Below are 55315 nucleotides of genomic sequence, written 5' to 3'. Positions count from 1 at the left end.
CGGAGAAAATATCTCGTCCATCGAGGTGGAAGAAGCCCTCTACCGTCACCCCGCAGTCGAGATCGCTGCCGTGGTTGCCATGCCACATGAGAAATGGGGCGAAACGCCCTGTGCTTTTGTGGAATTGGGCGCGGGTGAAACAGTGGATGCGGACACCTTGCGCGTATGGTGCAAAAAGCAGCTTGCACCCTACAAAGTACCTGGACAGTTCGTATTCATGCCGATCCCTCGTACGTCTACCGGGAAGATTCAGAAGTTTATCTTGCGCGAACAAGCCAAAGGTATCGCACAGAACGCAACTGCAGATCAAAAGTCTCCGGCTAAATAAGCCGGAGTTTTTCTGTGCCTATCGGGATGGGCAACCCTCAAATTCTGCACTTACAGGCTAGGAACACCTAAAAGCACGCTTCCACCGCCACGCAGATTTTGATGGGGGCGGCCCCATCGCGCACTGAATAGCTGCTAGATTTGCTCATCAGTCACTCGAGCAGGTTGCAGCATCTGAAACATTGGGCTCTCAACGGCCATTCGCTGCTTCACGGATGGATGTCCGCTCTAGTATGACAGTCTCCACGCATACTGATCGTCATACATAAAGCGCGCCTCAGCGTAGATCGATGGTAAGTCCATGACATGAAAAAGCCATCGCGGTCAGATACAAAATGCTCCCTGGTGACGCATGTGACGCTTTTTCCTAATGCACGGTCTATGGGGAAACAATTTATTCATTAGAATATATTTTTTTTGAATAGAGAGCGCAGTAAGAATATGCGTCACATGCGTCACCCTACCCGATAGCTGGTCACTCCGCACCCAGCCCTAGAGACTAATCAGGGAGCAGACATACCCATATCGATTGACGTAGAGCAGCGGTTTCAGGAGCTATGTCTTTCAACCGGACGCCTGCCCCATCTAGCAGACCTTTTGACGCGGCCAGCGCCTCTTCCAGACGAACATACACAGACATCCTCGTGATTACGGGGCCAGCCACTCGCCCATCCAACCGTTTTTACAGCTATAGCCTGCACGTCGATGGCGTTCTCCAAGCTGCACAAGGTCTATAAACAACATATTGCATTTCAAAACCGCAAAGCGTTCACGCTTACTCGGTTTTTCATAGGCATATACATCTGAAATGACGGTGCCCGGCGTTGGTTCAGTGCCATAAGAAACGCGCGACGCTGCTGGAATACGATCCCACTGCTCATCAACAGCTGACCCGGTCTGAATGTCTACAATTGCTATAACCCGAATTTGTAAATTCGCGCGTGGCAACCAAACGAGAAAAGCGGCTTTGGAGGAGTGTTTCAACGCAGCGACTTTGGCTGTAGCTATGTCAGTGTGGACCTCTAGCGTAGATAAAGATCTGGAAGCGCCTCGCAGCGCCACGGTACGCGCCTCGGGTGTTCCATCTGCAGCTACTGTTGCAAACGTGGGGTAGTGCGCTGGTGAACGGCTGTCTGCTACACCTCGTTGAAGGTGACACCATGCTTCATCAAGGACGGTAGTCAGATCGTTCGGGTCATCGTCCGCGTGTTTAGATAAACTGTTTGCCACCATCGATAACAAGCGTCTGACCTGAAGTGTATTTCGAAAGATCCGACGCGAGATAAAGAACACCACCGCTGATATCATCAACACCGCCGTTACGTTTAAGCGCTGCGCGATCGGCCCCGTAGTTTTTTGCATCCTCCATAAGGGTCATGCTGGCTTCAGTTAGCGTAATCCCAGGTGCGATAACGTTGGCACGTACATTGGCACTGCCAAGTTCCTTTGCCATCACGCGCGTCATCGCGATTACAGCTCCTTTTGAGGCGACGTAATGCATCCATTCTGGGGAACCCGAATAAACCGTCGCAGAAGCGATATTGATCACAGAGCCGCTACCGGAGGCTTTCAGCGCTTCTGAGGCGGCACGCGTCATCTGCCAGATACCTTTTACATTGACGGTTAGGACACGGTCCCATTCGTCTTCTTCCAATTGCTCAAATGGGGCGCGATTTAGAGTGCCGTAGAGCGCTGCGTTATTGACCAGTACATCCAATCCGCCGAATTCATTTATGGCTTGAGCGACGAGCATCTGGCAGCTTTCAGCCTTCGTCACGTCGAGCTTGCCCGAAATACACTTTCCATCAGCGGCGCTGATAAACTTCGCCGTTTGTGCAGCGCCAGATTCATCAATGTCCGCAGCAATCACATGCGCACCAGCGGCCGCAAGATCTTCACAAAATGCGCGTCCAAGACCGCCGGCTGCGCCTGTAACGATAACCCGCTTCCCGCTTAACTTCAGATCAGACATCAGTGAACTCCTTCATATATTCCCCTAACGCCTGCTCTGCACGGATTGCCGCGATATAGCCATTCGCCATCGCGCGCCCTGCATCGGTAAGCATGAAAGGCAATGAAACCGCCTCAAGGGTTTCGACATACTCCATAACAGAGATATCGTACCAGCCACGAATAATGCGCATCCCATGAGCTGTCGCACGCCAGCCTTTATCAGCATCTTTGACTATCGCATCATTGATCGAGCGCGCGGTTTTGTCGGTGTCATGCCCATCAATGATGGAAAGGACGGCTTCGACATCAATGTCAGAATTTCCATGAGACGTGATGATGTCACGCGCGATTTCTACGCCGTAAACTTCGTGATCACGCACCAGATCTTTACGCGTCGGATTCTTGCCAATTGCAAGCAAAAGCAAATCTGGGTCAATTTTTTTCCAGCCAACATCGTGCAGCAAAACAGCAGGCAAAACGATGTTTTCATCCGCTTCTGGAATCAGGTCTAGCAATGCTTTGGCAAGACCATAAGCAACAAGCGTGTGTTCGTCATTGTTGCGCACATCTAGGTAAGGGCGTGCCGCATCCCACATGGTGAGGTCTTGGTTACGTAGGAGTGAAACGCTCATTCGGGCACCTCATAACTGAGATATATGGTTTTGAATTCAAGGTAGCTTTCCACGCCCCAGCGCCCTTTTTCGCGGCCCATGCCACTTTGTTTGACACCCCCAAAGGGTGCGTAATGGGACGAGCGTTGAATGTCGTTGAGCCAGACCAAACCCGCCTCAAGCCCCTCGCAGAGCATAATACCCTTAGCCAGTTCACGGCAGAAGACAAAGCCAGCCAAGCCATACTCGCTATTGTTGGCGCGCTCTAAAGCTTCCTGTGCGCTATCGACCGCACAGATGCCGAGCACGGGGCCAAAAGTCTCGCTTTGTAGTACCAACATTTCGTCGGTCACATCGGCTAAGATCGTTGGTGGAAAGTAAAATCCCCCGTCATAACCAGCACCTGTCGCACGGCTTCCACCGCACAAAACCCTAGCGCCTTTATCACGTGCGTCTTCGCATTGGCGCACAGAATTAGCGAAGATCTTTTCGTTCACCATCGGACCAAGATCGCCCTGCCCGCCTGCTGGCGCGAGCGTAAGCGCACTTATCTTTGCCATTAACTTTTTAAGGAAGTCATCATAGACCGCACGCTCCACATAGATGCGATTAACACGGTAGCAGAATTGACCGGAATTCGCCGTTCCATGCCGCGCGATGGCGGTGGTGGCTTTATCGAGGTCCGCATCGGTGCAAACGATAGCGGGGCAATGTCCACCAAGTTCCAGCGTAACGCGTTTGACAGTGCCAGCCGCTGCAGCCGCAATGGCTTTGCCAGCGACACCGCCGCCCGTGAAGGCGATCTTGCGTGGAACGGGATGGTTCACAAGCGCTTCGCCGACGTCGATGCCCGATCCTGTCACGACGTTGAACGCGCCTTTAGGAAGTCCTGCTTTATGAAAGATCTCAGCCAGCAAAAGCGTCGAGGTCGGTGTATCCTCAGAGGGCTTAGCAACAATCGTACAGCCAGCGGTCAGCGCCGCACCAACTTTGAACATCAACAGCGTGATCGGAAAGTTAAACGGTGTGATCGCCACCACAACGCCAACAGGTTCGCGTGTGACAATGGTTTTCTCGCCCGCGCCCGTTGCAATCGGCATTTCGCCGTGCAGGCGCAGCCCTTCTTCGGTGTAGATATCAAGCAATGACGCAGAGCTATTGATCTCTGCGATGCAGCCAGCCAAAGGTCGCCCAAGTTCGCGGTGCAATGCAGCGCCAAGCTGATCTGCGTTGTCACGCATCGCCTTGACGCAAGCGTTCAAAATGCCAACACGCTGTGCCATTGTCTGCAAGCTCCACGACTTGAAAGCACCCTGCGCCGACTTGATTGCGATCTCCGCATCAGCCGCGCCCGCGCGTGGAACGGTATCAAAAATCTCGGAGGTGCTTGGATCTGTAACAGGATCCGTCGCTCCTGATTTCGCAGCGACCCAAGCGCCGTCAATGAACATTTCCATTAGGGATTTTCCTTAGAGTACATGTAATTTCAAAGCTTTGCGTGACGCTTCCAATGTCTCAACAGCAAAGGCGCTACCTGCGTCTGTCTCGAGCTTGTCGAGGCTTTTCACCAAGTGATCCGCATATTGATGTGGCGTATGCCCGAACCAGTCAGACGCAATCGCGATGCCCGGCACATCATAGCGCCAGAGCTTGTCTGCATCACGCACGATGCGATCATTCAGGTGATGTGGATCAGCGCGCGTGTCATGTCCGTCAATAATCTCGCAGACCGCTTCAATCACGTCTTGCGACCACCCAGTTTTCTTCAAGACCTCTGTCCCAAGCCGCACGCCTTCACGTTCATGCAAATAGCGGACATCAGACGTCAAGAAATTGTCGGAGCGAAAGCCTTGCTCAATAATATCGGTCTGATCAATCGAGTACCATCCGATGTCGTGCAGTAAAATCGCGAGCGAGCAGATGTCTGCATCAGCTTCCGGATGTACCGTAAGCAAACGCCGACACCAATCGAAAGACAGCGGAATATGCACATCGTTTTTGCGCGCCCGCATGTAAGGCTCAGCGCCGCGCCAGACAGGATCATATCGGGAAAGGTCGCTCATATCTGCCATCCAATTTGCAGCGCGCGAGGGAGAAAACGCGCGCTGCGTGTTGGGCTTAGTCGATGATTTCGACCGTGCCTTTGTTACCATCCACGCGCACTTTCATACCCGTTTTGATCTTGGTGCTGGCCTTACCCGTGCCTGTCACCGCTGGAAGCCCGTATTCACGACAGACAATCGCCGCATGGCTCATCATGCCACCAATGTCGGTCACGGCTGCGCTGATTTTGCCAAACACAGGAGCCCAAGACGGCGCTGTCACAGGCGTCACAAGGATCTCGCCCCTTTGCAACTGGCTCAATTCGTCGGGGCTACGCAGCACCCGCGCGATGCCCTCAACAACACCCGGTGACCCCGCCATACCACGAAGGCCATCTCCCTCATCATCGGCTGCGACCCAGCTTTCAACGGCTTCAGACGTGATGCCCCAGAGCATAATCGTAAAAGGTTCTGTAATCACCTCTGGCGGGTTGTTGAGCGCAGGGATCGGGGGCTCTGATTGGAGTGCTTTCACTATGCCTGCACGACGCTCGATTTCAGCAGGCCAAATTCCTGCACCATGGATTTCAGTGCCAATCGCCCAAGCTTGGGAATAGTCCCAAAGCACATCGCGCACTTCAGTCCGGTTGAGATAGAACATACCGTCCGCTTCAGGCCAGAAACCCTGATCTGAGAGCAATGCGCTCAGTTCCCGCATCTTGCGCCAGAACGTGCCAAGCGCCCAATGTTCAATGTAAAAGTTGTGATCCTCGACATAAGGAAACACAGTGCGCGCAAGGCCAAGCTTACCATCGAAAGCCTCTTGCGCGTCCTCGTCCATCATATCGCGGTACTCAGCTGTGATACGATCGCGCTCTTTAAGTAAAGCTTCGGTCGGGCGCATGATGTCGTCGCCATCTTTGAGCCGCTCGATGTAGTCGCGCACGTAGCCCATCGGGATATCGAGGTGGTCGATCCAGTATTTATCGGTGGAGTAAAACCCGTTGCCAGAGGTGAAGTTGAACCAAGGATCCTTTGCTCCTTCCCACTGTGCCAACCACTTGTCGCCACCGCTCGCCGCGCCAATCGCTGCCAGCGCTGCATCAACGTCGCCGGTGTTCACGGCGTCTTCAATACCAAGCTCAACAGACAGTTTCGCCAGCTTTTTCAGCTCATCATCTGGGCGGAATAATTCAGAGTCGACGCCCTGTACCATCTTGGCAATCGCCTGATCTGGAATTGAGGGAAATTGCTCTTTCACGAAACCAAAGAAGTCGAGGTAGGCCGCATAACCAAGGTTCAGGAATTCAAAGTGATACTGCCAAATCTTATAGCAAAGCTCGATGGATTTCTCGTAGCCTTCAAACAGATGGTTGGTGCTATCCAGACCGACGCCGCCTGTGACGACCTCTAGCTCTTCTTTTTCTGGAAGTGCTATGAAGTTGATATCATTCAGCTCATCAATCGCACCTTTGACTTTGATTTTCCAATCCGCCAGCAGCTGATCCCAGTTCATGAAATAGTGACCCGCGCGCTCCATAAAGATCGGCACGCGCGCTTCAATGTCTTCGGGGGCAACTGCGACGGGAGAGAAATAAACGTAGCCATTTAGAATGCGGTAATCGATGCCATTTGCAGGCGGGATCAACAAATGACGCGTGTTGTACTGGCCCAAACATTTGATCGCGAAATCAAGCATGATCGTGTCAAACGGTTTGAACGGTGTCGGCCAATGTTGCGAATTGCAGAACCAAAACTTGCCGTCCTCTTCGATCCGGCGCGCAGGGTTAAAGCGCGTGTAATAAGGATACAAATCTTGCCAGCCTTCGGCACCTTTGGGCGCTTTTAGGTCATAGGCACTTGGGAACATTGATGTTTTTGCGTCCATTGGTGATTTCCTCCAAGAAATATTCTTATTTTGCTTTTACTTTGCCCGCATATGGGTTGGTCAGCGTATTGGTGATGCTCGCCATGCCCAACGCGTAAGGGTTTTTCGGTTTTGTTTTGGCTTTTTGCGACCAGATCGTTTCCGGTCGGCTTTGCAGTGCGACCAGATTCTCACCATCCGGCAGATCCGCATCAATGGCCCATTCCACGTCCTGTGGGCACTTCTTTTGACGCTCCAATGACTTGGCAAGCATAGCAACAGCCAGCACCTCTTTATCGGTCAAGCTAGATGCTGTGTTGCGCGGGGCCTCGACGGGACGCTCAAGTGCTTCGCCTTTGGCGGCGTCGCCAACAAGTTCGATGTGTTTGTCGGATACAGTGCGATCTAGAATTTCTTCAAGCACCTTCTCGACGACGAAATTGTCAGGCGTAACAGTGCCAGAGACGACGGTTTCCCCAAGACCCCAAGCCGCATCGATTACGATCCGTGTGCGATCGCCCGTGTTCGGGTCAAGCGTCATCGCGACACCTGCGGCCTTGGCATTTACCATCTTTTGCACCGCGACGCTCATGAGCGTTTCTATGTGCGGGATATTATTCTTCTCGCGATATGCAATCGCACGCGCCGTGAACAATGACGCCCAACAATCGCGAACCTTATCAATAACGTTATCCGCACCAACCACCCAAAGGTAGGTATCCTGCTGACCCGCGAAGGACGCATCAGGCAGATCTTCTGCCGTCGCAGAGGAGCGTACCGCAACAGGCAAATCTTGTCCCATCGCATCATATGCGTCGCGAATAGCTTGCTCGACCCGCTCGGGTAAATGATGCGAGCGAAAGCGCACTTGGATCGCTTCCGCGAGTGTATCAAGGGCTGCGAAATCTTCGACGTCAATGTTATTGAGACGGTTTTCCAGTTCAGCACGTAAGCCTGTCTCATCGAGCATCGCTAAATAGGCGTCCGTTGTCACCGCATAACCTGGTGGTACGGCAACACCTGCATTGGTCATATCACCAAGCGAAGCGCATTTGCCGCCGACGCGATTGAAATCATTTTCGCTGATTTGATCAAACGGAAGTGTGTAAAGATTGCTCATGGTTTACCCTTGCGGCTTAATGATCAGCTTATCAGGCACTCTGAAAGAAATGCTTGGAAGGTAGTTTATCGGATGGCCTCCTGCGAGGCGCAGATTGGGGAAGCGCCGCGTAAGTTCGCGCAGCGTGATGCCGAATTCCAGTTTGGCGAGCTGGAAGCCAATGCAGAAATGGATACCGTAACCAAAGCTCAGGTGCGTGCGCGCATTACCGCGCTCGATGTCGAATGCCTCTCCATCCGGATAGACATCTTCATCGCGATTGCCTGCACCCATGATAACCAAAATATTCGCACCTGCTGGGATATCTACACCGCCAATTTGAGTGTCTTTCTTGGCCAAGCGGCGCCAAGACACGATTGAAGGTGCATAACGCAGGATCTCTTCGGTTGCGCCACGAATCTTGCCCGGATCAGCACAAAGTGCGTCCCACGAGCTGCGGTTCTCCATCAGCACCTTGAGCGAGTTTGCCATTAACGTGGTCGTTGTTTCGTGCCCCGCAAAGAGCACAGAATACATCACTCCTGCGATTTCTTCATCGGTGATATCCGCACCATCCGCTTGCGCGCGCACCATATCGCTTGGGAAATCATCACCAAGCTCGGCTTTACGCGCCGCAACCAGCGCGCGGCAATAGTTCCAATAATCCACCATCCCTTGCGCATGCGGGATTTGGTCATCGCCCTTCAAATTGCCCCAAGTCAGCAAAGCACGACTGGTCGCCCAATCTTTAACTTTGTCCACATCCTTATCTGGGATTCCCATCAGTGTGAACAACACCAAGGCAGGCACGGGATAAGCAACCTCGCGAAAGAAATCGACTTCATCCTGCCCCTCAAGCTTGTCCAAATGACGCGCTACGATCGCTTCGATCTGAGGCTCAATCGCTTTGAAACGGCGCGGGCTAAAGGCCGTCTGCGCAACTTTGCGGATACGAGTGTGTGTCGGCGGTGTGCGTGCCGAAAGGCCGGAGGTGAATCCACCTTCTTTAACTATTTTCTTAGCTGCATCATCCAAAGACGTGACCGGGGATTGGGCATTTTCAGACGAGAAGGTTTCCCAGTCGTCATAGACTGACTTGATGTCTTCATAGCGCGACACAACCCAGTAACCGGTCTCTTCGTGGAAGAAAACGGGTGCCTCGCTTTGAAAGGTTTTCCAATCAGCATGCGGTGCGCTTAGATCGTATGGATCGTATCCTCCAACAGGGCAGATCGTTTTTTGCACGTTCATCGATTTTCCTCCCACACACCTAAATTAGCGACTGGTCTTTAACCGTACGGCTCTTTCTTTGGTTTTTCTTTGGTGGGTCAATAAGGGTAGAAAATCAGGCTAACGTAGTGCGCACTTTAGAAGGCTAAGCGTTTGTAAAGTTTGTAAAATGCAGTGCCTTCGATATCCGATTCACGTTGATCCGATGCTGACAAAAATTGCTCATACTGACGATCTATTGCTTCGAATCTGCCTTGCGCATGCAAAACACGCATTGTTTCCATATTCGTCGATTCATTGGCCATATCAATGCTGAGGGCACGGTGGCATTTCTCTAATGCTTCATCGACAAGACCCTCGCTGCGCAAAACTGTAGACATATCGCGCAGCAGTTTCAGAGCCATCTGACGCAGCCAACGACGCCTTGGACGACACCAGTCTTCTAGATCGTTGTGGGTATACTCGATCGGCAGATCTTCAAAAAGATCACCCTGATATTGCTGCTCCGCAGCGCGGTAGATGCGTAAAGCTCCTGTTGGATCATCTTGCTTTGCAAGCGCGAGACCACGACGGCAGCCTTGCTCAAACGCCGAGATATCCGTCCAACTGCCTTGCGGCGCATTTAGCCGATAATACTCGCCCGCGCGCAGGACAGAAGATTTATCCCCTAGCGCTTTGCGAAGCATTGCAACAGCGTGGTGCAAGCGCGCGCGCTTTCGTGTCTCGTCCGCTTGATCGGGCCAAATGAGTTCACCGATCCGATCTGCTTGCACCCCACTTTCACCGCTCAATAAGAGATAACAAAACAACGCTCGCGTCTTGTGTGCCGCACCTCCGGGCGTCGTCCACTCAACCTGCTCACCGTTTTTATAAACGCGCAACCGCCCGAGACATCGGATTTGCCAGCGATCCGATTTTCGGTCCGCAAGGTCAATTTGGGGACTGTTATCGAGCCACATCGGGCTGGCACCACGCGCATGTCCACGATCATCAGGATCAAGAATTTGCAAACCCGCATGATCCGGAACCACGCGACCAAGCAAGAATCCAAGTTGTTCATCGGCACCTGCGCTTTGTCGCAAGCGTGTGGGAAGCCAAAACGGGTTTTTATAGATGCCAGACGGCGCAAGGAATTGCTGATGCCCTCGCAAGGCAAGTTGCATTTGGGTCTCTAGCAAATGTGTGTGGTTATAGACCGAAATGACACGGTATAGACTTGTTTCAACAAGTTGCTCGACCACGCTGCTCCATGTTTCAAGTGCGTTTTTTGCATCAAAGTGTGCGAAAAACCAACCCATGTCGACAATAAAAACCGCTTTGCCTGACTGGCCAGAAATCATCTTCTCCAAGGCTACAACAATGGATTGGGAATCGAGCAAGTCATTGCTTAATGCCGCTTCAGAAAAAAGAATTGGGGGCTTTGGGTACAGGGCCTCTAAAAAGTACCCGTTGTCAGAGACTTTAAACACAACCGCTTCGGTCTCTAAGACGCTCAACGCCGTTTCCAGACCTTCGCGCTCTGACAGGTCTGCGAAAAAGGCCGCATCTTTCAGATTTATTACTCTGCTCATGTGTTTTTCTCCCAGTCGCGAAACTTCATACCAAAGAAAAACCAAAGAAATAGCAATAAGCTTTTCGATAGGAGACCGTGCGTCTCATTTGGGAGGAATCATGGACGCCTTTGACTACGTGATCGTAGGAGCCGGATCATCCGGCGCTGTGCTGGCCAATCGGCTGAGCGCTGACCCAAAAATTTCTGTGTGCTTGATTGAGGCTGGCGGCAAAGGTCGTTCGCCCTTGGTGACGACGCCACTCGGAGTGATGCTGTTGCCGCGGCTTTCAAGTTTCAACTGGCAGTTCAATTCAATACCACAGACAGCCTTAAACAAACGCGTGATTGGCATTCCACGTGGCAAAGCTTTGGGCGGATCGTCCGCGATCAACGGCATGGTCTATATTCGCGGACACCGCGATGACTATGATGATTGGGCGAGCAATGGTTGCACAGGTTGGGGATTCGACGAAGTTCTGCCCTACTTCAAAAAGTCAGAGGCAAACGCGAACACCGACCTTGATAACGAGTTTCATGGCCGCGATGGCCCCTTATCCGTCACAGAGCAACGTACACCCAACCCGATGGATCACGCATTTGTCGAAGCAGCAGGCCAATTACAGATGGGTTACTGTGCTGACTTTAATGTTGCTGCACCAGAAGGCGTTGGGATCTATCAAGTTACCCAAAAAGACGGGCGACGTCACTCAACAAGCGCTGCGTTCTTGCAAGGTATTGATGCCCGCCCGAACCTCAAGATCGAAACAGGAGCTTATGTTGAACGGATCAAGACTAACGAAGATGGTGGAGCAGTCACCTTGCGCCGGCCAGATGGGCAGCCAATAACCATTCATGCTTCCGGAGAAATCATTTTGTCAGCAGGCGCGATAGGGTCGCCTGACATATTGCTTCGCTCCGGCATTGGTGCGGGTGCCGAACTTCGCAATGCTGGCACTGAAGTTGTGAATGATCTGAGCGGTGTTGGGCAAAACCTGCACGATCATGTGGATGTCATGGTGATCTCAAAAAGTCGTTCGATCACGCCCTATGGCGTTTCTGTCAAAGCACTGCCAAAACTTGCAGGCGCAGTGCTCAAGTGGACTTTTGCGCGTCGCGGGATGCTTTCGTCTAACATGGTTGAAGCAGGAGGCTTTGTGCGCTCCGGTCCTGCCGAGACACGTCCCGACATACAGTTTCACTTGATCCCCGGCCGTAAGAGTCTGAGAGGGAAATTGATCGAATATGGTCATGGTGTTTCGCTTCATACATGTGTTTTGCAACCTAAAAGTCGTGGTGCGATCACGCGTAAAGATCCAGATGGACCCGCGCAGATAGACTTGGGTCTTCTCACTCATGAAGATGACGTGGCGCGTCTTTTGCGTGGCGTGAAGCTTGCCCGCGAGATCCTCGCGCAAGGCCCGATGAGCGCGCATGGCTTGAGCGAATTGCTTCCTGGCCCTGACGCACAATCCGACGCTCAGCTTATCGACTTTATCCGGGCCGAAGCGCGCACAGTTTATCACCCTGTCGGCACCTGCGCGATGGGCACTGGCCAAAGCGCCGTCGTTGACCCCCGTCTTCGCGTTCACGGCTCACCGCGCCTGCGGGTCGTGGACGCATCCATCATGCCCAAGATTGTCAGCGGTAACACCAACGCTCCTGCAATCATGATCGCTGAAAAGGCGGCTGATATGATCTTGGAGGATCGCAAAGCCGCTTAAACGTGTCCGTCGTCAGGTTTTTTGGGGCCAATTGCAGCTTAAACTAAGAGGGAGTTAGGCTCATCTTGTTGGTTAGATTATGCGGCGTGCGGGCGGTGATGCAAGCGCCGTGTTTCGAGTGTCTTAAGTTTGATCCTTTCGCGTTGCTTTAGAATGGCTAAGTCGCGGCCGAAGTAGACATCGGCGGGTGTGACGTTGTTGATGCTCTCGTGGTAACGCTGGTGATTGTAGTGATCGACGAGGTCATAAGGCAGACCACTTGAAAGGCGCAAGCTCACACCAGCAGCACGCAGCCGCGCGTGTGCAGGCGCGCGTGGCATAGACTTTATCCCAAATCAAACATCATACTAAAGTTCGGCGTTCATAGGGTGTATAATTGGGGGGATAAAAACACACATGAATTTCTCATGTTGTTGTAAACAATGATAATTTCAGGATTGAGTGGTGCCCCCACACGGACTCGAACCGCGGACCTATTGATTACAAATCAATTGCTCTACCAGCTGAGCTATAGGGGCACTGCGGATGCGAATACAAAGACAAACGCGCGCTCGCAAGAGGGTATTTCACAAAAATGCAAAAAAGTTTTAGCGACTGGATCGTGCAAGCAACGCAACGGCGCAAAGTCCGACAATTATAACTAAAATTGCAGCAGGTGCGGCATCGCCAAGGTTCTCGAGGCTCGCTTGCTCATACACACGTGTGGCCAATGTGTCATAGTTGAATGGGCGCAAGAGCAAAGTCGCGGGAAGCTCTTTCACGCAATCCACAAACACCAACAACAATGAGGACAACACAGATGCACGGATCAAGGGAAGATAGACCGCGCTGAGCACCTGCCCTTTCGTGCGTCCTAAAGATCGCGCTGCCATTGGTAAGCTTGGTGATACGCGCCCCATCGCGGCATCTGCGGCCCCCTGAGCGATTGCAAAGAAGCGCACGCAATAGGCTAGGATCAATGCAAAGGCTGATCCGGTTAGTAACAAACCAAAGTCGCGTCCTGTGAGCGCTTCCAAGCCATCTGCAAGCGCGTGATCCAAAATTGCGAGCGGGATAAGGATGCCAACGGCCAAAACTGCGCCTGGTGCGGCATAACCAATGCTTGTCACCGGCATCAACAAGCGCGGCAGAGCGCGGTCAGACAGGCGCACACCGTAAACCATGAAAAGGCCAAGGCTCACTGTGACGAGCGCAGCACTCCCCGCCACTGTCAACGTGTTCAGCAACGCACTTAGCAATGCAGGATCCTGCCAGCGGTCAGCATTGTCGACTGCATGATGCAAGATAACACTGGCTGGCAAAACGAAGCCAATGGCAAAAGGCAAAGCACAAGCAAAGAATGCTACGAAAGAGCGCCAACCCAAAAGACGCGTCTTGGGGGTACCACGGTGGCTTCGTCCCAAGGAAAAGAAGCGGCTGCGACGGCGAGAGAGCTTTTCAAGCGTCACAAGCAACACCACAAGCAATAGAACTGTACTTGCGATCTGCGCAGCCCCGCCAGCATTATTACTCTCTAGCCATACGCTAAAAATACCTGTGGTCAGCGTTTGAACGGAAAAGTAATCTACGGTGCCAAAATCATTGACGGTTTCCATCATGACAATCGCGGTTCCCGCAGCAATCGCAGGGCGCGCCATGGGCAGACCTATCCGGAAAAAGCGCGCGAACGCCCCTGCCCCAAGGGAGCGCGCAACTTCTTCGCCACTGCTCGATTGTTCGCGAAAGGCAGCGCGCGCGATCAGATAGACGTAGGGAAACAAAGACGCGCTCAACACTAGGATCGCAGCCCCAACAGAGCGCACTTCAGGGAACCAATAGTCGCGCGAATTGCGCCAGCCAAACATCTCACGCAGGCTTGTCTGAACGGGACCCGCGTATTCTAGGAAATCAACCAGGGCATAAGCCCCGACGTAGGCTGGAATCGCCAAAGGCAACAACAACACCCATTCCAGCCAGCGCGCCCCGAAAAACTGGTAGCGCACAATCATCCAAGCTGTCCCTGTCCCGACAATGGCTGAGATTGCACCGACGCTCACCATCAAGATCAATGTGTTCTTCAAATAACGAGGCAACGTGGTGGATAGCAGATGCGGCCAGATGTTTTCGCTTGGAAAGAAGGCAATCCAGATCACCGACAAAATCGGCAGAACGACGATCAGCGCAATCAAGAGCGCGCCAAGCGACCAAAAGCTTGGAAACGACGCGCGTTTCGGAGGGGTAGAGATATCAATCTGGCTCATGCGGCGACTTGTGCCGGAAATCGGTTTAACTGTCCAGAAAAGCGCCTATAGTGCGACATCAAAGCAGTTTATCGAATAGCAGGCACTGATGCAGGTCATACTCCACGCGGGCGCCCATTGTACGGACGACGGCAAACTTCTCAAATCGCTGTTCAAAAACAGGGACGCGTTTCAACAGCGTGGCATCGCTTTGCCTAAACCACGCCATTACCGTCAATTGCTCAGCGCCACGGTCAAGGCGCTCTCTAAACGCTCGGCGGGGCCGGATTCGCGCATGGCATTTCTAGATGCAATCTTGGACACAGACGCGACCGATGTGGACCGCGTCATTATGCATAGCGAAAACTTCTTTTGCGTCCCAAAGCTGGGCTTTCACAAAGGGCGTATCTATCCACATGCTGGATCACGTCTTGGCCTAATGACGCATCTATTTGCCGAGGATGAGGTGGAGCTCTTTCTGAGCATCCGCAACCCAGCGACACATTTGCCAGCTATGTATGCTGCAACGCCTCATACGCAGTTTGTCGAATTTCTCGATGGCGCTGACCCGCGTGACATCTATTGGTCAGACCTGATCACATCGATCAGACAAGAAGCGCCCAATGTGCCAATCACGGTTTGGAGCAATGAAGACACGCCTTTGATCTGGAGCGAGCTTATCCGCGAGATCGCCGGACTTGCCGCGAATGAACCTATCCTTGGTGGACACGACTTACTGTCGGAAATCATGAGCGCAGAAGGCATGACGCGCTTTGAGAGCTATCTTGAGAGCCATCCCGACATGACAGAAGTCCAAACGCGCCGCGTGATCACAGCGTTTCTCGATAAGTTTGCAATTGATGATATGGTGGAGGAAGAAGTCGATCTACCGGGCTGGACTGAACCATTGGTAGATCAACTCACAGAGCAATACGAAGAAGACATTTTCGAGATTAGCCGCATTCCTGGCGTGACGTTCTTAAGCCCGTAAGTCCCAAAAGCGTCACGCAACAAAGCTTTAATCGGGTGCCGACGCTTAAGAGTGCATTCCAAGCGCTTCTTTATACATCTCGAGCACCGCTTCTTCTTCGGCAATATCGTCTGGCTCGCGCTTGCGCAAAGCAATGACCTTGCGAATGACTTTGGTGTCATAACCACGGCCCTTTGCCTCTGCCATCACCTCTTTTTGCTGCTCAGCGAGGTCTTTCTTTTCCTGATCCAAGCGCTCAAGACGCTCGATAAACTGGCGCAATTCATCTGCGGTGACGCGGTAGCTGGAATCGCTGGTTACATCTGACATGGGGCACTCCGCTGGTGTGTGTTGTATGGATTGCCCTGTCCCTAGCGCCCTGCCCTCAGGGCTGCAAGGGCTTGCGAGCACGACATCCACAGGTTAGGCGATGCAACGTATAGAAAGCGTAAAGGAATGAGCGATGGATGGCTTGATTTGGTCTGGCGCGGCTGTGTCACTATTGGGATTGATTGGGCTGATCCTAAGCATCATCCGTGTGCAGCGCGCGCGCAAAGCGAACCTGAGCGATGAGGAGCTGCGTTTGGCAGTACAAAAAGTGTTGCCGCTTAATCTCGGATCACTGTTTTTATCAGTCATCGGCTTGATGATGGTGATTGTTGGCATTTTCCTCGGTTAAATTCTTGCCTGAGAGTGCATGCAAACCCATATCTAACCTATGTTGAAATTTGCCCCAATTTTGTTGGCCGTCATATACGGCCTTGCGATGTACCGCTTCTCTGTGTGGCGCACGGGTCGCGAGCTTGATCAGCAATCAAGCGAACTTGCTGATCCAAAGCTACAGCCGATTATGAATTCGCTTGCCAAAGCGCTTGATCTGCCGCGGGTGCGCGTGAACATTTACGAGATTGATCCGGTGAACGGTCTTGCTGCGCCTGATGGGCGCATCTTTATCACACGTGGCTTTTACAAAAAATTTCTGGATGGTGATGTCACGGGCGAAGAACTCGCCTCTGTTATCGCCCATGAACTTGGGCATGTTGCCTTGGGGCACTCACGCCGCAGAATGATCGACTTTTCGGGACAAAATGCGCTGCGCACAGCGCTTGCGATGGTCATCGGACGTTTCATCCCGGGCGTTGGCCCATGGATAGCAAATATGCTTACGTCTTTGCTCGCAGCACGCCTGTCGCGCGGCGATGAATACGAAGCAGATGCTTATGCGGCTGCGCTTTTGACCAAAGCAGGTTTAGGTGTCGCCCCGCAAATTTCGCTTTTTCGCAAGTTGGATGCGCTTACGCAAAGCCAAGCGGGCCGCGCACCTGCTTGGTTGTTAAGCCACCCTAAAACAGATGATCGCATTTCAGCGCTTGAGAAGTTGGAAGCACGCTGGAGCTAAGCAACTTAAAACAAGCGCGGGTTACGCCTGCGACAGAGCTTTGCCCAACCTCGGCATTCGCGCTTTTTTCATCAAGCTTTTTAGGGTCCACTCTTTCCCTGAAAACGCATTTGCCTTGGCAAGGACACTTTGAGCAACTGGTATTACTTTATCAGGCGATGCTTGCCAAATGCCGAGCAAGTAAGTGTCAGGATTAACCCGCGAGAGGCCCTCTTCGGCCAAAACATCGCTTGGAAAGTCTTTATTGTTCAGCGTCACGATCCCATCCGCGCCAGCAAGAGCCGCAGCTGCTATGACGTGAATGTCAGACGGATCTGGCAACCAAAACCGTGCCTCTTGATCGGCATTGTAGCGCACGACAGCGTTGGGAAAGGCAACGTTTAGAAAGACCGCCTCGCTCATTGCGTCTTGCGCGGCACCCTCGCCGTGCTTGACCGACGCACGGCGCCATTCTTCGAAAATACGTTCTGACCAAAGCGGCTCAAACGCACCTGCTTTCGCAACCCCTATCAACATCTCGCGTATAACCGTTGGATACAAAACGCATGTGTCGAGCAGAAGTTTCACAGACGATAAAACAGCGCTTTGAGGTATCCGCTTTCTGCCAATTGCGGCATAAGCGGATGATCTGGCCCTGCAAAGCCTGTGTGAATAAGCGAACCTGCGCGCTCTGAACGGCCAATCCCACGCGTGCATGCAAACCGGAATTTTCCAAGGTCTGCCGCGTGCGAGCATGAGCACAACACAAGATATCCACCCTCTTTCACCAAAGGTGCCGCCAGTTTTGCCAAACGCTCATAAGCGCGCAAACCGACTTCGAGCTTGGCCTTGCTCGGCGCAAAGGCTGGTGGATCACAGATCACAACATCATATTGCGCGCCCTCTGAGCCAAGCGCTTCAAGCACGTCAAACGCATCGCCTTTACGGGTCGCAAAACGCGCGCTCAATCCTGCGTCTTTGGCGCCCTGCTCTGCCAACGCCAGCGCAGGAGCAGAGCCATCAACGCAAAGCGCCGATTTCGCACCTCCTGCAAGGGCTGCCAAACCAAAGCCGCCCACATGGGAGAAAACGTCCAACACATCAGCGCCTTCGCTCAAACGTGCAGCAAACGCGTGGTTGGGGCGTTGATCATAAAATAGCCCAGTCTTTTGTCCGCCTGTCAGATCGGCAGCATAAGACGCACCATTCATCGGAACCATGATCGCTTCCTCAGGCGCATTGCCCAAAAGCACAGCGTTTTCGTCGTCCAACCCTTCTAGAGAGCGCGTGCGACCCGCAGCGTTCTTTAAGATCGTCGAAACACCCGTCACCTCTTTTAGCGCCGCAGTGAGCGGCTCAAGCAATGTTTCAAGCCAAGCCGCATTGGGTTGCACAACAAGCGCGTCCCGGAAGCGATCTACAACAAGACCAGGAAGCCCATCAGCCTCGGCATGGATCAAACGATAAAACGGCTGATCAAACAAACGCTGACGTAATTCCAAAGCGCGACTGATTTTACGTTCGAACCAAACTTGATCAATCACCACCGTTACGTCGCGCTCGATCATGCGCGCAGTGATGCGCGACAGGGGATTGGCCGCGACCAGCCCCATCGGCCGGCGCTCTGCATCTTCCAGCACAGCAATCGTACCGGGAGTCAGGTTTTTGGAGCGGCGATCAAGCACGAGCTCATTATCATAAACCCAAGGGGCGCCGTGGCGGATCGCACGGGCGTTGGCTTTGGGTTTCAGGCGAAGGACGGGAAAAGGGGACGCTGTCATAGCGCCCCCTTACCGAACTGATTGGCTCGTGAAAAGGATCAGTTGCGATTTAGCGCAACAAAGAAACCTCGGTTTTCGTCCTTATAGCCCTCTGGTTCAGCAAGCTCTGCAGCAATAACGCCAGTCAAGAAGGTCGTGATACGGAATTTTTGCGTGTTACCGAGCTTGTCAGCCTGAATGGCTTCCGTGCCGCGCAATGCATCAAGATTGGTTACGACATGCTCGACGGGGCGAACAGTCGCGCCAGTAACCGGATCACGCAGCGTGACGTAGAAGTTGATGTTGTGGACACCACCTGTGCTGTAACGCGCTTTTTCGGTCAGGCCGTGAAAACGTGTAAGTTGGATATGCATGTGCACATCGCGTGACCCATTAAGTTTTGCCGCGGCCTGTTCGGCACTGTCTTTCAAGATAGCTTCAACTTGTGCGTGACGATCACCAAACAGGTCACCACGCCAGACAATGTCGCCGTTCGGATAATAGCTGTTCTTTTCAGACACCGTCAAAGTCTTGGGCACGTTCACTGTTATACCTGTGACGTTCAGGTCTGGAATATATAGGTTGTCGCCAGACTTCTTAGCAACGCTTGCCGCTGGCTGCGTCAAAGCACTAGGCTCTAACGGTGCTGCGCTTACAGCGTTACGGGTTGTGGCTTGTGGACCAGCGCAAGCTGATACGGCGACTGCGGCCAAAGCCAGCATTGCAAAGCGAAGTTTTTTCATCTCGTTCTCCCGACCTTTCTGGCCTTGGTTTTGTACTTTTCTGCAACCAGTAGATGGTAGCGAAGCGAGGCGAAAATGGGGCAATGCCGTGTCCGACACGTGATCTTTGCGTGGTCAAAACATTGAAATTGTGACCCGATAAGTTTGATTTGAGCACGTCAAAAAAATTAATAAAATACACATTAGCTCACTCGACGTTAGCGCTAACAACGTATATAGAATTGGCAAATTGCACCCCTACGGGCACGAACCTCATCCTAGGATACTGATCACCATGAGCCTGCACACGACCATATCTGACGTCACCGACCGTATTTTGGAGCGCTCTGATGCTCGACGCTCCAAATACATAAGCCATATGCGTGCCGCCGCAGCGGAAGGTCCACGCCGGGCACATTTGACCTGTGGTAACCAAGCACATGCCTACGCGGCAATGGGGGAAGATCAGCAAACACTGGCTGAAACCCCTGCCCCCAACCTTGGGATCGTCACGGCTTTCAACGACATGCTGTCTGCCCATCAACCGTTTGAAGCATATCCTGCGATCCTAAAAGAAGCAGCGAAAGCTGCGGGCGGCACTGCGCAAGTCGCAGGCGGTGTTCCAGCAATGTGTGACGGCGTCACGCAAGGGCAAACAGGGATGGAGTTGTCACTTTTCTCACGCGACGTGATCGCACTCGCAGCGGGCATTGGATTGTCACATAACACATTTGATGCGGCGGCCTATTTGGGCGTCTGTGACAAAATCGTGCCCGGTTTGATTATCGCGGCTGCAACCTTCGGTTACATTCCAGGGATTTTTGTTCCCGCTGGACCGATGCAGTCTGGCCTGCCGAACGATGAAAAAGCGCGCGTGCGCAATGAATTTGCACAAGGTAAAGTCGATCGCGCCGCGCTGATGAAAGCGGAAATGGCCTCTTATCACTCTGCTGGTACATGCACATTCTATGGCACCGCCAACTCCAACCAGATGTTGATGGAGTTTATGGGGCTACATCTTCCCGGTTCTTCTTTCGTTAATCCCGGCACTGAATTGCGCGATGCTTTGACACGCGAAGCCGCGACTCGCGCGCTGGCGATCACAGCACTTGGCAATGATTACCGTCCCGTCTGTGATATCTTGGATGCAAAAGCCTTCGTAAACGGTATCGTCGGATTGATGGCGACGGGGGGCTCGACCAACCTTGTGTTGCACTTGCCTGCCATGGCGCGCGCAGCTGGTGTTGATCTACGCCTTGAGGATTTCGATGCGATTTCATCCGTCGTGCCGCTTATGGCGAAAGTCTATCCAAACGGTTTAGCAGATGTGAACCACTTCCATGCGGCAGGTGGTCTGCCCTATATGATCGGTCGTTTGCTCGACGCGGGTCTTTTGCATGAAGACGTAAAAACTGTCGCAGGCGACGGTCTTGGCCTACACGCGCAAGAGCCTGCCCTTGATGGTGGTTCGTTGATTTTCCGCGATGGCGCACAGGAAAGCGCGAATGACAAAATTCTGCGCCCTGCGCATGATCCCTTCCAAGCCAGCGGTGGTTTGAAGCAACTCAAAGGCAATCTGGGCCACGGTATGATGAAAGTCTCCGCCGTCGCACCTGAAAGCCATGTCGTAGAAGCCCCTGCCCGCGTGTTCCAAAGTCAGGACGAGGTAAAAGAGGCGTTTAAAGCTGGTGAGTTCACGTCTGATCTGGTGATCGTTGTGCGTTTCCAAGGACCAAAAGCTAATGGCATGCCCGAGCTTCACGGTCTCACCCCTGCTTTGCAAGTCACAATGCAGCGCGGCATCAACGTCGCTCTTGTTACAGATGGGCGTATGTCTGGCGCATCTGGCAAAGTCCCGTCGTGCATTCACGTCAGCCCAGAAGCGGCTGCAGGTGGTCCGCTGTCACGGATTGAGGACGGTGATATCATCCGTGTCGATGCTGTGAACGGCACGCTTGAATGCCTCACCAAAGGTGCGCTTGATCGCGCCCCTGCCACGCCAGACCTAAGCCACAACGGCAATGGGGTTGGTCGCGAATTGTTTGATGTCTTCCGCCAGACTGTTGGCACCGCCGATACTGGCGCAGGCGTCGTCGTATAAGGAACGCATGATATGATCACTCCACAACAAGCCAGCGCAAGCGCGTTGGAAATTTGCCAACTCGCGCCCATCGTGCCTGTTTTGGTTGTCGAAGACGCGTCCATCGCGCAGGACTTGGCGCGCGCGCTGGTCGCTGGTGGCTTGCCCGCATTGGAAGTCACGCTGCGCACGGATGCTGCATTGGACGTCATCAGCGAAATGGCAAAGGTCGAAGGCGGCGTTGTCGGTGCAGGGACATTGCTCACACCTGAAGATGTCACAGCAGCCGTTGCCGCTGGTGCGAAGTTTGGTGTTTCCCCCGGTGCAACGGATCTCCTGCTCGATGCCTGCGAAGCCGCAGATCTACCGCTGCTACCTGGTGCGGCAACTGCCTCTGAAGCGATGCGTCTACTGGAGCGCGGCTACACGGTACAAAAGTTCTTCCCGGCGGAAGCGTCTGGCGGTGCGGCGGCACTCAAAGCCATTGGCTCACCTATTCCACAAATCCGGTTTTGCCCGACAGGTGGCGTAAGCCCCAAGAACGCAAGTGACTATCTAAGCTTGCCAAACACGGTCTGCGCAGGCGGTAGCTGGGTCTGTCCAAAAGATCTGATCGACGCGCGCGATTGGGCTGGGATCGAAGCACTTGCGAAAGCCGCCTCAACGCTTAGCGTGTAACAAAAAAGGGGAGTTCGACATGCGCAAAATCATCTGGATGTCGGACCCCCACTTCCAACACAATGGCACATATAAGGGTCATGATCCACGTGTGAGAATGGAGCGCGCGATCAAGCACGTGAACACGCATCATGCCGATGCTGATTTCGCAATCCTCTCTGGTGATCTTGTGGGAGATGAGCTGGAGCAGAATTACGCAGACCTCGCGCATTATCTGTCAAAATCCAAAGTTCCCGTTCATGCAATGATGGGCAATCATGATGACCGTGCGCTCTTGCGCAAACATCTTGGCGTGCCGAGCAGTGCTATGAGGGACTTCGTTCAATACGCGATTGAGGGCGCAGATGAGACGATCATCTGTCTTGATACCCATAAGGAAAACGCGCAGTCTGGCACCATGTGCCAGACGCGGCTTGACTGGTTGTCTGAAACACTCACACGCCTTGCTGACAAACCCGCCTATATCTTCATGCATCATCCACCGCTTGCGCTGCATTTGCCACCACTCGATGACAGTAATCTTGAAGACAGCGACGCGTTTCTTGACGTGATCAGCGCGCATAACAACGTGAAGCATTTGTTCATGGGCCACGTTCACCGCGCCACGACGGGCATCATCAGGGGCATCCCCTTCGCGAGTATGAATGCGCTGTCGTTTCAATCGCCACCGCCGCGACCTGCATGGGACTGGGACACGTTCAATCCCGCGCATGAAGCGCCGCAATACGGCGTGCTACACATTCAGGCTGACAGCGTTGTGCTGCAATACACCCAGTTCTGCGAGTTTAGCGATGGGTATTCTGGTTAAGCATCCGCATCTCCCAAACGCAGCTTGAAAACCGCATAGATCAACAACAACACGCAAGCCCCTGACGCCAAGACAAACGGCGCGCGCAAGGCGGTTTCGCGCCCAATGTCATTCTCTAAGAGCGCAACAACGGCACCACCAGCCAATGCACCTAGCGGCATGGAGCCCCATCCGAAAAAACGGTAGATGCTGTTCACGCGGCCCAAAAGCGCGCTTGGGATGCGCCGTTGACGCCAAGATACAGTGATCACATTCCACAGCATCGACCCTGCCATGACGGTGAACAGCGCGATTGGCATCACCACAGGATGTGAACTTACCCCAATGCTGCCATAGCCAATCACCCATGCTGCGATGGAAAGATAAAGACACATCTGCACACCAAACATCTTCGTCAAACGCGGTGCTAACAAGCTGCCTGTGATTGCACCGCATGCCGCCACTGATAGGATCAAACCATAGCTTGCGGCAGACAACCCGAGCACATCTTGCGCAAATAAGACCTGCACAGTGATCGTCGCCGTCGCGATGAAATTCGCGATACCCAGCACAATCGCCAAACGCAGCAAATCCTTGTCACCGCGCATAAAGGCGATCCCTTGCAACAATGCGTCCTTAAACCCTTGGCTTTCACGCAGCTGCGGTGGCAGCGTGATCAGCCAGACCAAACCCGCCGCGATCACCAACATCGCCACATCAATTCCAAACGGCACTGCAATCCCCGTTGCAATCAACATACCTGCAAGGGGTGGTCCTATGAACTGGCCTGTAAGCTGCTCAGTGCTCCAAAGTTGGCCATTGGCGACCTCAAGGTCTTTCTTATCAACGATTGACGGCAGGATCGTTTGCGCCGCGTTGTCGCGCAGCACCTCTGCAGAGCCGAGCAAAAACGCCAAACCCGCCAAAAGCCAGATCGCGCTGGCCGTGGGCACATTCAATGCGAGCAACAAAATCGCAAACACAATAGCCGCACGCAGCAAATCCGCACGCGCGATAAGTTTTCGTTGATCACTGCGATCAATAATCACCCCCGCGGGCAAAGCAAACAACAGCCAAGGCACCCGCCCCGCCGCAGCAACGGCACCGATTGCAACAGGGTCGCGTGTCATCAACGTTGCCAGCCAAGGCAGCGCGAGAACAATCAAACCATCGCCAAGGTTGGTGAGCGCGCCTGCGCTAAAGAGCAGTCGGTAGTTGCGATTACGCAATATCAGAGCGGAAGGCATAGCAATCTCATGCAAAGGAACGCCTTCAGCATGCGCCGCGCTAAACGCGGCGTCAAATAGATCGGTCGTACAGAGTTTAGTTGATCAGATCACTGGCCGAAAAGCCGCCAACATTACTCAAAAGCTTTTTGATGAAGCTCACATCTTGGCCATTTCGTGTGATGCGCCGCGCCAACGGCACGACAGTTCCATCCTCAAGCGTATATCTGCCGATGTTGTCGACAATCCCACCCTCCGAAAAGCTGATGGCCACGACTTGGCGTTCGATGACTTCGGGTTTTTGCCAAGCAAAATGCTTTACACGACTACGGACATAATAATATCCGCCGTCATTTAGCACACCTGATGACGATGGTGTTCCCACCAATTCAGCCACGCTATCGCGCGTATCAACACCGACTGCGATCTGGGATAAGTCTTCTTCTAGAGGGACATAGCCATGATTGCGAAAGCTCGCGGTACACGCCGCCAAAGAAGCGCATAGCACAACTGCCACGCTGATTTTACGTATCTTGCCTGCATATTGCATGAGGTGCCCTCTTGTCTTGGCTTGCTCTGCCTTGTTATCTCGATACGACACGAACGCTCGACGTTCAAGAAAGGAAAATCTCGCGCCATGACTGACACATCTGCGTTCCCTGAGTTTGTACTCGACATTGCCACACTCGCGCGGCGCAAACGCAGCGTGTTCGAATATCGCTTGGACGCGGCACAACTTAGCACTCTCAAAGACGAATTGGGATTGAGCGGTCTACGCAAAGTGGTGTTTTCAGGCGAACTTACACCCGCGGGTAAACATGATTTTGCGCTTAAAGCTGCGCTTGGGGCAACAGCGGTGCAACCTTGCACAATCACGCTCGAGCCCGTCACCACCCGCATTGAAGACGACATTGAACGCCGCTTTGTCGCTGACATGGCGCAACACACCGATCGCGATACGGAAGAAGAGGACGAGTTCGGCGGGACAGCAATGCTTGAGGATGACACGTTGGAACCATTGGGCCGTGAAGTGGACTTGTGGCGCGTGATGAGCGAAGCACTCGCGCTCGCCCTGCCCGATTATCCCCGCGCTGAAGGTGCTGAGCTTGGAACCATGCGCGTTACGGAACCGGGCAAAGAAGCAATGGGCGAGGATGATCTAAAACCCTTCGCAGGCCTCGCAGATCTTAAAAGCAAGCTAGAGGGCAAATCATGAGCGATGACACCTATCTGGTAAAGGCCGCTGAGATTGATGCGATGGAAGGCACAGATAAAGTTCACTTCTTGAACGAGAACGCCAAACGCGTGAATAAATCCTTAGGCGATCTGACTGGCCTCACAGGGCTTGGCTTTCACATCATCGAAATCGCGCCGGGCCATGACAGCACAGAGCATCACATGCATCATTTCGAGGATGAATGCGTCTATGTTTTAAACGGGACGGCGACAGCCTACATCGACGAAATACCCCATGAAATCAGCGCTGGCGACTTCATCGGCTATCGCAAAGGCGGCGTTGCGCATTCGATCACCAATACAGGGTCGGAAACCTTTCGCTGTATCGTCGTGGGCGAGCGTTTGGCCCATGATGTTGGGGATTACACACGTCTTGGCAAGCGCATCTACCGCAATGAAGGCGTGCCTTGGAACCTTGTGGATCATGAACATGTGATTAACGTGGGTGGCTCCGCTGGGAAGAAATGACCGGGCGTGGCGTGCGACCTGATAATGTGCTGTCACATAGCCTCTAGACCCGCTAGGCATGCTTAACTTTGCAAGGTCGGAGCATTTTATGGCGCAAAAATCTACAATCTATAAAGTCGAACTTTCCGTGTCCGACATGGATCGCCACTATTATGAGACCCACAAGCTCACAGTGGCCAAACACCCCTCTGAGACCGATGAACGCCTTATGGTGCGTTTGTTGGCTTTTGCTTTGAACGCACATGATCAGTTGGAGCTGACCAAAGGGTTGTCCACGGATGATGAGCCAGACATCTGGCAAAAAAGCCTGAGCGGTGAGTTAGAGCTCTGGATCGCGCTTGGACAGCCGAGTGAAAAAACCGTGCGCCAATCCTGCGGAAAAGCGGATAAAGTTGTGATCTATTGCTACGGCAGTACCGCAGAAATGTGGTGGGCGAAGGTCAAGAACAGCACAACGCGCTTTGACAATCTCAGCGTTTTCAATCTGACAGAACAAGCGAGCCGCGACTTGGCGGAACTGGCCGATCGTTCGATGAAGATTCAAGTCAATATCCAAGAAAGCGACGTTATGCTCAGTGTGGATGATAAGATTGTCTACGTCACACCCGATCAATGGGCGTGACGCAAATCTTTTTCGAAAAGATTTACGCCTGCATCTTCTTTCGACGCTCCTTAATACGCGCATCCGCCTCTTGGGTGCCATCGTGAAACGAGCCGAATAACTTGTCCCAAGGCATCTCGAGCGAGCCGTAGTTACACTCAAAATAGCGGTGATGCATTTGGTGGTGAAACGTCCCCAATTTCAAACGGTTTTCGTCCTTCACCAACATCCCCTCAAACCCGGTATGCGTGCTCGCGGCCGTAAGCGTGTAATATTGCAGGTGAAACAAAATATGCAGCGGATGCGCCCCGATTACAAAGTGGATCAGCACTGTCCCTAGGTACATGATATGCTCAACCGGGTGCATCGACAGCCCCGACCACGGCCCCACATTGATATTGCGGTGATGAAGGGAATGCACATGTTTATAAAGAAACGGAATGTGCAGGATGCGATGGACCCAGTAGAAATAGAAGCTCTCCCACGCAGGCATCAGGAAAAAGATCGCGATGAACCACACAGGGTTCGCCGCCCATGTCAGCATCGGCACATGCCCATTGCTTAGGCACCAGAACATCAGAACTTCATACGCGGTCCAAAAGCCAACTCCGCTGGCGAGCGTCCAGAACATGTTGTCTCTGATTTGTCCGCCAAGCGTGAATTGACGTCCGTTTTTCATCAAAGGGCGCGGATCATACTTCAGCTTGTCGCCTTGCGCGGAATAGCTGTAAAAATACAGATGCAATCCCCCCGCGACGAGGCTCATCAGCACCATATTGCGCAGCCAAAGCTCGAAAACCCATCCGAACGCAAGCGTCTGTGTCACTTCTAGACTAGGTTGAAACCAGATGTAGGATATACACGCGAGCCCAAGTATAATCAGCTTTTCGCTAACTAAGAACCAAGACCCCCAAAACCATTGAACAACTTGCGCAGGCCGTGGCGGCCAGCGAAAAACTGGTGACACCTGAATGGGAACGTCAGGTGTGTGGTTCCAACCATTGAGGGGCTTATTGCTCATCTAAGGGTCCATTTCTATTTCAAACGCTGCGCACCAAAGGAATGACTATTGCTTCCCTTCCAAGCCCACGTTGGTCATATCGTTCGTGCCGGGGATCTTCATTTCGAACGTCTCTGTGACGGATGTGTAATCATAATATCCCAAGCGCGCCAATGGACGGATCCGAGGAATATCGAGCTTGCCATCCTGCGTTACAACCTCGTCTTTGACGTGGATACGCGCAACTTCACCGTAGACCACATCGACCCACCCGTGATTGGAACTGCCACGCAAGCGATGTGTGCTCAAGAATTTGCACTCAAACTGCGCAGGGCTTTCCGCCACGCGTGGCCCCGGGGCATCGATGCATGGGACTGCTGTCACACCAGCATGTGAGAATTCATCCACGTCCGCCGCCACTTCCATCGCAGATAGATTTACCGCCTCGCGAAGATCATAGGTTGCCATGTTCCAGACGAACCAACCTGTGTCCTCCGCGTTGACAACCGTGTGTTTGCGTTCCCCGTTTGAAAGCTGATTGGCGGCGAACATGACCATGGGCGGATCAAACGTCAGGTTTTGCCATTGTGAATAGGGCGCGAGATTAGGCACGCCATCGCGACTTATCGTGCTAAGCCAGCCAATCGGGCGCGGCACGGTACAAGATTTGAACGGAGCGTAAGGTAGCGGGCATGTGTCAGACCTTGGATCATAGTGCACGTCAGTTCTCCCATAATGATCAATCCATGTTTTTCGAAACCACGCTTCCACGAGCGCACAAACGGATCAAGTCTTTTGATCACGCTCGCCAAGCAAACCTAGCATGACTTTTGCAGCTTTTGACGCTAGTGTGACGTTAAATACCGCTCTACCCCCGCCCCTCAAGGAGCATCAGATGAAACACACGTTCCTTTCCTTTGCGCTTATATGCTTTGCAACTGGCGCGCATGCTCAGACATGTGAGGACCATTTTGCCAAGTTGCTCATCAACGGCAATCAAGACTTTGGCCCAACGCAGATGCACATCACACAGGAGATCGTTGGCGTACGCACAAGTATCACGCAACACAACGACACAGGAAACGGCAACGGGATGAGCAAAGCGATTGATCCTGAAAGCGACCCTTGGACGCTGTTTGCAAATGACAAAATGTATATGTCGCACGACAAGGGGGCCACTTGGGGATTCGTCACTGATTTTGACGGCGAAAAAGGACGCGCAGATCACAAACAGGCTATGACCCGCGATGCAAAAACCGCCCGCGATGTGAGCTGCGCGAAAGAAACATCAAACGATACGCTTAAGGACGTCGTTGCAGGCACATACGACTCTTCTGTGATCGAGGGTGCCGAAATCTATGAAAAATTCTGGGTGAATCCTGAAACGGGGTTTATCGCGCAGTCTTATCGATATGTGAAAAGCACTGGTTTCGAGACAAAGACCACTCAGGTGGTCACACTAAACCCAGACTTCGTGCTACCCAAACCCGAGTAAGCGAAGCGCGCGCAAAGAATCGCTTGCGAAACACATTTTCTTCCCTATTTTCGCGCGCTCTAGCGAATTTAGGGTTGGACAGGCGGCGACACCTCGCATATGTGCCTGCTAGACCCGAATAACGGCCCTCTTGGCCCCGAACATTGATAGGTTGCGACATGGCTGTCCAGCAGAACAAAGTATCCAAATCGCGCCGCAACAACCGTCGCGCACATGACGCGCTGGTTGCAGCGAACCCAAACGAGTGCTCTAACTGTGGTGAGCTGAAGCGCCCACATCACGTGTGCCCGTCTTGTGGTCACTACGCGAACAAAGAAATCGTTGCACAAGCTGACGAGATCGATCTGGACGAAGACGCGGCATAACTGATCCGCGAGGTACGTTTAAATGACTGTGTCCAGTGATCAAATCGATGATTTGGCGCACACGCAGAGCAAACGTATCATTTTATCCATCGACGCCATGGGCGGCGATGAGGGGCCGGCAGCTATTGTTGCCGGCATTTCTCGTTCTGCATCCAAAAACCCCGACCTAGGTTTCATTGTTCATGGGCCAGCGCAAACGCTGGAACCGCTACTGGCAAAGCGCAAAAACCTTGCTGGTTTATGCGATGTGCGCGACGTCCCTGACGTTGTTAAGATGACAGACAAACCCAGCCAGACACTGCGCAGTGGCAAAAACACCTCGATGTGGTCTGCAATTGAAGCTGTGCGTAGCGGTGAAGCCGCCGCATGTGTGTCTTGTGGCAATACAGGCGCGCTGATGGCGATGAGCATGATCCGCCTTCGCAAGCTCCCCGGCGTGAACCGCCCTGCTATTGGTATCCTATGGCCCTCGCGCTCAAAGGATGGCTTTAACGTGATGCTTGATGTGGGTGCGGATATTCGCGCGGATGCGACGGATCTGCTGCAATACGCATTGATGGGCGTGTCCTATGCGCGCAACGGCCTTAACATCGAGCGCCCGCGCGTTGGATTGCTCAACGTTGGTACCGAAGAACATAAAGGTCGCAACGAACTTCATGACGCAGGCGAGCTGATTGAAAGCCAGGCAAAAGCCGCTGACTTTGAATATGTCGGTTTCGTCGAGGGGGGCGACATCCCCGGCGATCGCGCAGACGTTATTGTCACTGACGGGTTTACCGGCAATGTCGCGCTGAAGACTGGCGAAGGCACCGCAAGCCTAATCGGGGATCGCTTGAAAGAAGCGTTCAACTATTCGCTTTTGTCCAAAGTTGCGGCCTTACTTGCTTTGACTTCGCTAAAACGCCTTCGCCAGCGTATCGATCCACGTCGCGTAAATGGCGGCGTTTTCCTCGGATTGAACGGTACAGTTGTGAAATCACATGGCTCTGCGGATGCAACGGGCGTGGATGCGGCAATTAACCTTGCGTTTAGACTTGCACAGTCCGGCTTTTCCGACAGACTGGCAAAACGCATCGCGGCTAGTACAACAGCTGCTGCAAAAAGCATCGCCGAGGAGAGCTAGGGCATGATACGTGCACAAATTAAAGGCGTCGGGCATTATCTTCCCGAAAACGTCGTGCCAAACGCTCATTTTGAAAAAACGCTTGAAACCAGCAATGACTGGATCATTTCGCGCTCTGGAATTGAACGACGTCACTTCGCCGCTGAAGGTGAAACCACCTCTAATCTTGCTGCAAATGCGGCCCGCGCGGCCCTTGCCGATGCCGGATTGGAAGCCAGCGATCTTGATGCATTGATTGTTGCCACCTCTACCCCAGACCTGACATTTCCGTCTGCCGCGACAATGGTTCAGCACCAAATCGGGATGAACGGAGGGTTTGCGTTTGATGTGCAAGCTGTGTGTGCAGGTTTCATTTTTGCACTCGCCAACGCCAACGCGTTGATCGTCGCAGGTAGCGCGAAACGCGTGATGGTGATCGGCGCAGAAACATTCAGCCGCATCATGGATTGGACCGATCGCGGCACATGCGTTTTGTTCGGCGACGGTGCTGGTGCATTGATCCTTGAAGCGGCTGAAGGTGATGGCACGGCTTCGGATCGCGGTGTACTTTCGACGGACCTCAACTCTGACGGAACATATCGCGACATTCTGTATGTCGATGGCGGAGTATCCACAAAAACGACGGGTTATCTGCGCATGGAGGGCAAAGAAGTCTTCCGCCATGCTGTGGAAAAGCTGGCAAAAACGGCTCATACAGCAATGGACAAAGCGGGGGTGACCGCGGACGATGTGAATTGGGTTGTGCCGCATCAAGCCAATATTCGGATTATTAAGGGCACGGCAAAGAAGATGAACGTTCCAATGGAAAACGTCATCGTCACAGTCCATGATCACGGCAACACATCAGCCGCGTCTATCCCTTTGGCACTATCCGTGGGTAAAGGCCAAGGCAAAATAAACGCTGGCGATTTGATCGTTACCGAGGCAATTGGTGGCGGGCTCGCATGGGGCGCAGTGGTTTTGCGCTGGTAAACCTTTGAAAGTGCACCCTTTCCAAGCGGCTAACACAGATCATTCCCTTGACTCAAAATTCGCAATCGCTCTAAGGTGACCCAATCGCCTTTTGGGGGGGGCAAAATATGACTGAAAAGACTCTAACGCGGATGGACCTGAGCGAAGCGGTGTTTCGTGAGGTAGGATTGTCACGCAACGAATCTGCGGAACTGGTGGAAAATATCCTGACTCATCTCTCAGATGCGCTCGTCGCAGGTGAACAAGTTAAGATTTCATCCTTTGGAACATTTAGCGTGCGTGACAAAGCTGCACGCGTTGGGCGTAACCCAAAAACTGGTCAGGAAGTCCCTATCAACCCCCGTCGCGTTTTGACCTTTCGCCCGTCTCATCTGATGAAAGACCGTGTTGCTGAGGGTAACAAGCGTTAAACCAATCAGGAGCAGGCCCTAGATGTCAAAGTCCAAGGATGCATTCCGCACGATCAGCGAAGTTGCCGATTGGCTTGAAACTCCCGCGCATGTGTTGCGCTTTTGGGAAAGCAAATTCACGCATGTAAAACCTGTGAAGCGGGCTGGCGGTAGACGCTACTATCGCCCTGCGGATATGAAGTTGCTTGGTGGGATCAAAAAACTACTGCATGACGATGGGTTAACCATCAAAGGTGCGCAAAAGTTGCTGCGGGAGCACGGTGTAAAACACGTCGCTGCCTTGTCTCAGCCGCTTGATGAAGACCTTTTAGAGGATGAGGAAATCATCGCAGAAGCGGCCTATGAGCCAGATGCTCAAGCCGAGCCGGTCGCTGAAGCGGAAGCAGAAGCAAAGGTTCTGTCCTTCCCACCGCGCGCTGAACCACAAGAAAGTGTGTCTGAACCGGCTACGCCAACCCCAGAAACAACGCACGCGCCGGATGCCGACCCAACAGCGCCCGCAGAAGCGGTGGATAGCCTAGCCAGTGAAACCGCGTCCACGCCTGAGGCAGACGTGCCTGCACCACAAACGCCTGAGGATGAAACGCAAACGCCCGAGGCCCCAGCGTTTGGTGGTGACGCCCTCCCCGCTTTCATGCGCCGCGCACCAGTAACAGCACCAATTGAACCACCTCAAGCTGAAGCGCCCATGGAAACGGCGGCCACAGAGCTGGATGAGACGACGACAAAACTCACGATTGACCCAGTCGCACGTTTTGAGCCCGTTGATCCGCCTGAAAACAACGCGCGTGATGAAGAGCCTGCTGAACAACTGAAAGCATCGACGCCGGCGAATCCAATATTTTCGCATAGTATGCCCCAAGATGCCCCGACAGCTTCGGCAGAACAGAAGCACGAGGCTGCACAGGTCGAAATCTCCAAAGAGTCCACGCAAACGGCAGCCCCTGAAGCGCCTCAAGCAGACCCCATCACGTATGATGTACCCTCTGTTGAAAAGATCGCACCGCAATTGGATAGCTACGTCGCGCCCGCTGGCGTGTTGTCGTCATTACTTGGAGCGCAGAGACTTTCCCCTGAGTTGGCAAATGATCTACGTGAACAGCTAGACGAGTTGCGCGCGCTTCGAACACGTATGCAAAACCACTAAGCGCGCATTTTATCCTTGCTCCTCCGCTTAGTTCCAGTAAACACCGTTTCATCAGGCGTCGGGCTATGGCGCAGCCTGGTAGCGCGTCCGTCTGGGGGACGGAAGGTCGCAGGTTCGAGTCCTGCTAGCCCGACCATTTACACTTTGCCCGCCGATCCGGTCCATTTTTGCTTTTTGCGGATCACGGAGCGGAGCATCAGGCGGGCCACCGGAGGCGCGTCATGACAGGTGTTCTACCCAGCCAACGATTAGAACAAATGATCAGAAACGGTCAAATTCACGGCTCGCCGGATATTATTCCTGAACAAATTCAACCTGCTAGCTTAGATCTTAGGCTTGGCTCGGTCGCCTATCGCGTGCGCGCATCTTTTCTTGCGGGCCATGATCGTCGCGTCGAAGACCGCCTTAAAGAATTCGAGATGCACCAGATTGATCTGAGTGACGGAGCAGTGCTTGAAAAAGGCTGCGTTTACGTTGTCCCGTTGATGGAAAGCCTTGATCTGCCCATCGGCTTGCAAGCTGTTGCAAACGCCAAAAGTTCTACAGGGCGACTTGATCTACTTACACGCACGATCACAGATGGCGGTGCCGAATTTGACCGCATAGCACCTGGTTATAAAGGTCCGCTTTACGCCGAGATTTGCCCCCGCTCTTTTTCAGTGCTGGTGCGTCCAGGTATGCGCCTTAACCAAATTCGCTTTCGCGAAGGTCAGGCAATCCTTGATGACACCGCCCTAACCGCGCTTCATGCGAGTGATGTTTTAGTGAACGGTGACGCCTTGATCGATGATGGGCTGGGTTTTTCCGTCGACCTAAAGTTAGACGGCACGGACCTCGTTGGTTATCGTGCGAAACCGCACACTGGGGTCATCGATTTAGACAACATCGGCTTTTACGATCCGGCAGAGTATTGGGAAGATGTGCGCTGCAAAGATGGTCAGATCATCCTTGATCCCGGTGCATTCTACATTCTCGTCAGTCGCGAAGCCGTTCATATCCCACCCGCGTATGCCGCTGAAATGGCTCCATATTTAGCGATGGTCGGAGAGTTTCGCGTACACTACGCTGGCTTTTTTGATCCTGGGTTTGGGCACTCTGCGGCTGGCGGGACAGGGTCACGCGGTGTGTTGGAAGTACGCTGCCATGAGGCACCCTTTGTACTTGAGCATGGTCAGGTTGTTGGCCGATTGGTTTATGAACACATGTCCGAAATCCCACAACAACTATACGGGTCTGGCATTGCTTCGAACTACCAAGGCCAAGGATTGAAACTGTCCAAACACTTCGCTGTACCTGATTGATTTCTGTCTACTGATGAAAGCCGTTCTTGCCTCCGGCGGGGATATTTTAAGAAAGAGGAAGCCAGTCTTTGACAGTGTCAAACTGCGGTCTGAAATAAGCCGTCATACGACCTTCCTTGGGCGCAGTTTGTCCTTCTTGCCAAGGTGACATACCGTGCAACATGTGGCGGTGCAGCAAGATAGACTGACCAAAGCGCAGCGGCACATCGACAGGCTTTATCGTTTCGAACACCTTTGCGCGCGCGGCCTTGTATTCGCCTGTCAGATCAGGACCTGCACTCAAAGCTTTGGCTAATTCAGCTCCCATAAGAGTATGGCTGCCGGGCCAGACTTTGAGCGGTGCAGCATCACTCTCATTGAGCGAAATCCCGAGGATAAAAGCATGGGGTTCGCGCAAATAGCGTTTGCCGTTTTCAAGTAATAAGCCGTCAACGTGAGCGGCTGCGCGGTTGATCCGAAAGCGATGGTTGGCGTCGCTTTGTTCTTTGTCCTGCTTTGGGTATCCCTCATAAACCACTGAAATTTGTGCATTGTGCCAGTGACTTGGTGCTGAAACATACTCTTGCCAAGGGCCCGACAGCGGCACATTTGCGATGGATCCATCGTCTGCATTTGGCAGTGCATCCACACCAACAAACCACGTGTTCTGATGACGCAACCATTGCGCTTGTTGCTCAGGATCTGCAGTCACTTCGCACGCAATTTTATGCGCAGCACGCGCCCAAGCACGCGTTGCGTCGTTCGCTTCAAATATCGCAAAGCCATCTTTTTCATAATCCATCATAAGCCCGCGACCTTTCGCAACATATTCAACCCGACCAAAACCAAAAACACTCCGAATGCGCGCTTCAATCTGTCTGGGTCTAACCCATGCGCGAGCCTCACACCCAAAGGTGCCGTGAGGAGCGTCATCGCAATAATGATACCGAACGCTGCCAGATTTATCGATCCAACCGTAAAGGGCGGGCGTGACGTCGGATCAACCGGCAAGAATAAAAATCCAACCACTGCGGGCATAGCGATAAGCAAACCAAAGCCTGCTGCCGTCGCAACCGCGCGGTGGATGGGGACGCCGTGCAAAGTCATAATTGGCACACCAAAACTGCCCCCTCCAATCCCCAACAGGACCGATAGGAAACCAACGATTGGTGAGGCCATCAAACGCGTTAACCCTGTTGGCATCATATCCGCGATCCGCCACGACGTTTTAGAAAACACCACGTAGGTCGCGACAATCATGACCAAAGCCCCAAAGATGATCTGCAAGACGTCTGCGCGCAAACTTGACGCCACCCAAACACCCAGTGCCGCGCCAAAGATTATCCCAGGGGCCCAAGTGCGTAAAATGTCCCACTCTACAGCGCCTTTTTTGTTGTGGTTCATCACTGAGCGCACTGACGTCACCATGATTGTTGCCAGCGATGTCGCAAGACTAAGCTGCATCACTTGCGGTCCTGTAAAGCCAAGCACGCCGAATACATAAAGAAACGCGGGCACCAGCACGATGCCACCACCGACCCCAAGCGCGCCAGCCAGCACACCAGCAAACGCGCCTGTGATCAAAAGAAGAACGAGCATTTGGATCAAAACGGAAAAGTCAGCCATGTTTTCAAATATCATAGTGTTATCGCCGCCCGCCAGAACGCCAAATTGCCCGCAAAATGCAAATTCATTCGTGCGGTCGCGCTGCGTGCATCTTCTCGATTGCGTCAACAACAGTATGCGCGCCAGCGTCTGGTTTATGCGCATTCTCGGAAAGATGGCGCTTCCAATACCGCGCACCGGGTTTGCCAGCGAACAGGCCCAGCATGTGGCGCGTCACTTGCCCCAATTTACCGCCCTCAGCAATATGCGCATCTATGTAGGGCAGCATCGCCGTCACGATGTCTTCGCGCTCACGTTCACGTTGAGGGGCCCCATAGATCACATGATCCGCATCCATTAAGATATCCCCCGGCTGATGATAGGCTGCGCGCCCGATCATTACACCGTCCATGCCGCGATCCAGCGCAGCCTTGGCATCAGCAAGTGTAGTCACCCCACCATTCAAACTAAGGTGAAGCGCAGGGAACAGCCCCTTCATCTGCTGGACCAGATCATAATCGAGCGGTGGAATATCGCGGTTCTCTTTAGGGCTTAACCCCTGCAACCATGCTTTGCGCGCATGGATGGTAAAGCGGCCGACCCCTGCCCCTGCGACACGCGCAATGAACTCAGGTAGCACTTCGTGTGGGTCTTGGTCATCCACGCCAATACGACACTTTACTGTCACCTCAACAGGCGACGCTTTAATCATCGCCGCGCAACACTCTGCAACCAACTTAGGATCACGCATAAGGATCGCACCAAATGCACCATTTTGCACACGATCCGACGGACACCCAACGTTGAGGTTAATCTCCGCGTAACCCGCCTCTGCCCCGAGCCGCGTGGCTTCTGCCAACTCATCAGGATCAGAGCCCCCAAGTTGCAGCGCCACAGGTTGCTCCGCTTGCGAGTATTTCAAAAGATGCGTTGCGTTGCCGCGCACAAGCGCAGGTGATGTCACCATCTCCGTATAGAGCAAGGCTTGCTGAGACATCAGCCGATGAAAATAGCGGCAATGCCGATCCGTCCACTCCATCATGGGGGCAACAGACAGGCGGGCAGCACGTGCGGCGCTTTGGGGCGTATGTGGGCTAAGATCGGTCATCGCGAGCTGCGATAGAGCAATTTGCCCAGCGCGTGAAGAGATTTTACAGCAAAGCGATGCGTAAACAATAGGGATTGTCCTTGCCTTGCCCCGCCCCATCTGGTCCACATCAGACACACAACAAAGGGCCAGCCATGACAGATTTCACCAAAACCCGCGCGATGTTCGATATTCCTGAGGGGATGGTTTATCTCAACGGCAACTCCCTTGGTCCCATGCCCAAAGCCTCCCCCGACGCGATGGCAGAGTTTTTGAACAATGAATGGCGTACAGAGTTGATCAAAGGTTGGAACACCAAAGGCTGGTTCATGCAGACCAACACGTTGGGGGATCGCATCGGCAAACTTATTGGTGCTGAAGCGGGATCAGTCGTTGTGAGTGACACCTTGTCGATCAAAGTGTTCCAAGCGGTAGGTGCGGGTCTTCAGATGGTGCCAGATCGCAAGGTTATTCTCTCTGACACCGGAAACTTCCCAACCGATCTTTACATGGTTCAAGGCCTCGTGAAGCTCAAAGAGGACGGCTATGAGCTACGCACCGTAGAGCCAGAATCAGTGATCGATGCGATTACAGACGAGATCGCCGTCGTGACCCTCACAGAGGTGGATTACCGCACAGGCCGCAAGCACGACATGAAAGCAATCATCGACAAAGCGCACAGCGTCGGCGCGGTTGTTGTATGGGACCTTGCGCACTCTGCAGGGGCTATCCCTGTGGACCTGTCTGGATCAAACGTGGATTTCGCCGTCGGCTGTACCTACAAATTTTTGAACGCAGGCCCCGGTGGACCAGCCTTTATCTATGTGGCGCCACGATTGATCGATACGGTTGAGCCTGTCTTGTCTGGTTGGTACGGGCACGAAGCCCCTTTTGCATTTACCACAGACTACCGCCCTATGCCGGGCAAGATTGACCGCATGCGCATTGGGACGCCGTCTATCGCTTCTTTTGCTTTGCTGGAAGCTGCGTTGGATGTTTGGGAAGGTGTGGACCTTCATGATGTGCGCACCCGTGCGGTTGAGCTAATGGAACTGTTTATTTCAGAGGTAGAGAACCGTTGCGCTGGTGTTACCCTCGCAGGGCCGCGCAGTATGGATGAACGTGGTTCGCATGTGTCCTTCCACTTTGAAGACGGCTACGCGTGTATGCAGGCCCTGATCGAGCGCAAGGTGATAGGTGATTTCCGCGCACCTGACATGATGCGCTTTGGCATTACGCCGCTGTTTGTCGGGGAAGCCGAGATTCTAAAAGCCGTCGACACGCTTGAAGATATTCTCAAAACACAAAGCTATAAAGAAGCACGGTTTCAGGTGCGCTCTGCAGTGACATGACCAAAGGGCCTGGCACACTACAGTGGCGCGGTATGACAGATGAGCAACGTGCGATGGCGTATTCGCCAAGCAAAGCTTTGCCCGATGGTGACCTTACCCCTTACATAAAGGCCTATGCCAAAGACAGCGCAGCGACCTATGCGATGTATCCTGACATGCAAACGCTTGTGTATGGCGATAAGCCATCACAAAGCATTGACCTGTTCGTCCCCACTTCAGAGACGCCAGTGCCCTTGTTCATCTTCATCCATGGCGGCTACTGGCAGGCGTTGTCCAAACGCGACAGCACATTCCCAGCTCAAGGTTTCTTGGAACAAGGCATCGCCTTCGCGGCAATTGACTATACACTTGCCCCACATGCGAGCCTGCCCGAAATACAAAAGGAATGCGTTCAAGCTGTTCTGCATCTCTATAAGCATGCAGAGCGCTATAAGCTTGATAAAACGCGTTTTGCCCTTGGCGGAAGTTCCGCTGGTGCCCATCTTGTAGCGATGACTTGCCTCGACCTACCCTTTGAACCAAATTTAGCGCTTTTGCTTTCGGGCATCTACGATCTTGAACCTTTGATAGGCACATATGTAAACGAGCCTTTACATTTGAATATCGACAGCGCGCGACAAGCAAGCCCTGTGCACAGCGACCTGTCTACCTTCCCAAAGGCGCTTATCGCCTATGGGGAAATCGAGACGGATGAATTCAAACGCCAAAGCCATGGATTTGCGAACATACTTCCCGATGCAGAGTGCCTTGAAATTGCGCAGCGCAATCATTTTGATATCGTCTATGACATCTCCAACGAAAGCGCTCTCGCAGCGCGAGTCTTTGACTTGGTACATGCAAAATGAACGATAAATTTAGTTTTCCGGTCCAAGGTCTTAACTGCGCGTCCTGCGCTGTGCGTGCGGAAACTGCGTTGAATGCAATCGATGGCGTGACGGCTGAGGTCAACTTTGCAACTCTTCGCGCAGATGTTGTGGTGACACACCCTATTGAAAGCGCCGCACTCGTGGACGCCTTGAACGCGGTGAACAAACCAGCCGAATTGGTGAGCACACGTCTCTCCATCGAGGGAATGACCTGTGCATCCTGTGTGAACCGCGTTGAAACCGCACTCTTGGCCGCGTCGGGAGTTGTGAGTGCTGAAGTGAACCTCGCTACAGGCGAGGCGCGCATTGAAAGCTTGGGCACACCAGACGCCACGCTTTTGGACGCTGTGAAGCAAGGCGGCAAAACAGCAAGCCTTATCACCACGAACACCCCCAGCGCCCCAAGTTTCGGCGATGAGGCCGAAGACATGCGTCGCGCGTTTATCCTGAGCGCGCTTTTGACGTTGCCCGTTTTCGGCCTCGAAATGGGCGGCCACGTTTTTCCCGCGTTTCATCACTTGATCGCGCGTACAGTTGGCATGCAAACAAGCTGGCTGCTACAAGCCGTGCTTACAACCCTCGTTCTTGTCTTTCCGGGGCGTTCGATTTGGCGCGATGGCATCCGTTCTTTAGTAAAACGTCAACCTGACATGAACGCCTTGGTTGTTCTTGGCTCGGGGGCTGCGTTTTTCTATTCTGTCTTTGTCCTGATTGCGCCTGCGCTTTTGCCACAAGCAGCCCGCAGCGTATATTTCGAAGCCGCCGCAGTGATTATCACCCTCATTCTTGCAGGGCGCTGGATGGAAGCGCGTGCAAAAGGCAAAACAGGCGCTGCAATCGCACGTCTGATTGCGCTGCGCCCGTCAAGCGCCACTGTAGAGCGCGACGGCAAACAACAGATCATCGCGGTCGAGACCTTGGTCAAAGGCGATAAATTGGTGATCAAGCCGGGCGAACGCATTGCTGTTGATGGCACAGTCCTATCCGGTGAGAGCTGGGTCGATGAGAGTATGCTAACCGGTGAACCCCTGCCCGTGCTTAAATCCAAAGGCGCGTCGGTGACCGCGGGCACAGTGAATACGACCGGCAGCTTTACCTTTGAAGCGCAAAAGCTTGGAAGCGACACGGTCCTGAGCCAGATCATCGAGATGGTGCAAAAAGCACAAAGCGCGCGGCTTCCCGTGCAAAACTTGGTCAATCAAATCACGGCTTGGTTTGTGCCTGCGGTGTTGGCGTTGGCGCTTTTGACGGTCGTGGTTTGGGCCATGTTCGGACCAGACCCCGCGCTTACTTATGCCCTCGTCGCAGGTGTTTCCGTTCTTATCATCGCCTGCCCATGCGCGATGGGGTTGGCGACACCGACGTCAATCATGGTTGGCGCGGGCCGTGCTGCTGATCTTGGGGTCTTGTTCGCCAAAGGGTCTGCTTTGCAAGAACTGAGCTCCGTGACAACAGTCGCGTTTGATAAAACCGGAACGCTGACCGAAGGACGGCCAAGCGTGACCGCGATCGCGCTTTATGCAGACCTGTCTCAAGACCGCGCATTAGAATTCGCTGCGAGCATTGAGAGCCTCTCAGAACACCCCATCGCACGCGCCCTTGTCGCGAAAGCACAAGAGCACAGCCTTGATCTGCTCGAAGTGTCCAATTTCGAGAGTCTGACGGGCGGTGGTTTACGCGCACAGATAAAGGGTAAGACAATTTTGATCGGCAATCGCAAACTGTTGGGCGAAGCTGCCGTAGATCTCACTGCCCTACCCGCTGACGGCATTGGCACTGAAGTTCTTTTGGCCATCGATCAAATCTTGATCGCTCACTTTGAAATTTCTGATCCTTTGAAGCCAAATGCGAAAGCCGCAGTTAATATGCTGCGCGATGCCGGACTGAAAACTGTGATGCTTACAGGTGACACTGCTCAAGCCGGACAGCGCGTCGCAGATGAACTCGGGATTGATCATTGTATTGGCGGCATCCTTCCCGGTGGTAAAGCGGATGCGGTTAAAGCCTTGCAAGCGGACGGCACTGTTGCGTTTGTCGGGGACGGCATCAACGACGCACCCGCCTTGGCACAAGCCAATGTTGGGATCGCCATTGGCACAGGCACGGATGTTGCGATTGAAGCTGCCGACATTGTCCTCCTGTCAGGTGATCCGAATGCGCTCTCAGCCGCTTTTACTGTGAGCAAAGCGACTTTACGCAATATCAAACAAAACCTGATCTGGGCTTTCGCCTATAACGTTCTGTTGATCCCGATCGCCGCTGGCATACTTTATCCCGGCTTCGGTCTGCTTCTAACACCAGCACTTGCCGCTGGGGCGATGGCTTTATCGAGCGTTTTTGTTGTGAGCAACGCCTTGCGGCTCAGACGTATCGGGGCTTAACTGATTAACACAGCTTCCAAAGACCTAAAGATCCTCATCAAACGTCGCGCAGGCACGACCTTTGCTTTTCGACGCATAAAGCGCGCGATCAGAACATTGCATCAATGCGTCCATATCCCGCCGGTCACCTACAACACGTCGTGCAATTCCGATACTTGCTGAAATATGACATGTCTCCCCCTCGAACTTGATCGGCTGTTCAATTCCGCGAATAAGTCGTGATGCGATGTCTTTCAGACGGTCTTTCGCTGCACTTCCCTCAATCAGGATCATAAATTCATCGCCACCAACCCGCGCAATAACATCGCCCTTTCGGGTTTCAGCGCGCATGATTTTTGCAACTTCTTGCAACACGCGGTCCCCCGCCGCGTGACCTTTACTATCATTGACCGCTTTGAAAAAATCGAGATCAATCTGCATAAGCGTAAACGCGCGATCCTCCAGAAGTGCTGTTTCAAGGATCTGATCAGCGGCGCGACGGTTTTTTAGCCCTGTTAGTGTATCTGTTGCAGCTTGCTCTTCTGCAGCAAGTTTTGCGCCTTGAAGTCGTTGGTTCAAATTGCGTGAGGCGTCCATCGCCGCTGACTTTGCCTCTACCAAGTAGAGCATTTCAATCGCCAAATCTGTCGCGGCAAAATCTGCACTGCTCAGGCCAAAATCCTGCACGCCTTCAACAACGGAAATTCCAAACGACAAATTTACCAACGCGCCCTGCCCCTTTGGCAATCGCACAAGAACCCCTTTTAACGCGGTGCAAGGGGCCTCGCGCAGCTCCAGATGCAGCTTGCTGCGCGCACGCGACATCAACTCTGACATGGTCGTGATAGAGCGCGGGCGATCCAAACGAAACACTTCAAGAAAGCGCATACCTGTCAAATCAACATCCGGGCGCAGCTTCTTCAACGTTGGCGCAACGTGAACAATGTGGCCGGTTTCTGTTAGTCTTAGATGCATCGGGCAAAGGATATCAAAAGCCGCTTCGAGCGCGGGCCACTCCAGCGTCGGTGCTTTGGCAAGCATTCGGTCGACAATCACGCGCGCGCACCGAGTTCAAAACGATTTCCCGCCGCAAATGCCGTTTCAAGTAAGGCAATCGCGATTGTTTCGACCTCTCCCTGACGTCCGCCGTATTCAACCATGACCAAAGCACCATAATCATCCGCCATGGCCGTTAAAAGACCGATTAGAACATGACCAAAGCCGTCAATGTCTGAGCGCACAGTAAGGCTAAATTGATTAAGCGTATGCTCGCGCAGCTCTAACTTTGGCAAAAACAGATCAGCGACAGCCAATCGTGCGCGATCATGAAGATCATCAAGAGAGTAGAGAAAATCTACAAAATCGACCCCACCAAAGCGCAGCAATCGTCGCACCGCTTGTTGAGAGGGTTGCGATACCAAATATGTTCCCAAATTTTGAAGAAAATCTCCCCGATCAACGCCCAACGCCTCTGTTGCGCACTCAACCACGCGCGGGGTAATAACGGTGTCATAGACCATCATCGCTTCAAACGACGGGTCCTCAAGCTCTGCCCGACAAGCAATGTTGCGCCACGCGTCAGCGCCATATGTATCATGCACGAACGCTTCGACGGCTTTGTTGATTAACCCATGCATACCAAGAACCCTGCAATCTTCTACAGTCACTTTTGCAGCGCAGTTCTTAACAAACACCTAACCTAAGCAGTTATAATCGCTCGAACTGATAAGAACTTTACCTAATTCCCCAGCGAACAGTTTATGGTTCTAAAAATCAGTTGGCGCTCCGCCTTCTTCTTTACGCCGCGCTACAAACGCTGCGAGTTCTTCGCGAATGGCGATGTCCATGGCCGGCTCTTCAAACTCTTCCAATATCTGCAAAAAGAGATTGTGCGCGCGCTCTGGCGTCCAGATGCCGCCTGCGACTTCCCAGCCCTCATAGTTTTTCCAGTCACTCAAGAACGGTTGATAGAACGCTGTCGTATAACGGTCTTGGGTATGTTGGATGCCAAAGAAATGGCCGTCGTTGCCAACAGATTTGATCGCATCTAGTGCGATATCATCCGGTGTCGTCGCGAATGTTGCAGGCTCCATATAGCGTTGAATTTGTTGCAGCACTTCGCAATCCATGATGAATTTTTCAGGCGACGCGATCAGCCCCCCCTCAAGCCAACCCGCGGCATGATAGACCATGTTGGTGCCGGACTGCACCGACGCCCAAAGACTGTTTGACGTCTCCCACATCGCCTGCCCGTCAGGCACATTTGCCGCGCAAACGCCGCTGGAGCGCATTGGTAGGTCGTAAAACCGCGCCATCTGTCCAGTCATTTGCGTCGCGCGCATATATTCGGGCGTCCCGAACGCGGGCGCGCCGCTTTTCATGTCTACATTCGATGTAAAGGTGCCAATCACACAAGGACAACCAGGGTTAATCACTTGCGCAAGCACCACAGCACACAACGCTTCCGCCAAAGACTGCGCCACAGCACCAGACATCGTCACAGGTGCCATCGCCCCAGCAAGCGTAAACGGTGTCACCACAAGCGCCTGTCCACGGCGCGCAAGGCGCATCCAGCCATCAATCATCGGGTAGTCGTGTTTCAGTGGCGAGGTCGAATTAATATTCGTATACATTCGCGGTTTGGCGTCAAATTCTTCGTGGCTCAAACCACCCGCTATGCGCACCATTTCCATCACATCTTCGACGCGCTCTTTGCCAAGGCTATAGGCGTGCATGACTTTGTCCGTGATGGTAAGTTTATCAAACAAAACATCGAGGTGACGTACAGAGGCGTGAACATCCACAGGTTCAACAGGATAGCCGCCCGCGAAATGAATACAGTTAAAGTATTGCGTGAGTTTCAGCAGATTCTGACACATCTCACGCGTGCCAGGAACCTTCTTGCCCAGAGCCATGTCCCAGTAATTGGGCGGCGATGAGACGTTCCCAAACAAAATGTGGTTGCCACCAATCGTGATCTTGCGATCAGGGTTGCGCGGTGTGATGTCGAACTGACTGGGTGCAAGCGCAATCTTTTCCATGACGAAATCACGGCCCATGCGGACGATCTCGCCATCGATTTCACAACCGCCACTTTTGCGCAGGATTTCAATCGCTTCAGGATTCAGAAATGCGATGCCAACCTCTTCCAAAATGCGCATTGCGCCATCATGGATTGCTGCAATCCCGTCTTCATCCAGAGGTTCGGTTGGGCGATCAATGTTGACGGGCAAGCGCCATGGGCTTTGCTCAATCGCTGCACGGCCTCTGCGCGTCGCCGCACCAGCGCGCCCGCCACTTCGTTTCCGACGATTATCTGATCCAGCCATAACACCCTCCGTGACTTTGAGAGTATCAAACGCAAGGAATCGACAAAGTGACGTCCTAAGAGCGACACCATTTGTCGCAAAAGTTTATCGGCGCATGGCCTTTTTATCTAACCAAGCAGGCAATTCGCTAATATCGTTTAGAACGGCGTCGGCTAAAGGCGCAAGTTCAGGCGCGCGCGCCACTCCAGTGAGCACACCAACCCCAGCCATTCCCGCCGCACGGGCCGCCTGCAAATCATGAGCCGAATCCCCAAGCATGACCGTGTGAAACGGATCCACCTGTACGTGAGAGCAAAAGGCCAGCAAAGGTTCAGGTTCAGGCTTGGCCCCAAAGCCGCTGTCAGATCCGCAAATAAAATCAAACAGCTCATGCACGCCAGCACTTTTCAGATGTGCATCGGCAACGGAATGCGCATCGTTGGTCATCACACCAAGCTTATACCCCGCTTGCTTGAGCCCATTTAGGAACGGTGCGAGCTCCACAACTGGAGCAAGCGGCGCTTTGGCCGCACTGTCTGCCAACTCCTGTTCGACCATCGCAACATCTTTGCGTTTTAGAGCACCTGCGATCATCTGAGATATTTCGCGATTACTTCCTGCAATAACCACGGAGTTGGGCAAGAAGGCTTGCGATTTTAGATCAAAACTCAACACCCGCGCCAATTCAGCAAGCACATCGGCGTCGCCACCACTTAGTTCTGGTAAAAAGCCCGCCGCCCAAGCATCCCATGTCCCGCGAAAGTCAAAAAGCGTGCCGTCTTTGTCAAATAAAATGGCTTTGATCGCGTCCGATACGCCGCTCATGTCCAGCTCATCTCAGCACCGCCCGGCATCGCTTGGCGCGCTTCGCCGACGCGCTCGTAAGGCACTTGCAACGCATCACAACACGAAATGATCCATTGATCATCCATCATTAAGAAATCAAGCACACACAGCTGAAATTCAGGGTCAGCGACCCGTTCACGAATATCCGCTTCGCTAGAACCCGTTGCGCCAAGAAATGCCGGCAAGACATCCTCTTCCTGACCCACGATCCATCCCAGCGCATTGAGTGCAAAGACTTCTGCAGATTCGCGTGACATCGCCATGTTTTGCACTCCCCAATTGTTCAGGGAGACATTGAGCTAAATCGCCGCTGGCTTCAACGCTCTTTGCGCGTCTTGCGCTTTCTTGGGTTATCAAGCCGATATTCCAAGCGATCGGCATAAGCCGCGCGCTTTTCTGGGCTCATCTCACTAATCCGCTCGATAGACACTTCGCGCCCTACCCTTTGGAATTGCCCTGCGCGTTCAAACTGTTCTTCCATAACCTTTGCCGCTCGCGTTGCATCAAAAGGTTCGCTGCGCACCACTTCGACAAATTCACGGTATCCAGCATCCATCGCGGCGCGTGTCTCTTGTCGCTTAGGCAAACGTGCGCGCATCTCTTGACGCATAGCGCGCTTATCTTCGAGCTCGAACGCGCCTACGTAGGGCAAGGCGGTTTCGCGCACCCCAGAAGGCCCCCTGTTTGACGGTGATCCCTTCACAATCACACCAACAACGGCCCCAACCACCAAGAGGTTGAGCGCGAGTGAAAGCCCCAACAAAATGCGAAACCGTTTTGACGGCTTTGGTGGCTTGTTTGGTTGCTTCTTTGGATCGCTCATGTTGCTCATCCCTCAAACATCGTAAAATCAAAACCTTCGCCGTACTCAAACGCATCAGACAAAGCGCTCGTATCGGTGCCAAGGACAGAGCCAAAAGGCTCAATCAATCCTGCGGGCGGGCTGATGCCAATCCACAGCCCTGTCACAGCAGCCGTTGCCAGCCCTGCAAAGGCCCGCCAACCCCCAATCGCATCGCTCAACGCGCTAAAGAATTCTTTCAAACCGCTTTGCTGAGGCGGCATGGATTGCATCACACCAAGCGCTTCAGGCTGCATTGATTCTGCATCGCTTAGAACACGGGCCATAAAATCGCTTGAGGGCGCTGGCGGCGAAGATTTTGCGGCCTCAAAAAAGACCTCGAGATCATCTGTGTCACGCATACGTTTACTCATGGCGCATCTCCTTCAAATCCTAGGGCGGACTTGCGCCCCTTTAATAGCTGTGTCAGCGCGCGTTTTCCACGCGACGTCAGGCTCTCTACCGCCTCGACACTGATCTCCATCCGCTCGGCGATCTGCGGGTTGGGCAATTCTTCTATGTGGCGCAACACAACGGCTTCGCGTTGACGCGCAGGTAGTTCCATCAACGCAGCTTGCAATGCATCATTGCGTGCGTTGGTTTGCATATCAGCCGCAGCGCTTGGACTAGGATCCATCGGTTCGTCAATCGCATCAAGCGACGTTGCGCGTGTCTTGCGCAAACGATCCGTGCACAGGTTGGCGACAACACGGTAAAGCCACGTCGTCACTTTGGCCTCCCCCATACGCCACTCGGGTGCAATTTTCCAAACGCGCATCATCGCATCTTGCGCAACATCTTCCGCATCTGCCTGCACACCTAACATCCGATAGGCCTGATTGTAGGCACGTGGCGCAAGGCGCAGGGTCAAAGAACGCGCAGCGCTCTGATCGCCATTCGCATAAAGCTGCAACAGCGTATCATCACTTACGTCCGAGAGATCATCCAAAGCCATGCTCATGCGCGTCTTTATAGGTCCAATCAGTCAACTTGTATTTGCCCGCGCCATATGACGCGGACAAATTATTTAGCGCAAAGGATTATTCGCCAGCCTTTTGACGCTTGTTCTTGCCACCGCGACGTTCACCAAGCTTGGCAAACTCATCCTCAGAAAGCGAGCCGTTACCGTCAGCGTCGATACGGTCAAACATTTTTGACTGGCGTTTGCCCATTTTACCAGAGGACATTTCCTCAAAACTGATCATACCATCGTCGTTCGCATCTACGCGTTCAATCATTTTGGCAGCACGCTTTTGCGCGCGTTTCTTGCCCGCTTGACCCAGCTCGTCTGCGCTCAACTGACCATCACTATTGGCATCCATTTTATCAAAGCGCACTTTCGCATGGGCTGCCATTTCTTCGCGCGTCAATGCGCCATTGCTATCTGTATCAAGCGTGCTGAAGGATGGGCGCTCATGGCGCATCTTGCCGCCTTTGTTGTCACCATCAGTAGCTGCGTTCGCTGCGAAACCCGTCGCAATGACCAAACCTGTCAAAGCAATGCGCACTGTCATACGTGAGATCGTTGTCATTTGGTTACTCCATTTATGTCTTGGCCCTTTGGCCGTGCTCAACAAGCAATTCCTGCCTGCTTCGGGGGGTCAAACGGATCAGCTCAAGACTTCCGTCGAAATTTTCTCAACTTTTTTTTCACAAGTCATTCGCCCGCTCTGCGAGGGAGCAAGCTGCGACGTTAGGAAACACTGTGCTCTGTCCGCATTTTCATGCCATACTGGGGCGTGAGAACGATGTCATAATAAAGGTCCACTATGGCTGCCCATACTCTGCCCCAACAAGATGAACGCGCGCTTTGGCCCGCTTTGCGCCGTGGTTGGAAACGCAAATGTCCAAATTGCGGTGAAGGACCTGTGCTTCATAGCTATCTCAAAATGAACGATGCGTGTTCGCATTGCGAACAGGACTTCACTGCTGCACGCGCTGATGATGGCCCTGCCTACCTCACCATCCTTATCGTTGGTCACATCGCTGTCGCTTTCATGCACATTGTGTTTGTGCATTTTCGCCCAGAGCCAATGGTGCTCTTCTCGATGTTCGCGACACTTGCGGTTGTTCTTTCGCTTTATTTGCTCCCTCGCTTCAAGGGGGCAATCGTTGGGTATCAATGGGCCAAGCGCATGTTTGGCTTTGATCACGAAGGTTCCAAATGAGCCAACCAGCACCCATCGACAAGACCGCTATTCGCCATGCTGCCACAGTCATTGTGCTGCGCGATCGTCAAACTGAACCACGGGTGTTGATGGGGCAACGTGGCGCAAAAGCCGCCTTTATGCCCAATAAATTTGTCTTTCCCGGCGGCGCTGTAGATGCAGGCGATGCAGATGTTCCGCTTGCGGGCACAATAAACGACAGCTGCTTGGCCAATCTTCTGGAACAGACTGATGCAGACCGCACCCATGCACTTGGTGTTGCCGCCATTCGCGAACTTTGGGAAGAAACTGGGCTCATCCTCGGGTCCAAAGGCGCATGGCAAACCGATCCTGCTGAGGACTGGATAACTTTCGCTGAAACAGGTCATGTTCCCAACGCTTCTGCGCTGCAATTTGTGTTTCGCGCCGTTACGCCCCCGGGACGTCCCCGTCGCTTTGATGCACGTTTCTTTATGATCGATGCGGCTGCGCTCACCGGTGATATCGATGATTTTTCAGGGGCGTCCGATGAATTGTCTCATTTGCAATGGATTGCGTTGAAAGACGTACGTGAGTTTGACCTGCCGTTCATTACCGAAGTGGTGCTTGCCGAAATCTCTGGTCGCAGTGCGGATGCAGCGCCCCCCGAAAGCGTACCAATGTTCTTGAACAATGAAGAAGAAAGCTTGTTCTTGCGCTTGCGCGGCTACACACAAGACGACTGATCCGGCTTAACGCGTGACCAAGATCAAAAGCAAAACGCTTGCGGTGAGAAAGCCAATTCCGATACCTTCTCGCGCGCTTAGGCGCTCTTTGAACACCAGCACCGATACAAACAGAGAAAACAGCAGTTCAATCTGCCCAAGCGCGTTCACGTAAGCTGCGGTTTGCAATGTAAACGCCACGAACCACCCCAAAGAGCCACACAGGCTCATCAAGCCAATCCAAACAGCTTTACTGCGCGCGGCCCAGACGGCCCTGATCTGTCCGGCTTCAAACACACGTAGCCAAAGCGCCATCGCCGTGAACTGCATCAAGGTCACCGCTGAAAGCGTCACCGCCGCGCGCAGAAATGGCGCATCAGACCCAACATCCAAAGTTGCTGCGCGGTACGTCACGCCAGAAATTGCAAACAACAGCCCGGAAGCAAGACCAAGCCCAGCTGCGCGCGTGAAGATGCGCTCTGACAAACTGCCTTGCGCCTCTGGTGCGGAGGACAAAAGCAACACGCCAGCCAATCCAACCAAAATCGCAACGAAGCCAAGCGTTGACACGCCCTCTCCCAGTACGATCAATCCGACTAGCGCAGATAGAATGACCTCGGTCTTCTTAAATGTGATCCCAACCGCAAAGTTGCGCGCGCGAAACAAGGCGACGACGCAAACGGTCGCTAAAATCTGCGTCAGGCCACCAATGGCCCCCATAATCCAAAAGCGCGCGGAGATATTTGGAAATGCTGTGCCACTCATCATAAGCCAAGCCGCCACAAGAACAGCCAACAAAGGCGCAGAATACGCGAAACGCGCAAATGTTGCCCCCCCAGTGCTGAGCGCCCCCATGCTCAACTGCTTTTGCAACATAAAGCGCGCGGTTTGAAAAACCGTCGCTGTTATCGTGGCAAAGATCCAAAGTTCCATAGCTTTGCCGATGTCCTAGCTTTGATCTGAAGACCAGAGCGGATGCGCGACAGGCTCTTTGCTTTTAAAGAAATACTTTCGAATGACCTCAACATAAGAGCGATAGCGATAGCCCTCATTCACTGCCAAAAACCGTTCTTTCGCGCTTTCATAGAGCGCGGGCAGCTCGTACCACGCCACATCCGGGTGCATATGGTGCACTGAATGGAAGTTATTGTTTAAAAACAAAAACGCCAGCAAACCGCGATCTTCGATAATTACCGTACGACCCCGGCTCAATTCATGTGCTTGGTGTTCAAGATAAGTGCGAATTTTCAGGATCGACAACCCAAGATAGACCGAAACGAAATATGCCCAAACTGGCAGAGTGCCAACTGCGATGACCCACCAAAGCGGCAGCGCCGCCGCAGGAAGATGCCACAGCCAACTGATCAAAACACGCGTGTCGCCCTGTTTGATCAAGCGCCAGTCGGTGCGCATAAAGTAATACTGCCCAAGCAACGGGCCCAGCGTAATCCGACCGAACAAAGTGTTATTGAACCGTAAGATCGCTTGCTCGAATGCACTAAGCGTCGCCCAAACTTTCGGGTCCAAATAGCAGCTTTCGGGATCATCATATGGGTCGGTCAAACGGCTATCAACGTGATGCGCCAGATGTGTGTCACGAAACCGCATGTAAGGAATGGCAAAGCTCAGCGCAGGAAACACCAATGCAGCGTTTAAGTGTTTGTTCTGAAACGGATGCCCGTGCATCATTTCATGGCTTAGCGACGAATGCAGCGCATTTGCCAGCACGCAGGCTATGATGGCCAGAACCAGCGAAACCTGCGCCAGCCAAAGCGTTGCGAGCGCAAACAGTCCGTAGCACAGCATCAACGTTGCCCATGTGGGCCATTGAAAACGCCTATGTCTTACGGTTTTGCGCGCGCGTGTCATCCTCAACCGTCCAATGATTGATACACTGCCGAGACTTCAGCGCGAATGATCCGCGCGATCAATGCGCAATCCTCTACACTAAAGGTCAGCGGTATGCGCATATCCACAATCCCGCGCAAAATGTCATCTGTAACAGGCATCGCTTCGCTGGGGGCATAGCGCCAACTGTCATAGCGCGATGTGAACGCGACAGGTTCAGCCGCGCCAAACCATTTCAACTCCACCCCACGCGCAGCGCAACGTGCAATCGCTTCGCTCACAGCGCTATCGCACCAACCCTCCAGTAAAAACTGTATGGACGAGCCGACATAGGTCTCTTTTTCATGCCTTTGCACCACTGTAAGCCCCGGCGTATCAGCAAGGCCGCGCTCTACTGCAACATAACGCTCATTCCAGCGCTCTACTTGCGTTTCCAAATCAGCCAGTTGCGGGCGCAAAATAGCAGCGCGCAAATGATCCATCCGGCCAGAAACATTTGGCGTTTCGTATTTTATCTGCGCAAACGCATCTTTCGGGGGGCCTGCCAAGTGACGCTCAAAAAGCATGTAACTGCCAGACAGCATGATCGCACGCGCCATCAATTCATCATCATCCGAGACCAGCAAACCGCCCTCGCCCGAATTGATATGTTTGTAAGTTTGGCAGGAATAACAGCCCATCACGCCGTGACGGCCCGAATATGTGTCGCCCCACTTTGCACCCATTGTGTGCGCGCAATCCTCGATCACCTTGATCCCAGCTGCGTCACAGATCTCCATCAGATGATCCATATCGCACATGTGACCGCGCATGTGACTTAACATCAGCACATCCGCTTGATCGGCCTTTGCCTGCAAATCGTCTAGATCAATCGTGAGATCGCGCGAGACACCAACAAAAAGCGGCACGCCCCCAACAGATGCAATCGCGCCGGGCACAGGGGCCAGCGTAAACGCATTGGTCAGCACCTTATCGCCCGCCTTAACACCCAGCGCGCGCAAAGCAGTCGCCATCGCGTAGCCACCAGAAGCAACAGCAAGGCAGTACTTTGAGCCAACTGAAGCTGCGAATTCTTGCTCTAACAGCGCAGTCTCTCCGTCTTCGCCCTCTGCCACGTTGTAGCGGTGCAAACGGCCCGATTGCAGAATGCGCATCGCGGCCTCAATCCCTGCTTCGGGAATAGGTTCTTGCTGGGTGAAGCTTCCGCTAAAAACCTCTGTCATCTTAATGTCCTAACAGCTCTGACGCGATAGCAGGCAAATCTTCATAGCGTTCTAGCAACGCGTCCGGCTCCAATGCGCGAACATCCGCTTGTCCAGCGCCAGCGCCCGGACCGAATGTCACAAGAACGCTGGGCACTCCCGCCGCACGCGCTGTGTTGTGATCCGTGATCGTATCCCCGATCAAACAAGAGCGCTTCGCATCCCCACCTGCGCGGCGCACCGCCTCAAAGAATGGCTCTGGATCAGGTTTGCGCACAGTCAAAGTGTCTGCGCCAATCAGCGACGCGAACGCATCGCGCACACCCAGTTTGCTCATCAACAGCTCTGCAAGATACTCAGGTTTGTTCGTGCAGATCCCCACGGCAAAGCCGTCACTGCGCAATTGCTCTATAGCTTCCATTGTGCCGGGATAAAGCTGTGTATGCACATCGATGGCTTGCTCATAGGCCTCTAACAAGGGTTGATATTGCGCATCCAGAACCGCTTTTTCGGCTACCTGCCCAGTTTCGCGCTCAATCCCCAGCGACAACATGGCTCGTCCACCACGCAACGCCACACCTGCGTCCGTTTCAGGACGCAACCGCACCGCCATCCCCATGTCTGCAAAACAGCAATTCGCCGCCGCCAGCAAATCACCACTTGTATCAGCAAGCGTTCCATCAAGATCAAAAATGACTGTTCGCATAGAAATCCTAGTCGTTTTAAAGCGTTCTATTGTTTTGGCGCTTGTTACACACCGCAATCTTGTGTGAACGAACACGGCTTGCGGAGTTTCAAACTTTAGGTAGAACGAGCGTAATTAAATTGCAAAGAGTATTACCTATTATGAGCATTGCTCTCATTATCCTTGCCGCTGGCAAGGGCACACGCATGAAATCTGATTTACCCAAGGTTTTGCACGAAATTGCGGGCGCACCTATGTTGGTTCACGCGATGAAAAGCGGTGCAACGCTTGAACCCGAAAAAACCATCGTTGTTGCGGGCCACGGTGCCGAACATGTCAGCAAAGCCAGCGCTGGATATGATGAGACTGCTGAGGTCGTTCTACAGACTGAACAGCTCGGCACAGCTCATGCGGTTGGACAGGCCAAAGACACGCTTGCCAGTTTTGCGGGCGACGCTTTGGTGCTTTATGGCGATACGCCTTTCATCAGCCCAGAAACGTTAACACGTATGGTCGATGCGCGCGCGGGCCATGATGTAATTGTACTTGGCTTTGAAGCCGCTGATCCGGGCCGCTATGGCCGTTTGGTCATGCAAGGTGACAGCCTCTCTAAGATTGTTGAGTTCAAAGATGCAACTGATGAAGAGCGCGCCATAACGCTTTGCAATAGCGGTGTAATCTGTGCCAAGTCTGACGTCTTGTTTGATTTGATTGATGCTGTCGGCAACGACAATGCATCTGGTGAGTATTATCTTACCGATATCGTAGAGATCGCACAGCAAAAGGGTCTAAGCGCAACATCGGTAACGTGCGATGAAAGTGAAACGCTTGGCGTAAACTCTCGTTCTCAACTTTCTGAAGCAGATGCGATCTTTCAGACGAAAGCCCGTCACGCGCTTATGGAGTCCGGCGTCACGCTTCATGCGCCAGACACAGTTTATCTTTCTCACGATACGCATATCGGTCCAGACACAATCGTCGAACCCAACGTGGTGTTCGGCCCTGCTGTTACAATTGAAAACGGAGCACATATTCGTGCGTTCAGCCATTTAGAGGGCTGTCATGTTAGCCGCGGCGCTGTTGTTGGCCCTTATGCGCGTCTTCGTCCCGGAACAGAACTTGCCGAATTCACCAAAGTAGGCAACTTCGTCGAGATCAAAAATGCCGTGATTGATGAAAATGCCAAAGTAAACCACCTCACTTATGTGGGCGACGCCCATGTTGGTGCGCGTGCTAATATTGGTGCGGGCACTGTGACATGTAACTACGACGGTGTCATGAAACACCACACAGAAATTGGTGCCGATAGCTTTATTGGTTCTGGCACATTGCTGGTTGCGCCTGTGTCGGTGGGTTCAAATGCCATGACAGGAAGTGGGTCGGTAATCACTCAGAGCGTACCCGACGACGCTTTGGCGATCGGACGAGCGCGTCAGGCAAACAAACCCGGCCTCGCAGTCAAATTGTTCGATATGTTAAAGAAAAAGAAATTAGATAAACAAAAAGGAGAGGCATAATGTGCGGTATTATAGGGGTCCTCGGCCAGCACGAAGTCGCACCCACTCTCGTCGAAGCGCTTAAACGCCTTGAATATCGCGGCTATGACAGCGCGGGCATCGCCACAGTAAATGATGGTGTCTTGGACCGTCGCCGTGCCGTTGGCAAACTGGTGAACCTTTCTGATCTTTTGGTCCATGAGCCACTCGCAGGTAAGTCTGGCATTGGCCACACGCGTTGGGCCACCCACGGCGCACCGACAGCCGACAATGCCCATCCGCATCAAGCCGGCCCTGTCGCTGTCGTCCACAATGGTATCATCGAAAACTTCCGCGAATTGCGCGAAGAACTCGCAGGCCACGGCATTAATTTTGTAACGGAAACAGATACAGAAACCGTCGCACTGCTCACACAACACTACATGCGTGAAGGCATGAACCCTGCCGACGCTGCAGAAAAAACCATCTCACGCCTTGACGGCGCTTTCGCATTGGCGTTCTTGTTCGAGGGCGAAACAGACCTGATGATTGCCGCGCGCAAAGGCTCCCCGCTTGCGATCGGTCATGGTGCTGACGAGATGTATATCGGTTCGGACGCCATTGCCCTCGCCCCTTTAACCAATCGTATCACTTACTTAGAGGAAGGCGA

59 protein-coding genes, 2 tRNA genes and 1 pseudogene (2 of these 62 only partly in view) are annotated in these 55315 nt (G+C 53.2%); 26 read left to right on the top strand and 36 right to left on the bottom strand.

What is annotated here, in order from left to right; all coding sequences use genetic code 11:
- Positions 1-328 carry the final stretch of an acyl-CoA synthetase gene (locus tag ACTG3Z_RS01450; RefSeq protein ID WP_375267241.1) on the top strand. It extends 1340 nt beyond the left edge of the window, so 328 of the gene's 1668 nt are visible here — the last part of the coding sequence; its start codon lies off the left edge, out of view; its stop codon occupies positions 326-328.
- A 647-nt stretch (positions 329-975) separates the two neighbouring features.
- On the opposite strand, the gene ACTG3Z_RS01445 is transcribed toward ACTG3Z_RS01450, so the two are convergent.
- The 9 genes from ACTG3Z_RS01445 to ACTG3Z_RS01405 all read right to left on the bottom strand — a co-directional run bounded on the left by ACTG3Z_RS01445 (position 976) and on the right by ACTG3Z_RS01405 (position 10700).
- Entirely contained in the window at positions 976-1560 is a 585-nt protein-coding gene (locus ACTG3Z_RS01445) for a pyridoxamine 5'-phosphate oxidase (protein WP_439140868.1), read from the bottom strand.
- Complete coding sequence (locus tag ACTG3Z_RS01440) at positions 1538-2299, bottom strand: SDR family NAD(P)-dependent oxidoreductase (protein ID WP_375267440.1); 762 nt, start codon at positions 2297-2299, stop codon at positions 1538-1540. Before ACTG3Z_RS01440 ends, ACTG3Z_RS01445 begins: the two co-directional genes overlap by 23 nt.
- Positions 2292-2912 carry an HD domain-containing protein gene (locus ACTG3Z_RS01435; RefSeq protein ID WP_375267441.1) on the bottom strand — a complete coding sequence of 207 codons (621 nt, stop codon included), beginning with the start codon at positions 2910-2912 and terminating at the stop codon, positions 2292-2294. The genes ACTG3Z_RS01440 and ACTG3Z_RS01435 overlap by 8 nt, the downstream gene beginning before the upstream one ends.
- Entirely contained in the window at positions 2909-4348 is a 1440-nt protein-coding gene (locus ACTG3Z_RS01430) for an aldehyde dehydrogenase family protein (protein ID WP_375267442.1), read from the bottom strand. Before ACTG3Z_RS01430 ends, ACTG3Z_RS01435 begins: the two co-directional genes overlap by 4 nt.
- A gap of 12 nt (positions 4349-4360) precedes the next feature.
- A complete protein-coding gene (locus tag ACTG3Z_RS01425; RefSeq protein WP_375267443.1) occupies positions 4361-4954 on the bottom strand; it encodes an HD domain-containing protein in 594 nt (197 codons plus the stop codon).
- Positions 4955-5009: 55 nt separating this feature from the next.
- Positions 5010-6821 (bottom strand): PEP-utilizing enzyme, encoded by a 1812-nt coding sequence (locus ACTG3Z_RS01420; RefSeq protein ID WP_439140867.1) that lies wholly within the window; start codon positions 6819-6821, stop codon positions 5010-5012.
- A 25-nt stretch (positions 6822-6846) separates the two neighbouring features.
- Positions 6847-7920, bottom strand: coding sequence for a PEP/pyruvate-binding domain-containing protein (locus ACTG3Z_RS01415; RefSeq protein WP_375267192.1), 1074 nt, complete (start codon positions 7918-7920; stop codon positions 6847-6849).
- A gap of 3 nt (positions 7921-7923) precedes the next feature.
- Complete coding sequence (locus ACTG3Z_RS01410) at positions 7924-9150, bottom strand: cytochrome P450 (RefSeq protein ID WP_375267191.1); 1227 nt, start codon at positions 9148-9150, stop codon at positions 7924-7926.
- A 116-nt stretch (positions 9151-9266) separates the two neighbouring features.
- The gene (locus tag ACTG3Z_RS01405) at positions 9267-10700 is read right to left on the bottom strand and encodes an AfsR/SARP family transcriptional regulator (protein WP_375267190.1); all 1434 of its coding nucleotides are present in this window, start codon (positions 10698-10700) and stop codon (positions 9267-9269) included.
- Positions 10701-10800: 100 nt separating this feature from the next.
- Here ACTG3Z_RS01405 and ACTG3Z_RS01400 point away from each other — a divergent pair, with 100 nt between their 5' ends.
- Positions 10801-12402, top strand: a complete 1602-nt coding sequence (locus ACTG3Z_RS01400) for a GMC family oxidoreductase (RefSeq protein WP_375267189.1) — start codon at positions 10801-10803, stop codon at positions 12400-12402.
- A gap of 77 nt (positions 12403-12479) precedes the next feature.
- Here the strand turns inward: ACTG3Z_RS01400 and ACTG3Z_RS01395 are convergent.
- From ACTG3Z_RS01395 to ACTG3Z_RS01385, 3 genes and pseudogenes are all read right to left on the bottom strand, one after another.
- Positions 12480-12641, bottom strand: a pseudogene (locus tag ACTG3Z_RS01395) (IS3 family transposase); the annotation flags it as partial.
- 203 nt (positions 12642-12844) lie between these two features.
- Positions 12845-12920 (bottom strand) — tRNA-Thr (locus ACTG3Z_RS01390).
- Positions 12921-12989: 69 nt separating this feature from the next.
- Entirely contained in the window at positions 12990-14642 is a 1653-nt protein-coding gene (locus ACTG3Z_RS01385) for an ABC transporter permease (protein ID WP_439140866.1), read from the bottom strand.
- Between the two features lie 88 nt (positions 14643-14730).
- Here ACTG3Z_RS01385 and ACTG3Z_RS01380 point away from each other — a divergent pair, with 88 nt between their 5' ends.
- Positions 14731-15612: a hypothetical protein gene (locus ACTG3Z_RS01380; RefSeq protein ID WP_439140865.1), complete on the top strand. Its 882-nt coding sequence runs from the start codon at positions 14731-14733 to the stop codon at positions 15610-15612.
- A 45-nt stretch (positions 15613-15657) separates the two neighbouring features.
- On the opposite strand, the gene ACTG3Z_RS01375 is transcribed toward ACTG3Z_RS01380, so the two are convergent.
- Positions 15658-15921: a DUF2312 domain-containing protein gene (locus ACTG3Z_RS01375; protein WP_375267368.1), complete on the bottom strand. Its 264-nt coding sequence runs from the start codon at positions 15919-15921 to the stop codon at positions 15658-15660.
- Between the two features lie 133 nt (positions 15922-16054).
- Here ACTG3Z_RS01375 and ACTG3Z_RS01370 point away from each other — a divergent pair, with 133 nt between their 5' ends.
- On the top strand, positions 16055-16270 hold the full coding sequence (locus tag ACTG3Z_RS01370; protein WP_439140864.1) for a hypothetical protein: 216 nt from the start codon (positions 16055-16057) through the stop codon (positions 16268-16270).
- Positions 16271-16309: 39 nt separating this feature from the next.
- Positions 16310-16990 carry a M48 family metalloprotease gene (locus ACTG3Z_RS01365; RefSeq protein ID WP_439140863.1) on the top strand — a complete coding sequence of 227 codons (681 nt, stop codon included), beginning with the start codon at positions 16310-16312 and terminating at the stop codon, positions 16988-16990.
- Positions 16991-17011: 21 nt separating this feature from the next.
- On the opposite strand, the gene ACTG3Z_RS01360 is transcribed toward ACTG3Z_RS01365, so the two are convergent.
- From ACTG3Z_RS01360 to ACTG3Z_RS01350, 3 genes are read right to left on the bottom strand one after another with little or no spacing between them, the layout of a single operon-like run.
- Positions 17012-17557, bottom strand: a complete 546-nt coding sequence (locus ACTG3Z_RS01360; RefSeq protein WP_439140862.1) for an RSP_2648 family PIN domain-containing protein — start codon at positions 17555-17557, stop codon at positions 17012-17014.
- Positions 17554-18750 carry an RSP_2647 family RNA methyltransferase gene (locus tag ACTG3Z_RS01355; RefSeq protein WP_439140861.1) on the bottom strand — a complete coding sequence of 399 codons (1197 nt, stop codon included), beginning with the start codon at positions 18748-18750 and terminating at the stop codon, positions 17554-17556. The genes ACTG3Z_RS01360 and ACTG3Z_RS01355 overlap by 4 nt, the downstream gene beginning before the upstream one ends.
- A gap of 38 nt (positions 18751-18788) precedes the next feature.
- Positions 18789-19472, bottom strand: a complete 684-nt coding sequence (locus tag ACTG3Z_RS01350) for a DUF6778 family protein (RefSeq protein WP_439140860.1) — start codon at positions 19470-19472, stop codon at positions 18789-18791.
- Between the two features lie 274 nt (positions 19473-19746).
- Here ACTG3Z_RS01350 and edd point away from each other — a divergent pair, with 274 nt between their 5' ends.
- Genes edd through ACTG3Z_RS01335 form a run of 3 tightly spaced genes read left to right on the top strand, consistent with a single transcriptional unit; the run spans position 19747 to position 23017 of the window.
- The gene (edd, locus tag ACTG3Z_RS01345) at positions 19747-21552 is read left to right on the top strand and encodes a phosphogluconate dehydratase (protein WP_439140859.1); all 1806 of its coding nucleotides are present in this window, start codon (positions 19747-19749) and stop codon (positions 21550-21552) included.
- Positions 21553-21564: 12 nt separating this feature from the next.
- Complete coding sequence (gene eda, locus ACTG3Z_RS01340) at positions 21565-22209, top strand: bifunctional 4-hydroxy-2-oxoglutarate aldolase/2-dehydro-3-deoxy-phosphogluconate aldolase (RefSeq protein ID WP_439140858.1); 645 nt, start codon at positions 21565-21567, stop codon at positions 22207-22209.
- Between the two features lie 19 nt (positions 22210-22228).
- Positions 22229-23017 carry a metallophosphoesterase gene (locus ACTG3Z_RS01335; RefSeq protein ID WP_439140857.1) on the top strand — a complete coding sequence of 263 codons (789 nt, stop codon included), beginning with the start codon at positions 22229-22231 and terminating at the stop codon, positions 23015-23017.
- Here ACTG3Z_RS01335 and ACTG3Z_RS01330 read toward each other — a convergent pair.
- Together ACTG3Z_RS01330 and ACTG3Z_RS01325 are read right to left on the bottom strand one after the other, a co-directional pair.
- Positions 23014-24243 (bottom strand): MFS transporter, encoded by a 1230-nt coding sequence (locus ACTG3Z_RS01330; RefSeq protein WP_439140856.1) that lies wholly within the window; start codon positions 24241-24243, stop codon positions 23014-23016. The genes ACTG3Z_RS01335 and ACTG3Z_RS01330 overlap by 4 nt on opposite strands.
- Before the next feature lie 76 nt (positions 24244-24319).
- Positions 24320-24772, bottom strand: coding sequence for an outer membrane protein assembly factor BamE (locus ACTG3Z_RS01325; RefSeq protein ID WP_439140855.1), 453 nt, complete (start codon positions 24770-24772; stop codon positions 24320-24322).
- Between the two features lie 87 nt (positions 24773-24859).
- Here ACTG3Z_RS01325 and ACTG3Z_RS01320 point away from each other — a divergent pair, with 87 nt between their 5' ends.
- From ACTG3Z_RS01320 to ACTG3Z_RS01310, 3 genes are all read left to right on the top strand, one after another.
- Positions 24860-25438, top strand: a complete 579-nt coding sequence (locus ACTG3Z_RS01320; protein ID WP_439140854.1) for a YceD family protein — start codon at positions 24860-24862, stop codon at positions 25436-25438.
- On the top strand, positions 25435-25926 hold the full coding sequence (locus ACTG3Z_RS01315; protein WP_439140853.1) for a cupin domain-containing protein: 492 nt from the start codon (positions 25435-25437) through the stop codon (positions 25924-25926). Before ACTG3Z_RS01320 ends, ACTG3Z_RS01315 begins: the two co-directional genes overlap by 4 nt.
- 88 nt (positions 25927-26014) lie before the next feature.
- Positions 26015-26548 (top strand): YaeQ family protein, encoded by a 534-nt coding sequence (locus tag ACTG3Z_RS01310; RefSeq protein ID WP_375267216.1) that lies wholly within the window; start codon positions 26015-26017, stop codon positions 26546-26548.
- Positions 26549-26570: 22 nt separating this feature from the next.
- Here the strand turns inward: ACTG3Z_RS01310 and ACTG3Z_RS01305 are convergent, their stop codons facing one another.
- Positions 26571-27548: a sterol desaturase family protein gene (locus ACTG3Z_RS01305; protein ID WP_439140852.1), complete on the bottom strand. Its 978-nt coding sequence runs from the start codon at positions 27546-27548 to the stop codon at positions 26571-26573.
- A gap of 45 nt (positions 27549-27593) precedes the next feature.
- Positions 27594-28247 (bottom strand): flavin reductase family protein, encoded by a 654-nt coding sequence (locus tag ACTG3Z_RS01300; RefSeq protein ID WP_439140851.1) that lies wholly within the window; start codon positions 28245-28247, stop codon positions 27594-27596.
- 175 nt (positions 28248-28422) lie between these two features.
- On the opposite strand from ACTG3Z_RS01300, the gene ACTG3Z_RS01295 reads away from it, so the two are divergent.
- From ACTG3Z_RS01295 to ACTG3Z_RS01260, 8 genes are all read left to right on the top strand, one after another.
- Entirely contained in the window at positions 28423-29022 is a 600-nt protein-coding gene (locus ACTG3Z_RS01295; protein ID WP_439140850.1) for a hypothetical protein, read from the top strand.
- 158 nt (positions 29023-29180) lie between these two features.
- On the top strand, positions 29181-29387 hold the full coding sequence (gene rpmF, locus ACTG3Z_RS01290; protein WP_439140849.1) for a 50S ribosomal protein L32: 207 nt from the start codon (positions 29181-29183) through the stop codon (positions 29385-29387).
- A gap of 22 nt (positions 29388-29409) precedes the next feature.
- Entirely contained in the window at positions 29410-30510 is a 1101-nt protein-coding gene (gene plsX / locus ACTG3Z_RS01285) for a phosphate acyltransferase PlsX (RefSeq protein WP_439140848.1), read from the top strand.
- Positions 30511-30513: 3 nt separating this feature from the next.
- Positions 30514-31482: a beta-ketoacyl-ACP synthase III gene (locus ACTG3Z_RS01280; protein ID WP_439140847.1), complete on the top strand. Its 969-nt coding sequence runs from the start codon at positions 30514-30516 to the stop codon at positions 31480-31482.
- A 107-nt stretch (positions 31483-31589) separates the two neighbouring features.
- A complete protein-coding gene (gene ihfA / locus ACTG3Z_RS01275; protein WP_375267393.1) occupies positions 31590-31892 on the top strand; it encodes an integration host factor subunit alpha in 303 nt (100 codons plus the stop codon).
- A gap of 22 nt (positions 31893-31914) precedes the next feature.
- The gene (locus ACTG3Z_RS01270) at positions 31915-33039 is read left to right on the top strand and encodes a MerR family transcriptional regulator (protein ID WP_439140846.1); all 1125 of its coding nucleotides are present in this window, start codon (positions 31915-31917) and stop codon (positions 33037-33039) included.
- 59 nt (positions 33040-33098) lie between these two features.
- A tRNA-Pro gene (locus ACTG3Z_RS01265) sits at positions 33099-33175 on the top strand.
- A gap of 85 nt (positions 33176-33260) precedes the next feature.
- The gene (locus ACTG3Z_RS01260; protein WP_439140845.1) at positions 33261-34340 is read left to right on the top strand and encodes a 2'-deoxycytidine 5'-triphosphate deaminase; all 1080 of its coding nucleotides are present in this window, start codon (positions 33261-33263) and stop codon (positions 34338-34340) included.
- Between the two features lie 46 nt (positions 34341-34386).
- Here the strand turns inward: ACTG3Z_RS01260 and ACTG3Z_RS01255 are convergent, their stop codons facing one another.
- The 3 genes from ACTG3Z_RS01255 to dusA form a co-directional block, all read right to left on the bottom strand.
- Positions 34387-35124 carry a hypothetical protein gene (locus ACTG3Z_RS01255; protein WP_439140844.1) on the bottom strand — a complete coding sequence of 246 codons (738 nt, stop codon included), beginning with the start codon at positions 35122-35124 and terminating at the stop codon, positions 34387-34389.
- Positions 35121-35945, bottom strand: a complete 825-nt coding sequence (locus ACTG3Z_RS01250) for a sulfite exporter TauE/SafE family protein (protein WP_439140843.1) — start codon at positions 35943-35945, stop codon at positions 35121-35123. Before ACTG3Z_RS01250 ends, ACTG3Z_RS01255 begins: the two co-directional genes overlap by 4 nt.
- Positions 35946-36009: 64 nt before the next feature.
- Positions 36010-37032: a tRNA dihydrouridine(20/20a) synthase DusA gene (dusA, locus tag ACTG3Z_RS01245; RefSeq protein WP_439140842.1), complete on the bottom strand. Its 1023-nt coding sequence runs from the start codon at positions 37030-37032 to the stop codon at positions 36010-36012.
- 134 nt (positions 37033-37166) lie between these two features.
- Between dusA and kynU the strand changes: the two genes are divergently transcribed.
- The 3 genes from kynU to ACTG3Z_RS01230 are packed head-to-tail and all read left to right on the top strand — an operon-like array spanning position 37167 to position 41610.
- Entirely contained in the window at positions 37167-38363 is a 1197-nt protein-coding gene (kynU, locus tag ACTG3Z_RS01240; RefSeq protein ID WP_439140841.1) for a kynureninase, read from the top strand.
- Complete coding sequence (locus ACTG3Z_RS01235) at positions 38360-39208, top strand: alpha/beta hydrolase (protein WP_439140840.1); 849 nt, start codon at positions 38360-38362, stop codon at positions 39206-39208. The genes kynU and ACTG3Z_RS01235 overlap by 4 nt, the downstream gene beginning before the upstream one ends.
- Positions 39205-41610: a heavy metal translocating P-type ATPase gene (locus ACTG3Z_RS01230; RefSeq protein WP_439140839.1), complete on the top strand. Its 2406-nt coding sequence runs from the start codon at positions 39205-39207 to the stop codon at positions 41608-41610. The genes ACTG3Z_RS01235 and ACTG3Z_RS01230 overlap by 4 nt, the downstream gene beginning before the upstream one ends.
- Before the next feature lie 24 nt (positions 41611-41634).
- On the opposite strand, the gene ACTG3Z_RS01225 is transcribed toward ACTG3Z_RS01230, so the two are convergent.
- From ACTG3Z_RS01225 to ACTG3Z_RS01185, 9 genes are all read right to left on the bottom strand, one after another.
- Positions 41635-42645, bottom strand: a complete 1011-nt coding sequence (locus ACTG3Z_RS01225; protein WP_439140838.1) for a GGDEF domain-containing protein — start codon at positions 42643-42645, stop codon at positions 41635-41637.
- Positions 42642-43226, bottom strand: coding sequence for a heme NO-binding domain-containing protein (locus tag ACTG3Z_RS01220; RefSeq protein ID WP_439140837.1), 585 nt, complete (start codon positions 43224-43226; stop codon positions 42642-42644). The genes ACTG3Z_RS01225 and ACTG3Z_RS01220 overlap by 4 nt, the downstream gene beginning before the upstream one ends.
- 129 nt (positions 43227-43355) lie before the next feature.
- The gene (locus ACTG3Z_RS01215) at positions 43356-44918 is read right to left on the bottom strand and encodes a trimethylamine methyltransferase family protein (RefSeq protein ID WP_439140836.1); all 1563 of its coding nucleotides are present in this window, start codon (positions 44916-44918) and stop codon (positions 43356-43358) included.
- An 84-nt stretch (positions 44919-45002) separates the two neighbouring features.
- On the bottom strand, positions 45003-45722 hold the full coding sequence (locus ACTG3Z_RS01210) for an HAD family hydrolase (RefSeq protein WP_439140835.1): 720 nt from the start codon (positions 45720-45722) through the stop codon (positions 45003-45005).
- The gene (locus ACTG3Z_RS01205; RefSeq protein WP_439140834.1) at positions 45719-46006 is read right to left on the bottom strand and encodes a DUF3572 domain-containing protein; all 288 of its coding nucleotides are present in this window, start codon (positions 46004-46006) and stop codon (positions 45719-45721) included. Before ACTG3Z_RS01205 ends, ACTG3Z_RS01210 begins: the two co-directional genes overlap by 4 nt.
- 53 nt (positions 46007-46059) lie before the next feature.
- Positions 46060-46566, bottom strand: a complete 507-nt coding sequence (locus ACTG3Z_RS01200; RefSeq protein WP_439140833.1) for a periplasmic heavy metal sensor — start codon at positions 46564-46566, stop codon at positions 46060-46062.
- Positions 46567-46571: 5 nt separating this feature from the next.
- A complete protein-coding gene (locus tag ACTG3Z_RS01195; protein ID WP_439140832.1) occupies positions 46572-46958 on the bottom strand; it encodes a hypothetical protein in 387 nt (128 codons plus the stop codon).
- Positions 46955-47545: an RNA polymerase sigma factor gene (locus ACTG3Z_RS01190; RefSeq protein WP_439140831.1), complete on the bottom strand. Its 591-nt coding sequence runs from the start codon at positions 47543-47545 to the stop codon at positions 46955-46957. Before ACTG3Z_RS01190 ends, ACTG3Z_RS01195 begins: the two co-directional genes overlap by 4 nt.
- Positions 47546-47624: 79 nt before the next feature.
- Positions 47625-48116, bottom strand: a complete 492-nt coding sequence (locus ACTG3Z_RS01185) for an EF-hand domain-containing protein (protein WP_439140830.1) — start codon at positions 48114-48116, stop codon at positions 47625-47627.
- 237 nt (positions 48117-48353) lie between these two features.
- Between ACTG3Z_RS01185 and ACTG3Z_RS01180 the strand changes: the two genes are divergently transcribed.
- Positions 48354-48752, top strand: coding sequence for a DUF983 domain-containing protein (locus ACTG3Z_RS01180; RefSeq protein WP_439140829.1), 399 nt, complete (start codon positions 48354-48356; stop codon positions 48750-48752).
- Complete coding sequence (locus ACTG3Z_RS01175) at positions 48749-49456, top strand: NUDIX hydrolase (protein ID WP_439140828.1); 708 nt, start codon at positions 48749-48751, stop codon at positions 49454-49456. Before ACTG3Z_RS01180 ends, ACTG3Z_RS01175 begins: the two co-directional genes overlap by 4 nt.
- 6 nt (positions 49457-49462) lie before the next feature.
- On the opposite strand, the gene ACTG3Z_RS01170 is transcribed toward ACTG3Z_RS01175, so the two are convergent.
- From ACTG3Z_RS01170 to ACTG3Z_RS01155, 4 genes are read right to left on the bottom strand one after another with little or no spacing between them, the layout of a single operon-like run.
- On the bottom strand, positions 49463-50368 hold the full coding sequence (locus ACTG3Z_RS01170; RefSeq protein WP_439140827.1) for an EamA/RhaT family transporter: 906 nt from the start codon (positions 50366-50368) through the stop codon (positions 49463-49465).
- A gap of 15 nt (positions 50369-50383) precedes the next feature.
- Positions 50384-51304, bottom strand: coding sequence for a fatty acid desaturase (locus ACTG3Z_RS01165; RefSeq protein ID WP_439140826.1), 921 nt, complete (start codon positions 51302-51304; stop codon positions 50384-50386).
- A gap of 2 nt (positions 51305-51306) precedes the next feature.
- Positions 51307-52506 (bottom strand): DegT/DnrJ/EryC1/StrS family aminotransferase, encoded by a 1200-nt coding sequence (locus ACTG3Z_RS01160; protein WP_439140825.1) that lies wholly within the window; start codon positions 52504-52506, stop codon positions 51307-51309.
- Between the two features lies 1 nt (position 52507).
- A complete protein-coding gene (locus ACTG3Z_RS01155) occupies positions 52508-53191 on the bottom strand; it encodes an HAD-IA family hydrolase (RefSeq protein ID WP_439140824.1) in 684 nt (227 codons plus the stop codon).
- A gap of 140 nt (positions 53192-53331) precedes the next feature.
- Between ACTG3Z_RS01155 and glmU the strand changes: the two genes are divergently transcribed.
- Together glmU and glmS are read left to right on the top strand one after the other, a co-directional pair.
- A complete protein-coding gene (glmU, locus tag ACTG3Z_RS01150) occupies positions 53332-54687 on the top strand; it encodes a bifunctional UDP-N-acetylglucosamine diphosphorylase/glucosamine-1-phosphate N-acetyltransferase GlmU (RefSeq protein ID WP_439140823.1) in 1356 nt (451 codons plus the stop codon).
- Positions 54687-55315 carry the start of a glutamine--fructose-6-phosphate transaminase (isomerizing) gene (glmS, locus tag ACTG3Z_RS01145; RefSeq protein ID WP_439140822.1) on the top strand. 1192 nt of this gene lie beyond the right edge of the window, so the window shows 629 of its 1821 coding nt (coding positions 1-629); it begins with the start codon at positions 54687-54689; its stop codon lies beyond the right edge, outside the window. The genes glmU and glmS overlap by 1 nt, the downstream gene beginning before the upstream one ends.

Origin of the sequence: Planktotalea sp., from assembly GCF_965659345.1 — a bacterium.
GTDB lineage: Bacteria > Pseudomonadota > Alphaproteobacteria > Rhodobacterales > Rhodobacteraceae > Planktotalea.
The sequence above is the reverse complement of the archived record's forward strand: the minus strand, read 5'-3'. Positions and strand labels throughout refer to the sequence as shown.

Bases quoted from the DNA above. Each gene is read 5' to 3' on its own strand.
- ACTG3Z_RS01445 (WP_439140868.1), bottom strand. From the start codon at position 1,560: ATGGTGGCAAACAGTTTATCTAAACACGCGGACGATGACCCGAACGAT.
- ACTG3Z_RS01440 (WP_375267440.1), bottom strand. From the start codon at position 2,299: ATGTCTGATCTGAAGTTAAGCGGGAAGCGGGTTATCGTTACAGGCGCA.
- ACTG3Z_RS01435 (WP_375267441.1), bottom strand. From the start codon at position 2,912: ATGAGCGTTTCACTCCTACGTAACCAAGACCTCACCATGTGGGATGCG.
- ACTG3Z_RS01430 (WP_375267442.1), bottom strand. From the start codon at position 4,348: ATGGAAATGTTCATTGACGGCGCTTGGGTCGCTGCGAAATCAGGAGCG.
- ACTG3Z_RS01425 (WP_375267443.1), bottom strand. From the start codon at position 4,954: ATGAGCGACCTTTCCCGATATGATCCTGTCTGGCGCGGCGCTGAGCCT.
- ACTG3Z_RS01420 (WP_439140867.1), bottom strand. From the start codon at position 6,821: ATGGACGCAAAAACATCAATGTTCCCAAGTGCCTATGACCTAAAAGCG.
- ACTG3Z_RS01415 (WP_375267192.1), bottom strand. From the start codon at position 7,920: ATGAGCAATCTTTACACACTTCCGTTTGATCAAATCAGCGAAAATGAT.
- ACTG3Z_RS01410 (WP_375267191.1), bottom strand. From the start codon at position 9,150: ATGAACGTGCAAAAAACGATCTGCCCTGTTGGAGGATACGATCCATAC.
- ACTG3Z_RS01405 (WP_375267190.1), bottom strand. From the start codon at position 10,700: ATGAGCAGAGTAATAAATCTGAAAGATGCGGCCTTTTTCGCAGACCTG.
- ACTG3Z_RS01400 (WP_375267189.1), top strand. From the start codon at position 10,801: ATGGACGCCTTTGACTACGTGATCGTAGGAGCCGGATCATCCGGCGCT.
- ACTG3Z_RS01385 (WP_439140866.1), bottom strand. From the start codon at position 14,642: ATGAGCCAGATTGATATCTCTACCCCTCCGAAACGCGCGTCGTTTCCA.
- ACTG3Z_RS01380 (WP_439140865.1), top strand. From the start codon at position 14,731: ATGCAGGTCATACTCCACGCGGGCGCCCATTGTACGGACGACGGCAAA.
- ACTG3Z_RS01375 (WP_375267368.1), bottom strand. From the start codon at position 15,921: ATGTCAGATGTAACCAGCGATTCCAGCTACCGCGTCACCGCAGATGAA.
- ACTG3Z_RS01370 (WP_439140864.1), top strand. From the start codon at position 16,055: ATGGATGGCTTGATTTGGTCTGGCGCGGCTGTGTCACTATTGGGATTG.
- ACTG3Z_RS01365 (WP_439140863.1), top strand. From the start codon at position 16,310: ATGTTGAAATTTGCCCCAATTTTGTTGGCCGTCATATACGGCCTTGCG.
- ACTG3Z_RS01355 (WP_439140861.1), bottom strand. From the start codon at position 18,750: ATGACAGCGTCCCCTTTTCCCGTCCTTCGCCTGAAACCCAAAGCCAAC.
- ACTG3Z_RS01350 (WP_439140860.1), bottom strand. From the start codon at position 19,472: ATGAAAAAACTTCGCTTTGCAATGCTGGCTTTGGCCGCAGTCGCCGTA.
- edd (WP_439140859.1), top strand. From the start codon at position 19,747: ATGAGCCTGCACACGACCATATCTGACGTCACCGACCGTATTTTGGAG.
- eda (WP_439140858.1), top strand. From the start codon at position 21,565: ATGATCACTCCACAACAAGCCAGCGCAAGCGCGTTGGAAATTTGCCAA.
- ACTG3Z_RS01335 (WP_439140857.1), top strand. From the start codon at position 22,229: ATGCGCAAAATCATCTGGATGTCGGACCCCCACTTCCAACACAATGGC.
- ACTG3Z_RS01330 (WP_439140856.1), bottom strand. From the start codon at position 24,243: ATGCCTTCCGCTCTGATATTGCGTAATCGCAACTACCGACTGCTCTTT.
- ACTG3Z_RS01325 (WP_439140855.1), bottom strand. From the start codon at position 24,772: ATGCAATATGCAGGCAAGATACGTAAAATCAGCGTGGCAGTTGTGCTA.
- ACTG3Z_RS01320 (WP_439140854.1), top strand. From the start codon at position 24,860: ATGACTGACACATCTGCGTTCCCTGAGTTTGTACTCGACATTGCCACA.
- ACTG3Z_RS01315 (WP_439140853.1), top strand. From the start codon at position 25,435: ATGAGCGATGACACCTATCTGGTAAAGGCCGCTGAGATTGATGCGATG.
- ACTG3Z_RS01310 (WP_375267216.1), top strand. From the start codon at position 26,015: ATGGCGCAAAAATCTACAATCTATAAAGTCGAACTTTCCGTGTCCGAC.
- ACTG3Z_RS01305 (WP_439140852.1), bottom strand. From the start codon at position 27,548: ATGAGCAATAAGCCCCTCAATGGTTGGAACCACACACCTGACGTTCCC.
- ACTG3Z_RS01295 (WP_439140850.1), top strand. From the start codon at position 28,423: ATGAAACACACGTTCCTTTCCTTTGCGCTTATATGCTTTGCAACTGGC.
- rpmF (WP_439140849.1), top strand. From the start codon at position 29,181: ATGGCTGTCCAGCAGAACAAAGTATCCAAATCGCGCCGCAACAACCGT.
- plsX (WP_439140848.1), top strand. From the start codon at position 29,410: ATGACTGTGTCCAGTGATCAAATCGATGATTTGGCGCACACGCAGAGC.
- ACTG3Z_RS01280 (WP_439140847.1), top strand. From the start codon at position 30,514: ATGATACGTGCACAAATTAAAGGCGTCGGGCATTATCTTCCCGAAAAC.
- ihfA (WP_375267393.1), top strand. From the start codon at position 31,590: ATGACTGAAAAGACTCTAACGCGGATGGACCTGAGCGAAGCGGTGTTT.
- ACTG3Z_RS01270 (WP_439140846.1), top strand. From the start codon at position 31,915: ATGTCAAAGTCCAAGGATGCATTCCGCACGATCAGCGAAGTTGCCGAT.
- ACTG3Z_RS01260 (WP_439140845.1), top strand. From the start codon at position 33,261: ATGACAGGTGTTCTACCCAGCCAACGATTAGAACAAATGATCAGAAAC.
- ACTG3Z_RS01255 (WP_439140844.1), bottom strand. From the start codon at position 35,124: ATGATGGATTATGAAAAAGATGGCTTTGCGATATTTGAAGCGAACGAC.
- ACTG3Z_RS01250 (WP_439140843.1), bottom strand. From the start codon at position 35,945: ATGGCTGACTTTTCCGTTTTGATCCAAATGCTCGTTCTTCTTTTGATC.
- dusA (WP_439140842.1), bottom strand. From the start codon at position 37,032: ATGACCGATCTTAGCCCACATACGCCCCAAAGCGCCGCACGTGCTGCC.
- kynU (WP_439140841.1), top strand. From the start codon at position 37,167: ATGACAGATTTCACCAAAACCCGCGCGATGTTCGATATTCCTGAGGGG.
- ACTG3Z_RS01235 (WP_439140840.1), top strand. From the start codon at position 38,360: ATGACCAAAGGGCCTGGCACACTACAGTGGCGCGGTATGACAGATGAG.
- ACTG3Z_RS01230 (WP_439140839.1), top strand. From the start codon at position 39,205: ATGAACGATAAATTTAGTTTTCCGGTCCAAGGTCTTAACTGCGCGTCC.
- ACTG3Z_RS01220 (WP_439140837.1), bottom strand. From the start codon at position 43,226: ATGCATGGGTTAATCAACAAAGCCGTCGAAGCGTTCGTGCATGATACA.
- ACTG3Z_RS01215 (WP_439140836.1), bottom strand. From the start codon at position 44,918: ATGGCTGGATCAGATAATCGTCGGAAACGAAGTGGCGGGCGCGCTGGT.
- ACTG3Z_RS01210 (WP_439140835.1), bottom strand. From the start codon at position 45,722: ATGAGCGGCGTATCGGACGCGATCAAAGCCATTTTATTTGACAAAGAC.
- ACTG3Z_RS01205 (WP_439140834.1), bottom strand. From the start codon at position 46,006: ATGGCGATGTCACGCGAATCTGCAGAAGTCTTTGCACTCAATGCGCTG.
- ACTG3Z_RS01200 (WP_439140833.1), bottom strand. From the start codon at position 46,566: ATGAGCGATCCAAAGAAGCAACCAAACAAGCCACCAAAGCCGTCAAAA.
- ACTG3Z_RS01195 (WP_439140832.1), bottom strand. From the start codon at position 46,958: ATGAGTAAACGTATGCGTGACACAGATGATCTCGAGGTCTTTTTTGAG.
- ACTG3Z_RS01190 (WP_439140831.1), bottom strand. From the start codon at position 47,545: ATGAGCATGGCTTTGGATGATCTCTCGGACGTAAGTGATGATACGCTG.
- ACTG3Z_RS01185 (WP_439140830.1), bottom strand. From the start codon at position 48,116: ATGACAACGATCTCACGTATGACAGTGCGCATTGCTTTGACAGGTTTG.
- ACTG3Z_RS01180 (WP_439140829.1), top strand. From the start codon at position 48,354: ATGGCTGCCCATACTCTGCCCCAACAAGATGAACGCGCGCTTTGGCCC.
- ACTG3Z_RS01175 (WP_439140828.1), top strand. From the start codon at position 48,749: ATGAGCCAACCAGCACCCATCGACAAGACCGCTATTCGCCATGCTGCC.
- ACTG3Z_RS01170 (WP_439140827.1), bottom strand. From the start codon at position 50,368: ATGGAACTTTGGATCTTTGCCACGATAACAGCGACGGTTTTTCAAACC.
- ACTG3Z_RS01165 (WP_439140826.1), bottom strand. From the start codon at position 51,304: ATGACACGCGCGCGCAAAACCGTAAGACATAGGCGTTTTCAATGGCCC.
- ACTG3Z_RS01160 (WP_439140825.1), bottom strand. From the start codon at position 52,506: ATGACAGAGGTTTTTAGCGGAAGCTTCACCCAGCAAGAACCTATTCCC.
- ACTG3Z_RS01155 (WP_439140824.1), bottom strand. From the start codon at position 53,191: ATGCGAACAGTCATTTTTGATCTTGATGGAACGCTTGCTGATACAAGT.
- glmU (WP_439140823.1), top strand. From the start codon at position 53,332: ATGAGCATTGCTCTCATTATCCTTGCCGCTGGCAAGGGCACACGCATG.